This is a genomic window from Streptomyces sp. NPDC047049 (genome assembly GCF_040643995.1).
GTDB classification, from domain to species: domain Bacteria; phylum Actinomycetota; class Actinomycetes; order Streptomycetales; family Streptomycetaceae; genus Streptomyces; species Streptomyces mooreae.
Map to the genome: position 1 here is coordinate 1 of NZ_JBEYVM010000031.1, position 49663 is coordinate 49663.

At 73.4% G+C, this 49663-nt stretch carries 36 protein-coding genes and 2 pseudogenes; 15 read left to right on the forward strand and 23 right to left on the reverse strand.

The features are described 5' to 3' along the window. The 3 genes from ABZ851_RS35820 to ptsP form a co-directional block, all read left to right on the forward strand. A partial coding sequence (locus tag ABZ851_RS35820) for a hypothetical protein (RefSeq protein ID WP_361136659.1) occupies nt 1-222 on the forward strand: 222 nt, incomplete at its 5' end. A 204-nt stretch (nt 223-426) separates the two neighbouring features. Then, nucleotides 427-876: a PTS glucose transporter subunit IIA gene (locus ABZ851_RS35825; RefSeq protein ID WP_361136661.1), complete on the forward strand. Its 450-nt coding sequence runs from the start codon at nt 427-429 to the stop codon at nt 874-876. 77 nt (nt 877-953) lie between these two features. Further along, nucleotides 954-2624 carry a phosphoenolpyruvate--protein phosphotransferase gene (ptsP, locus tag ABZ851_RS35830; RefSeq protein ID WP_088796475.1) on the forward strand — a complete coding sequence of 557 codons (1671 nt, stop codon included), beginning with the start codon at nt 954-956 and terminating at the stop codon, nt 2622-2624. Between the two features lie 102 nt (nt 2625-2726). Here ptsP and ABZ851_RS35835 read toward each other — a convergent pair whose 3' ends face one another. Continuing rightward, nucleotides 2727-3650: a hypothetical protein gene (locus ABZ851_RS35835; RefSeq protein ID WP_361136663.1), complete on the reverse strand. Its 924-nt coding sequence runs from the start codon at nt 3648-3650 to the stop codon at nt 2727-2729. A 147-nt stretch (nt 3651-3797) separates the two neighbouring features. After that, on the reverse strand, nt 3798-5828 hold the full coding sequence (locus tag ABZ851_RS35840; RefSeq protein ID WP_361136665.1) for an acetoacetate--CoA ligase: 2031 nt from the start codon (nt 5826-5828) through the stop codon (nt 3798-3800). 341 nt (nt 5829-6169) lie between these two features. Here ABZ851_RS35840 and ABZ851_RS35845 point away from each other — a divergent pair, with 341 nt between their 5' ends. Continuing rightward, complete coding sequence (locus ABZ851_RS35845) at nt 6170-8566, forward strand: TIM-barrel domain-containing protein (protein ID WP_361136667.1); 2397 nt, start codon at nt 6170-6172, stop codon at nt 8564-8566. A gap of 134 nt (nt 8567-8700) precedes the next feature. Next, nucleotides 8701-9546 (forward strand): M15 family metallopeptidase, encoded by an 846-nt coding sequence (locus ABZ851_RS35850; RefSeq protein WP_361136669.1) that lies wholly within the window; start codon nt 8701-8703, stop codon nt 9544-9546. Between the two features lie 185 nt (nt 9547-9731). Here the strand turns inward: ABZ851_RS35850 and ABZ851_RS35855 are convergent, their stop codons facing one another. From ABZ851_RS35855 to ABZ851_RS35870, 4 genes are all read right to left on the reverse strand, one after another. Further along, the gene (locus tag ABZ851_RS35855) at nt 9732-10544 is read right to left on the reverse strand and encodes an ABC transporter permease (RefSeq protein ID WP_361136671.1); all 813 of its coding nucleotides are present in this window, start codon (nt 10542-10544) and stop codon (nt 9732-9734) included. A gap of 23 nt (nt 10545-10567) precedes the next feature. Then, nucleotides 10568-11416 carry an ABC transporter permease gene (locus ABZ851_RS35860; protein WP_361136722.1) on the reverse strand — a complete coding sequence of 283 codons (849 nt, stop codon included), beginning with the start codon at nt 11414-11416 and terminating at the stop codon, nt 10568-10570. A 14-nt stretch (nt 11417-11430) separates the two neighbouring features. After that, on the reverse strand, nt 11431-12606 hold the full coding sequence (locus tag ABZ851_RS35865) for an ABC transporter substrate-binding protein (protein ID WP_361136673.1): 1176 nt from the start codon (nt 12604-12606) through the stop codon (nt 11431-11433). Between the two features lie 221 nt (nt 12607-12827). Continuing rightward, nucleotides 12828-13922: an ABC transporter ATP-binding protein gene (locus ABZ851_RS35870; RefSeq protein ID WP_361136675.1), complete on the reverse strand. Its 1095-nt coding sequence runs from the start codon at nt 13920-13922 to the stop codon at nt 12828-12830. 283 nt (nt 13923-14205) lie between these two features. On the opposite strand from ABZ851_RS35870, the pseudogene ABZ851_RS35875 reads away from it, so the two are divergent. From ABZ851_RS35875 to glpK, 4 genes and pseudogenes are all read left to right on the forward strand, one after another. Next, nucleotides 14206-14643: pseudogene (locus tag ABZ851_RS35875) on the forward strand (zinc ribbon domain-containing protein); the annotation flags it as partial. 222 nt (nt 14644-14865) lie between these two features. Then, a complete protein-coding gene (locus tag ABZ851_RS35880) occupies nt 14866-16056 on the forward strand; it encodes a lipid-transfer protein (protein WP_361136724.1) in 1191 nt (396 codons plus the stop codon). Between the two features lie 353 nt (nt 16057-16409). After that, a complete protein-coding gene (locus ABZ851_RS35885; protein WP_361136677.1) occupies nt 16410-17177 on the forward strand; it encodes an MIP/aquaporin family protein in 768 nt (255 codons plus the stop codon). A 134-nt stretch (nt 17178-17311) separates the two neighbouring features. Beyond that, a complete protein-coding gene (glpK, locus tag ABZ851_RS35890; RefSeq protein ID WP_361136679.1) occupies nt 17312-18847 on the forward strand; it encodes a glycerol kinase GlpK in 1536 nt (511 codons plus the stop codon). 72 nt (nt 18848-18919) lie between these two features. On the opposite strand, the gene ABZ851_RS35895 is transcribed toward glpK, so the two are convergent. From ABZ851_RS35895 to ABZ851_RS35915, 5 genes are all read right to left on the reverse strand, one after another. Beyond that, nucleotides 18920-19531: an ATP/GTP-binding protein gene (locus tag ABZ851_RS35895; RefSeq protein ID WP_361136681.1), complete on the reverse strand. Its 612-nt coding sequence runs from the start codon at nt 19529-19531 to the stop codon at nt 18920-18922. A gap of 226 nt (nt 19532-19757) precedes the next feature. Beyond that, nucleotides 19758-20627, reverse strand: a complete 870-nt coding sequence (locus tag ABZ851_RS35900) for an alpha/beta hydrolase (RefSeq protein ID WP_361136683.1) — start codon at nt 20625-20627, stop codon at nt 19758-19760. 128 nt (nt 20628-20755) lie between these two features. Further along, nucleotides 20756-21169, reverse strand: a complete 414-nt coding sequence (locus ABZ851_RS35905; protein ID WP_361136685.1) for a DUF742 domain-containing protein — start codon at nt 21167-21169, stop codon at nt 20756-20758. Nucleotides 21170-21265: 96 nt separating this feature from the next. After that, nucleotides 21266-21706 (reverse strand): roadblock/LC7 domain-containing protein, encoded by a 441-nt coding sequence (locus ABZ851_RS35910; protein ID WP_361136687.1) that lies wholly within the window; start codon nt 21704-21706, stop codon nt 21266-21268. Further along, nucleotides 21703-24720 carry a nitrate- and nitrite sensing domain-containing protein gene (locus ABZ851_RS35915; protein WP_361136689.1) on the reverse strand — a complete coding sequence of 1006 codons (3018 nt, stop codon included), beginning with the start codon at nt 24718-24720 and terminating at the stop codon, nt 21703-21705. The genes ABZ851_RS35910 and ABZ851_RS35915 overlap by 4 nt, the downstream gene beginning before the upstream one ends. 389 nt (nt 24721-25109) lie before the next feature. Between ABZ851_RS35915 and ABZ851_RS35920 the strand changes: the two are divergent. Then, a pseudogene (locus ABZ851_RS35920) lies at nt 25110-25472 on the forward strand (hypothetical protein); the annotation flags it as partial. Nucleotides 25473-25520: 48 nt separating this feature from the next. On the opposite strand, the gene ABZ851_RS35925 reads toward ABZ851_RS35920, so the two are convergent. Continuing rightward, entirely contained in the window at nt 25521-25850 is a 330-nt protein-coding gene (locus ABZ851_RS35925) for a bifunctional 3-phenylpropionate/cinnamic acid dioxygenase ferredoxin subunit (RefSeq protein ID WP_361136691.1), read from the reverse strand. A gap of 160 nt (nt 25851-26010) precedes the next feature. Between ABZ851_RS35925 and ABZ851_RS35930 the strand changes: the two genes are divergently transcribed. Both ABZ851_RS35930 and ABZ851_RS35935 read left to right on the forward strand, forming a co-directional pair. Continuing rightward, complete coding sequence (locus ABZ851_RS35930) at nt 26011-26817, forward strand: IclR family transcriptional regulator (protein WP_361136693.1); 807 nt, start codon at nt 26011-26013, stop codon at nt 26815-26817. A 316-nt stretch (nt 26818-27133) separates the two neighbouring features. After that, nucleotides 27134-28219, forward strand: coding sequence for an S-(hydroxymethyl)mycothiol dehydrogenase (locus ABZ851_RS35935; protein WP_361136695.1), 1086 nt, complete (start codon nt 27134-27136; stop codon nt 28217-28219). A 28-nt stretch (nt 28220-28247) separates the two neighbouring features. Here ABZ851_RS35935 and ABZ851_RS35940 read toward each other — a convergent pair whose 3' ends face one another. From ABZ851_RS35940 to ABZ851_RS35970, 7 genes are all read right to left on the reverse strand, one after another. Further along, complete coding sequence (locus tag ABZ851_RS35940) at nt 28248-32933, reverse strand: hypothetical protein (protein WP_361136697.1); 4686 nt, start codon at nt 32931-32933, stop codon at nt 28248-28250. Nucleotides 32934-33206: 273 nt separating this feature from the next. Continuing rightward, the gene (locus tag ABZ851_RS35945; protein WP_361136699.1) at nt 33207-34214 is read right to left on the reverse strand and encodes a hypothetical protein; all 1008 of its coding nucleotides are present in this window, start codon (nt 34212-34214) and stop codon (nt 33207-33209) included. Nucleotides 34215-34356: 142 nt separating this feature from the next. Next, nucleotides 34357-35880 carry a hypothetical protein gene (locus tag ABZ851_RS35950; protein WP_361136701.1) on the reverse strand — a complete coding sequence of 508 codons (1524 nt, stop codon included), beginning with the start codon at nt 35878-35880 and terminating at the stop codon, nt 34357-34359. A 217-nt stretch (nt 35881-36097) separates the two neighbouring features. After that, nucleotides 36098-36742, reverse strand: coding sequence for a pyroglutamyl-peptidase I (gene pcp, locus ABZ851_RS35955; protein WP_361136702.1), 645 nt, complete (start codon nt 36740-36742; stop codon nt 36098-36100). Between the two features lie 146 nt (nt 36743-36888). Then, nucleotides 36889-37857: a DUF979 domain-containing protein gene (locus ABZ851_RS35960; protein ID WP_361136704.1), complete on the reverse strand. Its 969-nt coding sequence runs from the start codon at nt 37855-37857 to the stop codon at nt 36889-36891. Next, on the reverse strand, nt 37854-38564 hold the full coding sequence (locus ABZ851_RS35965; RefSeq protein WP_361136706.1) for a DUF969 domain-containing protein: 711 nt from the start codon (nt 38562-38564) through the stop codon (nt 37854-37856). The genes ABZ851_RS35960 and ABZ851_RS35965 overlap by 4 nt, the downstream gene beginning before the upstream one ends. A 177-nt stretch (nt 38565-38741) precedes the next feature. After that, nucleotides 38742-39485 carry a GntR family transcriptional regulator gene (locus ABZ851_RS35970; protein WP_361136708.1) on the reverse strand — a complete coding sequence of 248 codons (744 nt, stop codon included), beginning with the start codon at nt 39483-39485 and terminating at the stop codon, nt 38742-38744. A 306-nt stretch (nt 39486-39791) separates the two neighbouring features. Between ABZ851_RS35970 and ABZ851_RS35975 the strand changes: the two genes are divergently transcribed. From ABZ851_RS35975 to ABZ851_RS35985, 3 genes are read left to right on the forward strand one after another with little or no spacing between them, the layout of a single operon-like run. Next, a complete protein-coding gene (locus ABZ851_RS35975; RefSeq protein WP_361136710.1) occupies nt 39792-40568 on the forward strand; it encodes a 5-oxoprolinase subunit PxpA in 777 nt (258 codons plus the stop codon). Next, a complete protein-coding gene (locus tag ABZ851_RS35980) occupies nt 40565-41188 on the forward strand; it encodes an allophanate hydrolase subunit 1 (RefSeq protein WP_336054211.1) in 624 nt (207 codons plus the stop codon). The genes ABZ851_RS35975 and ABZ851_RS35980 overlap by 4 nt, the downstream gene beginning before the upstream one ends. Beyond that, nucleotides 41185-42048 (forward strand): biotin-dependent carboxyltransferase family protein, encoded by an 864-nt coding sequence (locus tag ABZ851_RS35985; RefSeq protein ID WP_361136712.1) that lies wholly within the window; start codon nt 41185-41187, stop codon nt 42046-42048. Before ABZ851_RS35980 ends, ABZ851_RS35985 begins: the two co-directional genes overlap by 4 nt. A gap of 28 nt (nt 42049-42076) precedes the next feature. On the opposite strand, the gene ABZ851_RS35990 is transcribed toward ABZ851_RS35985, so the two are convergent. From ABZ851_RS35990 to ABZ851_RS36005, 4 genes are all read right to left on the reverse strand, one after another. Further along, nucleotides 42077-45691: a hydantoinase B/oxoprolinase family protein gene (locus ABZ851_RS35990; RefSeq protein ID WP_361136714.1), complete on the reverse strand. Its 3615-nt coding sequence runs from the start codon at nt 45689-45691 to the stop codon at nt 42077-42079. Beyond that, a complete protein-coding gene (locus tag ABZ851_RS35995; RefSeq protein ID WP_361136716.1) occupies nt 45688-46839 on the reverse strand; it encodes an SGNH/GDSL hydrolase family protein in 1152 nt (383 codons plus the stop codon). Before ABZ851_RS35995 ends, ABZ851_RS35990 begins: the two co-directional genes overlap by 4 nt. Nucleotides 46840-46904: 65 nt before the next feature. Then, the gene (locus tag ABZ851_RS36000) at nt 46905-48134 is read right to left on the reverse strand and encodes a glycosyltransferase (protein ID WP_361136718.1); all 1230 of its coding nucleotides are present in this window, start codon (nt 48132-48134) and stop codon (nt 46905-46907) included. Further along, the gene (locus tag ABZ851_RS36005) at nt 48131-49258 is read right to left on the reverse strand and encodes a glycosyltransferase family 1 protein (protein WP_361136720.1); all 1128 of its coding nucleotides are present in this window, start codon (nt 49256-49258) and stop codon (nt 48131-48133) included. Before ABZ851_RS36005 ends, ABZ851_RS36000 begins: the two co-directional genes overlap by 4 nt. Nucleotides 49259-49663: the final 405 nt, after the last annotated feature.

Here is a 49663-nt window from a genome sequence, read left to right on the forward strand (position 1 = left end):
TCTGGCGTTGACTTTTGGCACGCTGTTGAGTTCTCAAGGAACGGACGCTTCCTTTGGATTCCCTCTCGGGTTTCCTCCGGGCGCTTCCCTTCGGTGTTTCACACTCTATCAGGGCTTTTTCGGCTTTCGAACCGCCGCTTTTCTGCAGACATGCAGAAGCGCGCAATTCTTGTCGCGATCAAGACGCTGGGAGTGCCGCCCACCTCAACCGGACGCAGTTGATTGCGTCCTGGCTGTCCGGGGCAGGTCTCAGACAGTACAGCTCTGCTGTGGGCGAGGCAAATCGATTCGGCGTGCCGCGCGGTGGGCAACCGGCGTCTCTCATGCGGAACCGTCAGTTCTTATGACTTACGCTTCTGAACGGTGCGCCGTCCAGGACAGGTAGTGACGGCGGCCTGATGAATCTCCACCCCTGGGAGGCTTCCCATGACCACCGTGACGTCCCCTCTTGCCGGACGCGCCATCGGACTCGCGGCTGTGCCCGATCCCGTGTTCTCCGGAGCGATGGTGGGTCCCGGTACCGCCATCGATCCGGTGCGTGAGCCGTCTGCTGCGGTTTCGCCCGTGGACGGCGTTCTCGTATCTCTGCACCCGCACGCGTTCGTCGTCGTCGACTCCGAGGGGCACGGTGTGCTCACCCACCTCGGGATCGACACCGTTCAGCTCAATGGCGAGGGCTTCGAGCTGCTCGTGAACAAGGGTGACACCGTCGCTCGTGGGCAGGAGATCGTGCGCTGGAACCCGGCCGCGGTGGAGGCGGCCGGCAAGTCGCCGGTGTGCCCGGTCGTCGCGCTGGAGGCCACTGCCGATTCGCTCGGTGAGGTGAGCGAGGCCGGCGATATCAAGGCCGGTGACCAGCTCTTCTCCTGGCAGTAGCCGGGCGCCGTTCCGTACGGCAGGTACGACATCCACCGCGGCGGCCCGGACCGCCGCATCAACCGGAGACGGGTGCAATGGAGACAACGCTGCGAGGCGTCGGCGTCAGCCACGGCGTGGCGATCGGCGAGGTGCGGCACATGGGCACGGCGGTCCTGGAGCCGCCGGCCAAGCAGATTCCGGCGGACGAGGCGGAGCGCGAACAGGGGCGTGCCCGCCAGGCCGTGGAGGCTGTCGCCGCTGACCTGATAGCGCGGGGCAACCTGGCGGGCGGCGAGGCGCAGGCCGTGCTGGAGGCCCAGGCCCTGATGGCTCAGGACCCCGAGCTGATCGCTGATGTCGAGCGGCGGATCGCCGTCGGTTCCACCGCCGAGCGCGGGGTGTACGACGCGTTCGCCGCCTACCGGGCGCTGCTTGCGGGTGCCGGTGAGTACCTCGCGGGCCGGGTGGCCGACCTCGATGATGTGCGCAACCGGATCGTCGCCCGGCTGCTGGGTGTGCCGATGCCGGGTGTGCCGGACAGCGACGAGCCGTATGTGCTGATCGCGCGGGACCTGGCGCCGGCCGACACCGCGCTGCTGGACCCGACGCTGGTGCTCGGGTTCGTGACCGAGGAAGGCGGGCCGACCAGCCACAGCGCGATTCTTGCGCGGGCGCTGGGGGTGCCGGCCATCGTCGCGCTCCCGGGCGCGGGTGAGCTCGTCGAGGGCACGGTCATCGCGGTCGACGGCAGTACCGGTGAGGTCTTCGTCGAGCCTGGTGCCGAGAAGCGGGCGGCGCTGGAGCAGGCTGCGGCGGAGCGGAGGGCGGCGCTGGCGGCGTCGTCCGGTCCGGGTGCCACCTCCGACGGGCACAAGGTGCCGCTGCTGGCGAACGTCGGTGGTCCCGGTGATGTGGCCGCGGCGGTCGAGGCCGGGGCGGAGGGTGTCGGGCTCTTCCGTACGGAGTTCCTGTTCCTGGACGACAGCAAGAAGGCGCCGTCCGAGGAGAAGCAGGTCGCGGCGTACCGGGCGGTGCTGGAGGCGTTTCCGGAGGGCCGCGTGGTCGTGCGCGTGCTGGATGCCGGGGCCGATAAGCCGCTGGAGTTCCTGACGCCGGGTGATGAGCCGAATCCCGCGCTGGGTGTGCGGGGGCTGCGGACCCTGCTCGACCATCCGGATGTGCTGCGTACGCAGCTCACCGCGCTGGCCAGGGCGGCGGCGGGGCTGCCGGTCTATCTCGAGGTCATGGCGCCGATGGTGGCGGACCGGATCGACGCCAAGGCGTTCGCGGATGCCTGCCGGGAGGCCGGGCTGCGGGCGAAGTTCGGGGCGATGGTGGAGATTCCGTCGGCGGCGCTTCGGGCGCGGTCGATTCTTCAGGAGGTGGAGTTCCTTTCGCTGGGGACCAACGACCTGGCGCAGTACACCTTCGCCGCGGACCGTCAGGTGGGTGCGGTCTCGCGTCTGCAGGACCCCTGGCAGCCGGCGCTGCTGGACCTGGTGGCGGCTTCGGCCGAGGCGGCGAAGGCCGAGGGCAAGAGCTGTGGCGTGTGTGGTGAGGCGGCCTCCGATCCGCTGTTGGCGTGTGTGCTGACGGGGCTCGGTGTCACCAGCCTTTCGATGGGGGCGGCGTCGATTCCTTACGTACGGACGACGTTGTCCAAGCACACGCTGGCGCAGTGCGAGCGGGCGGCGGCCGCGGCGCGTGCCGCGGACACCGCCGACGATGCGCGGGCCGCCGCGCAGGCGGTGCTCTCCGGGGAGTGATCCCGCGCGGCGCGGTGCGTCGTAGGTGTCAGGAGTGTTGATGGCCGTCCCGCCCTTGTGGCGGGGCGGCCATGGTGTTTGGGGGGGGGCCGGGCGGCCCGGTCAGTGGCTGTGCGGGTCGGGTGGGGGTGTGAGGGGGAGGCCGGGGGCGTAGTCGACGCCGTGCTCGGGCGGGATCGGTTCGCCGGTGTCGGCGTCGGTGCAGTAGGCGGTGAAGACCTCGGCGGCGCCGAGGGGGCGGGGCCAGGAGTCGCCGAGGGTCCAGCCGCGGACCGTGTCGTGGGGGTGGTCGCCGGTGGCGTCGCGGGCGGTGGGGGTGGTGGTGCGGGAGACGAGGCCGCCGGGGCTGCGCAGGGCGAAGCCGGCGGCGAGGACCGTGCAGAAGACCAGGGTTTCGGATTCGGCGAGCTGCGGCCGGGCGCCGTCGCGGCCGGTGGCGTGCAGGACGGCCAGGAGGGACGGCTCACCGGCCGCGACGGAGCAGACGAGGTGGTGGGTGCCCTCGCCGAGGGAGGCCAGGAGCTGCTGGAGGGCCTGGGTGGCGCGGGCGAAGGCGAAGCGGGCGAGGTCTTCGCCGCACTCCTCACAGCTGCCGGCGCGGGCCAGGACGCCCGAGGCGTGGTCCCAGGTCGCCTGGCGGTCGGCTTCTTCGACGAGGAGCGGCAGCAGTTCGGCGAGCGGTTCGCCCTGGTAGGTCAGCGTGGCGCCGGTGCGGGCGACTTCGGCGGTGTAGCGGCTGCGGCTGTCGGGGCGGTCCGGGTCCAGGGCGAGGTCCGCGCAGTATTTCTCGTAGGCGGCCGGGTCGAAGAGGCTGAGGGTCGTGAGCACGCCCTGGGCGGCGAGGCCGCGCAGCAGGGTCTCCACCTGCTGGAGGTAGCTGCGGTGGTCGTCGAACGGGAAGGTGGGGTAGCGGCGCATGGCCGTGAAGTCCTGTTCGTCGGCCAGGACGGCGGCGCTGCTCGGGATTTCGCGGCGTAGTGCGCGGCGGGCGGTGGACGGGTCGGTGGGCCGGGATGCTGCTGTCATGACTCCCCCTGAGTGAGATGCGCCGGCTCGGTGTGAGCGGTGGCGGCCGAACATCACTTGTCACTGAGAGTAATCGGGGGGTCTGACAACGCGGCCGGACGCCGGACCGAAGGGCGTGGTGCCCTGGCGGTCCGGCGCGGCGGGGGCCTACTGCGCGCTGTCGGCGGTGCGGTCGCGGGCCACCCGCTCGTAGAACCGGAGCAGTTCGAGGTTGTCGACGGAGCCGGGGTTGACGGCCTTGTCGAGCGGGGTGCCCTGGAGGAGGCGCTTGACGGGGACCTCGATGCGCTTGCCGGTCAGGGTGTGCGGGACGCCGGGGGCCTCGATGATGTCGTCGGGGACGTGGCGGGGTGAGAGCTGTTCGCGGATGGTGCGCTTGATGCGGTCGCGCAGGGCGTCGTCGAGGGTGGCGCCGGGGGCGAGGTGGACGAAGAGCGGCATCCAGTAGCCGCCGTCGGGCAGTTCCAGGCCGATGACCAGGGATTCGCGGATCTCCGGGAGCCGTTCGACGGCTTCGTAGATGTCGGCGGAGCCCATCCGGACGCCCTGGCGGTTGAGGGTGGAGTCGGAGCGGCCGTGGATGACGACGCTGCCGCGGGAGGTGACGGTGATCCAGTCGCCGTGCCGCCAGACGCCGGGGTACATGTCGAAGTAGCTGTCGTGGTAGCGGGTGCCGTCGGGGTCGTTCCAGAAGCGGGTGGGCATGGACGGCATGGGATGGGTGACGACGAGTTCGCCGACCTCGTCGATGACCGGCTTGCCCTGGGGGTCCCAGGCCTGGAGGTCGGTGCCGAGGCAGGCGGCCTGGAGTTCGCCGATGTGGACGGGGAGGGTGGGGACCGCGCCGGCGAAGCAGCTGCAGACGTCGGTGCCGCCGCTGACGGAGGCGGTCCACAGGTCGGCGCCGCTCTCGGCGAAGGAGTCGTGCAGCCAGCGGAAGCCGTCCGGCGGGAGCGGGGAGCCGGTGGTGGCGACGCAGGTGACGGCGGAGAGGTCGAGGTCGCGGGCCGGGTGGATGCCGGCCTTGCGGCAGGCCATGACGTAGGCGGCGGAGGTGCCGAAGACGGTGGCGCGGGTGGCTTCGGCGACCCGCCACTGGGCGGAGATGTCGGGGTGGCCGGGGCTGCCGTCGTAGAGCACGATCGTGGCGCCCACCAGGAGGCCGGCGACGAGGAAGTTCCACATCATCCAGCCGGTGGAGGTGTACCAGAAGAACCGGTCGTCGGGGCCGAGGTCGCAGTGCAGGCCGGTCTGCTTGAGGTGTTCGAGGAGGATGCCGCCCTGGGACTGGACGATGGCCTTGGGCAGGCCGGTGGTGCCGGAGGAGTACAGGACCCACAGGGGGTGGTCGAAGGGGAGCTGTTCGAAGGCCGGTTCGGTGTCGTTCGAGGTCAGGTCCGACCAGTTCAGGGCGCCTTCGGGGGCGGGGGTGCCGAGCAGCGGGATGTGGACGACGGCGCGCAGGGTGGGGAGTTCGGCGCGGAGTTCGGCGACCGTGTCGCGCCGGTCGTGCTCCTTGCCGCCGTAGCGGTAGCCGTCGACGGTGAACAGGACGACGGGTTCGATCTGCTGGAAGCGGTCCAGCACGCTGCGGGCGCCGAAGTCGGGGGCGCAGGAGGTCCAGACGCCGCCGACCGCGGCGGTGGCGAGGAGGGCGACGACGGCCTGCGGGATGTTCGGGACGTAGGCGCTGACCCGGTCGCCGGGGCGGACGCCGAGGCGGCGGAGTTCGGCGGCCAGCGAGCCGACCCGGTCGCGCAGCTCCGCCCAGGTGACCGGGGTGGGCTCATGGGTCTCGTCGACGTACAGCAGCGCGGGATCGCCGGCGCGGGCCGGGTCCTCGGCGGCGCGCAGGGTGTGCTCGGCGTAGTTGAGGGTGGCGCCGGGGAACCAGCGGGCGCCGGGCATCGCGCGGTCGGCGAGGACGGTTTCGTACGGGGTGGCGAAGCGGACGTCGAACCACTCGGCGGTGGCCTGCCAGAAGGCGGGGAGGTCGTCGACGGACCAGCGGTGCAGGGCGGCGTAGCTCGTGGCGGGGTCGCCGGGGGTGGGGGCGGGCGCGCCGTGGTGCGCGGCCGCCCAGGTGTGGAAGCGGGTGACCTGTGCGCCGGCGATCCGGTCCGGGCCTGGTTGCCAGAGGGGTTCCGGCTGCGGGGCGGACTGCGGTGCGGTGGTCATGATGCGGCTCCCGGGCGGTTACGCGTCGTGGGCGTCGGGCGCGCACGGCGGTGAGGTTCCCCCGGCCCAGTGGGTGGGCGTGTGCGCGCGACACGGCTTGCCTGGACGATGCCACGTGATCGACTTGTGCACCAGGGTGGGCTGCCCACATTCGGGGGGTGGCGGGTGTGGTGCCGGCACGTGCCGCGGCCCGGTTCCGGGGATCGTGGGGGGACATACGGCGGGATTCGGCCATCGGGTGACGAGCCGCGGGCCTGAGGGTGGCCGAGCGTGACCCCGTGCAGGTGAACGGCAGTTGAACGGTGCCCGCGCACCCCGCCGTCAATGGGAGGCTGACCGGCATGGACGGGCGGGATCTGGTGCGGTCGGTACGGATGATCAAGGCGGTCGGGCCGGCGCAGGGGCTACGGTCCGTGCGTACGGCGTGGCGGGCGCGGCGGGCGGATGCGCTGGCGCTGCCGCGGCGCACCGCCGAGCGGGCCCGGGTGCCGGGGGCGGCTCGCGGCGCGGAGCCCCAGCCGGGCGGCGGGCTGATCCACTTCGAACGGTCGTCGCTGCGGGTGCGGGTGGCCTCGGGCGGTGCGGTGTTCTGCGGCTGGGAGGGTGCCGAGCCGGAACCGTCGTACGCGCTGGCCGGGGCGTGTCCCGAGGTGGACGCCCGGGTGGTGCTGGAACCCGACACCGAGGGCGGCTGGCGGGTGGTCTCGGAGCGGGTGCTGGTGGTGGTGTCCCGGCACGGTGCGGTGGAGGTGCGGACGCCCGGCGGGGCGGTGCTGCGGCGGGAGTTGCCGCCGCGCTGGTGGGACCGCACGGCCGCGGAGGGAGCGGGCGGGCGGCCCGGAGGGAGCGGCGCCTCGCGCTGGGTGCAGCGGGCGCAGGTCGCCGCCGATGCCCGGTTCTTCGGGCTCGGCGGCCGGGCGCACGGGCCGCGGCTGCGGGACGGGGCGTACCGGCTGTGGAACACGGATCCGGGCGGCGCCTTCGCACCGGGGGACGATCCGCTGTCGCTGACGATGCCGGTGCAGCTGGTGGTGGCGGACGCCGGTACGCATCTGGTCTTCCACGACAACTCCTGGGACGGCCGGGTGACGCTGCGCGAGGGCGCGGAGGGTGCGGGCTCGGGGCATGACCGGCCGGGCACCTGTGAAGTGCGGATGGACGGCGGACCGCTGCGCTACTGGGTGTTGGCGGGCACCCCGGCCCGGGTGCTGCAGGGCTGGACGGCGCTGACCGGGGCGCCCGCGCTGCCGCCGCAGTGGGCACTGGGGTACCAGCACGCCCGCTGGGGGTTCGGCGGTCAGGCCGAGGTGCGCCGGGTGGTGGCGGGCTACCAGGAGCGCGGGCTTCCGCTGTCCGCCGTCCATTTGGACATCGACCATTACGACCGGCACCGGGTCTTCACCGTCGACCGGCAGCGCTATCCGGATCTGCCCGGCCTGGCGCGGGAGTTGCGGGCGGACGGGGTGCGGCTGGTGTCGATCGTGGATCCGGCGGTGAAGGCGGAGCCGGGGGACACGGTGTACGAGGGCGGGGTGGCGGCGGATGCCTTCGTACGGGACGCGCGCGGGCGGGAGGTGCGCGGGGTGGTGTGGCCGGGCGAGTCGGTGTACCCGGATTTCACCGATGCGCGGGCGCGCAAGTGGTGGGGGGCGCTGTACGCGGAACGGCTGGCGCAGGGCTTCTCCGGCGTGTGGCACGACATGAACGAGCCGGTCTCCTTCGCCGCGTTCGGGGAGCGGACGCTGCCACGCTCGGCACGGCACTCCCTGGAGGGCCGGGGCGGCGATCACCGGGAGGCGCACAACGTCTACGGCCTGGCCATGGCACGGGCCGGCTTCGAGGGGCTGTGCGAACTGCGGCCCGCCGAGCGGCCCTTCCTCTTCTCCCGTTCGGGCTGGGCGGGACTGCAGCGCTACGGCGGCAGCTGGTCGGGCGATGTGGCGACGGGCTGGGCGGGGCTGCGGGCTTCGCTGTCGCTGGTGCTGGGGCTGGGGCTGTGCGGGGTCCCGTACAGCGGTCCCGATATCGGCGGGTTCTCCGGGGTGCCGTCCCCCGAGCTGTATTTGCGGTGGTTCCAACTGGGGGCCTTCCTGCCGCTGTTCCGTACGCATTCGGCGCTCGGGGCGGGGCGGCGGGAGCCGTGGGAGTACGGGGACGAGGTGCTGGGACACGCCCGTACGGCGCTGCGCGAACGGCAGCGGCTGCTGCCGTACTTCGGGACGCTGGGCCAGCTGGCGCGGCTCACCGGCGCGCCGTACGTACGGCCGGTGTGGTGGAGCGCGCCCCGGGACCGGGCGCTGCGGGACTGCGAGGACGCCTTTCTGCTGGGGGATGCGCTGCTGGTGGCGCCGGCGCTGGCGGCGGGCGTCACCCGGCGGCCGGTGCGGCTGCCGCGTGGCCGGTGGTACGACACCGCGACCGGGCGGGCGTACGACGGTCCCGGGCAGGTGTGGGTGGAGGCGCCGCTGTCGCGGATACCGGTACTGGCGCGGGCCGGTGCCGTGCTGCCGGTGACCGGGGCGGACGGCGGGACGGAGCTGGAGGTCTGGGCGCCGGCGGCCGGGCGCGGGGGCAGCGGGCTGGTGGTGCCGGACGCCGGGGACGGCTGGCAGCGGCCGACGGTGGAGCGGTTCACCTCGCGGTGGGAGGGCGACCGGGTGGTCGTGGAGCGGCGGGACGGGGGCACGGTGGGGTATCCGGTGCGGGTGCGGGGGCTGGAGGACGAGGTGGAGGCGTAGCGGGCTGCGCGGCGGAGTGGTTGCGCGGTTGAGCGGCTGCCCGCCGGAGTCGTTGAGCAGTTGAGCGGCTGCGCGGGTCGAGCAGTTGTGCGGCGGGGCTTCCCTCCCCCTGCCGCGCCTGGTAGACGGGGGCCATGCCGAGACTTGCTGCCGCGCTGCGCGGCCTTGCCGCCGCTGCCGCCGCGCTGATCACTGTGGCCGCTGTCCCTTCGGGTGCGGCGGCGGACACCGCCCCGCGCCGCCCGGCGCCGTCGTCGCATCCGGGCAACGGGACCGAGGCGCCGGAGGAGTTCGTCGCGCTGCGGGACGTGGATCCCACCGTCCTCCAGGAGATGCGCTACTTCACCCCGCACGACTTCATGGGAGAGCGGGTGACCGGCTACCGGGCGCCGATGTGCCTGCTGACCCGGGACGCGGCACGGGCGTTGCACCGGGCGCAGCGCTCGTTCCTGCGCCGCGGGTACTCCCTCAAGGTCTATGACTGCTACCGGCCGCAGCGCGCGGTGAACCACTTCGTGGCCTGGGCCAAGGACCTCGGCGACCAGCGGATGAAGGCCGAGTTCTATCCGCGGGTCGACAAGTCGACGCTGTTCCGGGACGGCTATATCGCAAAGAAGTCCGGGCACAGCAGGGGCAGCACCCTCGATCTGACGCTGGTGCGGCTGCCGGCCCTGCCCACCCGGCCGTACGTCCCCGGGGAGCCGCTGTCCTCGTGCTACGGCCCGAAGGCGGCCCGTTTCCCGGACAATTCGCTGGACATGGGCACCGGCTTCGACTGCTTCGACACGCTGGCGCACACCCTCGATCCGCGGATCACGGGCGAACAGCGGGCCAACCGGCTGCTGTTGAAGGACGGCCTGGAGCGCGCCGGATTCGTCAACTACGACAAGGAGTGGTGGCACTACACCTTCACCCCGGAGACGTTTCCGGACACCTACTTCGACTTCCCGGTCGCGTGGCGGTCGCTCGTACGGCACTGACCGGGCGCGCGCGCCGCCGACGGGCCGGGGCACCGAATCACCCCCGTCGATCCCGTGCCCCGGACCCTGCTGTGAGGGACGCGGCCGGACCGCGTCCGGTTCGACGGACGTCCGCGGAGTCACCCTTTCGGGGAACCAGCGTCCTCGTGCGCGTCCGGCCGGGAGCCGGACGCCGGTCCGTACGCTCAGAGCCGGCCGCCCGCGGTGTCCGACGAGAGTCGCTGGGCGGCGTACACCGGGATGACCGACAGGGCGATCAGCAGCGCGGCGAGCACATCGACGACCGGCGCCTGGTGGGGGCGGGCCAGGTTCTCGTAGATCCAGATCGGCAGCGTCTTGGTGCCCGCGCCCGCCGTGAAGGTGGTCACCACGACCTCGTCGAAGGAGAGCGCGAAGGCCAGCAGCGCGCCGGCGAACAGCGCCGGGCGCAGCGCCGGGAAGGTGACGTACCGCAGGGTCTGCCAGGGGCGGGCGCCCAGGTCGGCGGAGGCCTCGGCCAGGGACGGGGCGATGCGGCGGAGTCGGGCGGCGACGTTGTTGAAGACGATGACGACGCAGAAGGTGGCATGGCCGACCACGACCGTGAAGAGGCCGAAGCCGATGCCCAGCGGCGCAAGGACGGTGCGGAAGGCGGCGTTGAGGGCGATGCCGGTGACGATGCCGGGCAGGGCGATCGGCAGCACGATCAGGAACGAGACGGTCTGCCGTCCGAAGAAGCGGTGGCGGTGCACGGCGAAGGCCGCGAGCGAGCCGAGGAGCAGGGCGACGGCGGTGGCTCCCAGGCCCGCCCGCAGCGAGGTCCACAGGGCATCGCGGGCGCCCGCGCTGTGCAGGGCGCGGCTCCACCACTCGCCGGTCAGCGCGCGGGGCGGCCAGGCGAACGAGGGGTCGGCGTTGACGGAGTTGAGCAGGACCAGGAGCAGGGGGAGGTAGATCAGGGCCAGACCGGCGGCCGTGAGGCAGCCGAGGACGATCCGGGCGGTGCGGGTGAGGTGCATCCGGCTGCCTCCTTCGGTTCCGGTCAGAGCGAGTCGAGCGCGCCGGCCCGGCGGACGGCGGCGAGGTAGCAGACGACGAGGGCGACCGGGACCGCGGAGAGCGCCGCGGCGAGCGGCAGATCGAGAGTGACCTGAGAGGCGATGACATTGCCCAGGAGCTGGGTGCGGCCGCCGACGATCTGCACGGTGAGGTAGTCGCCGAGGGAGAGCGAGAAGGTGAAGACGGAACCCGCCAGGAGTGCGGGGCGGACGGCGGGGGCCACGACGGAGCGCAGGGTCCGCAGGGTGCCCGCGCCCAGGTCGGCGGAGGCCTCCAGCTGGTGGGCGGGCAGCCGTTCCAGGGCGGCGTGGACCGGCAGGATCATGTACGGCAGCCAGAGGTAGGCGAGCACGAGCACGACGGCGGCCGCGCCGTATCCGGGTCCGTGCAGGCCGAGCGGGGCGAGTGCCGCGTTGACGATGCCGTGCTCGCCGAGCATCACCCGCCAGGCGTACGCCTTGACCAGATAGCCGGCCCACAGCGGGGTCAGCACGGCCACCAGCAGGGCGCGGCGCAGCCGCCCGGCCGCCACCCGCGCCATGAAGAAGGCCATCGGCAGCGCGAGCAGGGCATCGAGGAGCGTGACGGCGACGGCGATACCGAGGGTGCGCAGCGCGACGGTGCGGTAGACGGTGGTGGTGAGGACGTCGCGGAAGTTGTCGGTGGTCCAGGTGCGGACGACATCCGAGGTGAAGGGGTCGGTGGTCCAGAAGGCGGACAGCAGGAGGACGGCGAGGGAGCCGAGGTAGGCGAGGACCAGCCACAGGAGCGGCGGGGCGAGGAGCGCGGCGAGCCGGCCGCGGGCGCGGGGCTCGTGGCGCGGGGCGGACACCCGGGCGCCCGCGCTCAGCCCTTGATCTCCGTCCAGGCGCGGGTCCACTCCGCGTAATCGGTGCACTTGACGTTCTTGCGGCCGTCGAGGCACTGCGGGACGGGGGTGGTCCAGAAGTGGACGCGGCGGTAGTAGGCCTCGTCATCGGCGTGGTAGACGGCGCAGTGCCGGGGGTCGGCGGTCTCCTTGCAGGCCTTGGCGTTGGCGGGTGCCTCGCCGAAGTACTCGGCGACCTGGGCGTTCACCTTCGGGGAGACGATCCAGTTGAGCCACTTGTAGGCGCAGTTGGGGTGGGCGGCCTTGGCGGAGACCATCCAGGTGTCGGACCAGCCGGTGGCTCCCTCCTTGGGGAGGACCGCCTTGACGGGGGCCTTTTCCGCGGCGGCGGTGTTGGCGATGACCTGCCAGGTGGTGCCGAGGACACTGTCACCGCCCTTGAAGGCGGTGACCTCCTTCTGGTAGTCGCTCCAGTATTCACCGATCTGCTGCCGCTGCTTCTTCAACAGGGCCACGGCGGCGTGGAGTTGGGTGCGGTCCAGGGCGTACGGATCTTTGATGCCGAGCGCGGGACGGGTCTTCATCAGGTAGAGAGCGGCGTCGGCGATGTAGATGGGCGAGTCGTAGGCGGTGACCTTGCCCGCGTACTTCGCGGCGCCGTCGAAGACGGCCTTCCAGGAGTCGGGGGCCGGGGAGACCTTGTCGGTGCGGTACATCAGCAGATTGGCGCCGCGGCCGTGCGGGATGCCGTACATCTTCCCGTCCTTGGAGTTGAACGGGCGCATCTTCAGGCCGCTGAAGACGTCGCGGTAGTTCGGTACCAGACGGGTGTTCACGGGCGCCACGTCCCCGGCGGCGATCAGGCGCAGGGTGGCGTCGCCGGAGGCGGACACGGTGTCGTACTGGCCGGTCTTCATCAGCGAGACCATCTCGTCGGAGGTTCCGGCGGTCTTGGTGTTGACCTTGCAGCCGGTCTGCTGCTCGAAGGGGTGTACCCAGTCGGCCTTGGGGTCGTTGGAGCCGTCCTCGGCGTAGCCGGCCCAGGCGATGATGTCGACGCGGCCCTCGCCCTTGCCGACGCTCCGCTGTTCGGCGGCTCCCCCGCCGTGCGTTCCGCCGCCGGAGCTGCAGGCGGCGGCCAGCGCCAGGACCCCGGCCGCCACTGCGGCCTTCCACGGATTCGCATTGCGCATGGTGAACTCCCGCTGTCGCACCCGGCTGTCGAGCCCCGCCAGTATCCGGAAGCTGACCGTCTGCCACCAGAGCGCGTCGGGAACCGGGATGCGCCCCGGTGCGTTGTACGACGATCACTCAGGAGGCATCGGCCGCGGCGGAACAAGTCGCCTGAGCTGCGGTATCGACCTCTCCTGGGCAGCGGGCCCCGCCGGACACCGGCCTCGGCCCGGCAACGGCCTCAGCCCGGCAGCGGTAGGGCGTCGGCGGCGTTCCACAGTAGATGGACGGCGGCGCCCGGCCGGGCGGCGTCCGGCAGGTCCGTGGAGTTCAGCCGCACGACGGTGAGCTGGTCGTCGCCCGCGTCGAGGCGGACCACCACGCGCGTATGGGCACCGACGTGCGCGATCTCGGTGACCCGGCCGGGCACACACCGCTCCCCCGGCCCCGGGGCGACGTCCGGGCCGCCGTTCGGGCCGCCATCCGGAGCGACGATCCGGATCCGCTCAGGGCGGAGGCTGTACGTGCCCGGGGCGCCGATCACACGGACCGCGGCCTGGTCGCGCAGCAGGTTGGTGGTACCGATGAAGCCCGCGACGAACGCGGTGGCCGGACGGTCGTAGATCTCCAGCGGCGAGCCGGTCTGCACGATACGGCCGCGGTCGAGCACGGCGAGGCGGTCGCTGAGCGTCAGCGCCTCCTCCTGGTCGTGGGTGACGAGGAGGAAGGTGACGCCGGTGGCGCGCTGGATGCGCTGGAGTTCCCGCTGCATTTCCTGCCGCAGCTGGAGGTCGAGCGCGCCGAGGGGTTCGTCGAGCAACAGCAGACCGGGGTCGTCGATCAGGGCGCGGGCCAGGGCGACGCGCTGGCGCTGGCCGCCGGAGAGCTGGTCGGGCCGGCGCGGGCCGTGGTCGTCGAGGCGTACGGTGCGCAGGGCCGCACGGGCACGGGCGAGGCGTTCGGGTTTGCGCACCCCGGCGACGGTGAGGGCGTAGGCGACGTTCTGCTCGACGGTCATATGGGGGAAGAGCGCGTAGTCCTGGAAGACGGTGTGGACGTCGCGGCGGCTGGGCGGAAGTGCGGTGACCTCGCGGCCGGCGAGTTCGATACGGCCCGAGGCGGGCCGTTCGAAGCCGGCGATCAGGCGCAGCAGGGTGGTCTTGCCCGAGCCGGAGGGGCCGAGGAGGGAGAAGAACTCACCTTCCCGGATGGTGAGCTCGGCGCCGTCGACGGCACGTAGCGCACCGAATTCCTTGGTGACGGCGGTGAGCCGTACGGCGGGCGGCGCGGCTGCCGTGGGGGCGGGACGGGCGTCGGTACGGGCGGCTTCGGTCACGGGCGCTCCCCCTCGTGAACGGCTTGATCGCCCGGCGACTGTACCGGGGTTTCCGTGCGGGGCGGCAGCGTGTCACACTCCTGACGGACCGTCAGTTCGTCAGTTCGTCAGTTCCGTCAGTTCGGTCAAGCTCCATCAGCTCCATCAGCTCCATCAGCTCCATCAGCTCCATCAGTTCCATCAGTTCCATCAGTTCGTTCCGTTGTTCCGTTGCTTTGTTGCTTCGTTGCTTTCGTTGCTTCGTTGCGTTTCGTTGTGGTCGGTCTGCGGTCGGGGAGGGTCTGTGGCACAGACACGGAAGCCGGTGGTGCCGGGGTGGTTCGATCAGGACGCGGCGGGATTCCGGCTGCTGGGGACGCGTTGCCGGGCCTGTGGTGCGGTGTTCTTCCCCCGCGAGGACGCCTTCTGCCGCAACCCCGCGTGCGGGGGTGACGAGCTGGCGGAGGTGCCGCTGTCCCGGCGCGGCACGGTCTGGTCCTACACCGACGCGCGCTACCGTCCGCCCTCCCCCTACGTCTCCGGTCCGGAGGCCGAGTGGCGGCCGTACGCCTTGGTCGCCGTGGAGCTGGCGGAGGAACGGATGGTGGTCCTCGGGCAGGCTGCGCCGGGCGTCCGCGCCGCGGATCTGCGCGTGGGCATGGAGGTCGAGCTGGTGCCCGGGACCGTCGCCGGGGGCGAGGGGGACGACGGGGACGTGCGGACGACGTGGCATTGGCGGCCGTGCGGGCGGGGTCCGGGGGCTGTGGCGGAGAGCGCGAGCGACGGGCCGCGGGCGGAGACCGCATCTCTACACCCGCCCACCCCCCGAAGGGGGGTGGGCGGCGGGGAAAAAACCAAGGGCGGGGGTGGGCGGCGGGTAGGGGGAGGCCCGGAGCACCCCGAAACCGCCTCCTCCGGCCACATGGGCGTGGCCCAAGACCTGGCCATGGCCGGAGACACGGCCATGCCCGGCGACGTGGCCGTACTGGGCGCCGGTATGCACCCCTGGGGCAAGTGGGGGCGCAGCTTCGTCGAGTACGGCACGAAGGCGGCCAGGGAGGCGCTTGCCGACGCCGGGCTCGACTGGCGCGCCGTGCAGAGCGTCGTCGGCGCCGACACGGTACGTGGCGGCTACCCCGGTTATGTGGCGGGCGCGACCTTCGCCAAGGCGCTGGGCTGGCAGGGCGCCCGGGTGACCAGCGTCTACGCCGCCTGTGCATCCGGCGCGCAGGCCATCGGCGCCGCGCGGGCACAGATCCTCTCGGGGATGGCGGAGGTGGCCCTGGTGGTGGGCGCCGACGCCGCGCCCAAGGGCTTCTTCACCCCGGCGGGCGGCGACCGGCCCGACGATCCCGACTGGCTGCGGTTCCGGGTACTGGGCGCCACCAACCCGGCGTACTTCGGGCTGTACGCGCGCCGCCGGATGGCGCTGTACGGGGAGACGACCGACGACTTCGCCCAGGTGAAGGTCAAGAACTCGGCAGCGGGCGCGGCCAATCCGTATGCCCGCTACCGCAAGCGGGTCACCGTACGGGAGGTCGCCGCGTCGGCCGTGGTCTGCGATCCGCTGCGGCTGCTGGACATCTGTGCCACCTCCGACGGCGCCGCGGCGCTGGTCCTGACCAGCATGGACTTCGCCCGGCGGCACGGCGTCACGGATCCGGTTCGGATCCGTGCCGTCTCCACCGCCACCCCGCGGTATCCGCGGACCGTACTGGATCTGCCGGACATCGCCACCGATTCCGCGGCCGCCGTTCCGGAGCCGGAGGCCGGCTTCCGGGCATCGATCGCGCACACCGCCTACGAGGAGGCCGGGGCCGGACCCGAGGATCTGTCCCTGGCCGAGGTCTACGACCTGTCCACCGCGTTGGAGTTGGAGTGGTACGAGGACCTGGGGCTGTGCGGCGCCGGTGAGGCGGCCAAGCTGCTGCGGGACGGGGCGACGGCGCTGGGTGGGCGGCTGCCGGTGAATGCCAGTGGTGGTCTGGCCTCCTTCGGGGAGGCGGTACCGGCCCAGGCCATCGCCCAGGTCTGTGAGCTGACCTGGCAGTTGCGGGGGCAGGCGGGCGCGCGGCAGGTGGCGGATGCCCGGGTGGGGGTGAGTGCCAACCAAGGGCTTTTCGGGCACGGGTCGGCGGTGGTCGCGGTGCGGTGACCCGGCGGTGCCGTGCCCCGGCGGTGCGGTGTCCCAGCGGTGCGGTGACCCGGCGGTGCGCGACGCCGTGACCGTGGTGGACGCGCGTGGCGTGAGAACCCGCGGACGACCCGACGCACGGCCCCCGCGCAGCCCGTCGGCAGCCGTCGGAAACCATCGATGGCATCAGCAGCCTCCCGGTGCGCGACCTTGACGCCCCCTCATCACCGGTGAACACTTCCGGATGCCAGTTCGACATCGCCGCACTCAGGCACACCCCGGCCGGGTGGCAGCGGTTGTCCGCTGCCCGCCGGTGGCACGCACCCTGCACGGAGGACCGGGGGACGTCCCCGGGCGAGGGCCAAGGAGCCGTCATGTATTCCAATGGGGACATCGTCGTCGGTGAAGTGATCGGCACCGCGATACTCATACTCTTCGGGGCCGGTGTGTGCGCCGCCGTCACCCTGCACTACTCCAAGGCGAAGGACGCCGGCTGGGTCGTGATCGCCTTCGGCTGGGGCATGGGCGTACTGGCCGGCGCCTACACCGCGGCGCCGCTGTCCGGCGGGCACCTCAACCCCGCGGTGACGCTCGGCTCGGCGGTCACGGGCGGCACCGAGTGGTCGAAGGTGCCGCTGTACATCGTGGCCCAGATGGCCGGTGCGGCGATCGGCGCCGTACTGGCCTGGGGGCTGTACTACGCGCAGTTCGCCGCCAACGCGGAACGGGACAAGGCCCAGCCGACGCTGGGGATCTTCTCCACCGGCCCGGAGATCCGCAAGCCGGCCGCCAACCTCGTCACCGAGATCATCGCCACCGTCGGTCTGGTGCTGCCGCTGCTGTTCTTCGGCCGGAACCCGGGCATCGGTATCGGCCAGGTCCCCGGCGAGCACGTCGGCGTCTACGGCTCCGGGATCAATGTGCTGCTGGTCGCCCTGCTGGTCGTCGGGATCGGGCTGTCGCTGGGCGGGCCCACCGGCTACGCCATCAACCCCGCCCGTGACCTCGGACCGCGTCTGGTGCACGCGCTGCTGCCGATCCCCAACAAGGGTTCCTCGGACTGGAGTTACTCCTGGATCCCGGTGGCCGGGCCGCTGATCGGCGCGGTGCTGTCCGGCCTGGTCTACAACGCGGCGTTCTGACCCCGGCCGGGGCGTGTCAGCCCGAGCGATCCCATGCCCCGGGGCACCGGGCACCGGGGACCGGGCACGGGCCCCGCCCCCGGCGCCCAGGCCCCGCTGCACCCACTCACCAGGACTTCAGGAGGCGTGACGGCATGACGGAGCGAACCGGGAAGACCGAGAAGTACGTAGCCGCGATCGACCAGGGCACCACCTCCAGCCGCTGCATCATCTTCGACCACAGCGGGGCGGTCGTCGCCGTCGACCAGCGCGAGCACCGGCAGATCTTCCCCAGGCCGGGCTGGGTGGAGCACGACGCCACCGAGATCTGGTCGAAGGTGCAGGCCGTGGTGGCGGGCGCGCTGACCGGGGCGGGGCTGCGCGCGGACCAGCTCAGTGCGCTGGGCATCACCAACCAGCGGGAGACCACGGTCCTGTGGGACCGGGTCACCGGCAGGCCGGTGCACCACGCGATCGTCTGGCAGGACACCCGTACCTCCCAGCTGTGCGCGGAACTGGGCGGCGCGGACGGCCAGGACCGGTTCCGTGCGGCCACCGGACTCCCCCTGGCCAGCTACTTCTCCGGGCCGAAGGCCGCCTGGCTGCTGGACGAGGTGCCGGGGCTGCGGGCCCGGGCCGAGCGCGGCGAGATCGCGTTCGGCACCATCGACTCCTGGCTGATCTGGAATCTGACCGGCGGCACCGACGGCGGGGTGCATGTCACCGATGTGACCAACGCGGGCCGCACGATGCTGATGAACCTCGCCACCCTCCAATGGGATCCGGCGATCCTGTCGGCGATGCATGTGCCGGCCGCGATGCTGCCGGAGATCAGGTCGTCGGCCGAGGTGTACGGCACGGCCGTGGGGCAACTGCACGGCGTGCCGGTGGCGTCCGCCCTCGGCGACCAGCAGGCGGCCGTCTTCGGCCAGACCTGTTACGGCGTCGGCGAGGCCAAGAACACCTACGGCACCGGCTCGTTCCTGCTGCTGAACACCGGAAACCGCCCGGTCCCGTCCAAGAACGGGCTGCTGACGACCATGGGCTACCAGCTCGCCGGCGAGCCGCCGGTCTACTGTCTGGAGGGCTCCATCGCCGTCACCGGCTCGCTGGTGCAGTGGTTCCGCGATCAGCTGGGCATCATCGCGTCGGCCGAGGAGATCGAGCCGCTGGCGGCGAGCGTCCCGGACAACGGCGGGGCGTATGTCGTGCCGGCGTTCTCCGGCCTGTTCGCGCCCTACTGGCGGTCCGACGCCCGCGGCGTGATCACCGGTCTGACCGGGTTCGTCACCAAGGCGCATCTGGCGCGCGCCGTACTGGAGGCGACCAGCTGGCAGACCCGGGAGGTGGTGGACGCCATGTTCCAGGATTCGGGCGTGCGGATCACCCAGCTCAAGGTCGACGGGGGCATGACCGCCAACCACCTGTTGATGCAGCATCAGGCGGATGTGCTGGACGTACCGGTGATCCGCCCGGTGATCTCGGAGACCACCTGTCTGGGCGCGGCGTACGCGGCCGGTCTGGCGACCGGTGTCTGGCAGGATCTCGACGAGTTGCGGACCCACTGGAAGCGGGACACGCAGTGGACCCCGCGGATGGACGCGCAGACCCGTGACCGCGAGTTCGCCAACTGGCGCCGGGCCGTGGAGCGCAGCTTCGGCTGGCTGGCCGAGGACGGCTCGGCGGGGTAACGGCGCCGGCAGCGCGCAGACGTACGCCCCGTACCCCGGACGGCGGGGTACGGGGCGTACTTCCGCGCCCCGTCAGGGGAGCGCGGGCTCCCGGCGGCGGGCGCCGGCCTCCCTGGCATGCTCGACGACGGAGATCAGCACATCCCGCGCGGAGTCCTTGCGGCGGGCATCACACAGCATCACCGGCACCTGGGGGTCGAGGTCCAGGGCGTCGCGTACGGATTCCGGCGGGTAGCGGTCGGCGCCGTCGAAGCAGTTGACGGCGACCGTGAAGGGCAGTCCGCGCCGCTCGAAGTAGTCGATGGCGGCGAAGCTGTCCGCCAGCCGCCGGGTGTCCGCCAGCACCACCGCACCGAGCGCGCCCCGGGCGAGTTCGTCCCACAGGAACCAGAAGCGGTCCTGCCCCGGGGTGCCGAACAGGTACAGGACCAGTTCGTCGTGGACGGTGATCCGCCCGAAGTCCATGGCGACGGTGGTGGTGGTCTTGCTCTCCACCCCGTCGAGGTCGTCGAGCGGCCGCCCCGCCTCGGTCAGCCGCTCCTCGGTACGCAGTGGTTTGATCTCGCTGACGGCACCGACCAGGGTGGTCTTACCGACCCCGAATCCGCCCGCGACCAGGATCTTGAGCGTCACCGGCTCGACGGCGGTGGACCGTCGGCGGCGATCGGATCGCCCGAAGGCCATGGGATTCTTCTCCTGAATTGCCGTGTATACGGGGGGAGCTCACGCTTGTGTCACCCGGGCGACGGTGCACGGGGCAGCAGGCGCAAGGGAACGGTACAACGTGCTCGGCACGGCGCCCACTTGAGATGCGTCACGGCGCAGGGGCTCCCGGGGGGGGACCAGGGGGACGCCGGAGAGCAGACGCCACCGAGCTTCCCCGGGCAGCGCCCGTCCCCCGCCCCGGTGTTCAGGCGTACTGCCCCAGGTGGTCGAGGATCTTGGGTGTGACCACGTCGGGGACCTCTTCGGGCAGCCAGTGGCTGGCGCCCTCCAGGGCCTCGAAGCGGTAGGGGCCGTCCACCCACTCCCCCGTGGACTCGGCGGCGCCGCGGCCCAGGGCGGTGTCCTCGCTGCCCCACAGGAAGAGGGTGGGGACGGTGATCCGGCCCGCGGGCACCGAGATGACCGACTCCGGGGCGCGGTACCAGTTCAGCGTGGCGGTGAGCGCGCCCGGGGCGGAGAGCCTTTGGACATTGTCGTCCACGAGGGCGGCAGGCACCTTGCCGGCGTAGGCGGCGCGCAGCCGGGCGGCGTCGTCGGCGAGCAGTGCGGTCTCCGCGGCGCCGTCGTCGCGGCGGAAGAAGCGGACGTAGTCGAGGCGGTGGTGCTGGACGGGGTCCTCGGCGGCGGCCCGGTTGAGGGCGTCCGGGTGTGGAGTGGCCAGTACGGTCAGGGACTTCAGCCGCTCGGGGTGGGCGCCGGCCAGCGCCCAGGCGACCATGCCGCCCCAGTCGTGCGAGACGAGGTGGAAGCGGTCCGCTCCCTGGGAATCCGCGAAGGCGAGGGCGTCGGCGACGAGTTCGGGGACGGCGTAGTCGGCGATCCGGGGCGGGCGGGCGCGCGGGGAGTAGCCGCGCTGGTCGACGGCGACGGCGCGGTAGCCGGCCGCACCGAGGGCGGGGAGCACGGCGCCCCAGGAGTCGGCGAACTCGGGCCAGCCGTGCAGCAGCAGGACGACTTCCCCGTCGGCGGGGCCGCAGGCCAGGGCGTCGTAGGTGTGCGGGCCGGCCTGGATCTCCAGGTGTTCAACGGGTGCCGGGGTCTCGTCCGTGGCCATGGCGGCGGATCTCCTCCTGTTGACAAGTGATCAACAGGCACCGTACCCGGGGCACTCGGCGCGGCGGCCACCCCGCCCGGGGCCGGCGGACCGGCGCCGGGGCGGCGGCGGCCGCCGGGCCCGGCGGGTCACAGTGCGCGCAGGCCGTCGATGACCTCGCGCAGCACCTTCTCGTCCGGCAGCTCGGCCGGCGGCACCGGACGGCTGACATGGACCAGCCCGGCATCCAGCAGATCCCCGATCAGGACCCGTACGACGCCGACCGGCAGGTCGAGTTCGGCCGCCAGCTCGGCGACCGACAGGGGCTCCTCCCGGCACCGCTCGACGATCTCGACATGCTCGGGCGACAGGGTCTGGTCGTCGACCGTCTCCTGCGCGCGGCTCTCGGCGATCACCAGCGCGATCAGATCGAGGCGCCCCTCCGCGGCCGTACGGGTGCGCCCGCGCGTCATGGCGTACGGCCGGACGACCGGGCCCGCGTCGTCGTCGAACCAGCGGGCCGCCTCCCGTTCCCGGGCCGGCCGGCCGTCCTGCTCGCTCATGCCGAAACCTCGCTTCGCTCGGCCTCGCACTCGCGCGGCGCGCACCTCTCGCTGCTTCGCTCGCCGCGCTCGCTCATGGCGTCACCGTCGTCGTGCTCAGGTGGAAAGGCCGGACCGGGGCGCGGTGCCCAGGTGCGTGCCCACACGCTTGACCAGCAGCGTCATCTCGTACGCGATCAGCCCGACATCGGAGTCGGCGTCGGCCAGTACGGCCAGGCAACTGCCATCGCCGGCCGCGCTGACGAACAGGAAGGCCTCGTCCAGTTCGACCATGGTCTGCCGGACGTGGCCCGCGTCGAAGTGCCGGCCGACGCCCTTGGCCAGGCTGTGGAAGCCCGAGGCGACGGCGGCCAGGTGCTCGCCGTCCTCGCGGGTCAGGTCCTTCGAGGCGCCGGTGGCCAGGCCGTCGCTGGAGAGGACCAGCGCCTTGCGGATGGAACCCACCCGCTCGACCAAGTCGTCCAGGAGCCAGTTCAGCTCCCCGGATCCCCTCTCAAAGGCCGGTGCGGTGGAAGCTGCTGCCTTCGGTGCGGTCATGGACCGTCCCCTCCCGATGTGGTTCCTGGTGGTGCTGTGGTGCCCGTGCCGTTGCCGTGGTGCGTGGCGGTGTCACGGGCGCCCGGGTCTGTGGTGTCCGGGTCGGTGGTGACCGGACCGGTGACGCCCGGGTCGGTGGTGTCCGGACCGAGGGTTTCGGGTCCGGTGGTGTCAGGACCGGTGGTGTCCGGGAGCGTGCTGCCGGCCGGTGCCGTGTCGTCGGCCGGCGGGTTCTCACCCGGTGGCGTTCCGGTCGGGCGCGGGTCCTCGCCGTTGTCGCGGCGGCCGCGCTGCCAGCCGCGCTGCAGCGAGGCCATCCGGGCGCGGACCGCCTCCGCGTCGCGGTCGTCCGCGTCCGGCGCCCGCCGCCCCTGCGTTTCGCTCTGCCCGGTGGGATCGGCCTTGAGCTGGGGCGCGAGGCTCGCCTGCCGTACCCGGCGGGGCAGGCCCTGGGCCGTGGTGGGCGCGGGCGGCTCCGGGTCCCCGGCGGTCCGGGAGCCGTCCGCGGCCGGGTCCTGCGGCGCGGCGGACGTCGACGTCCGGGCGTCGGGGCGCTCGCCGGCGGGCTCTGGGGAGCCGGTGCGCTCGGCGGCGCGCCGCGCGGTGCCGGCGTGCTCGGGGCGCGGGCGCCCGGGGCCGGGGCGTCCCGCGGCCCGCTTCCCGTTCCCTCCCGCGTTCCCCTCACGGTCGTCGACCGTTCTGCCGTGGTCGGAGACCAGCACCGGCGGGCGGGGGCGGCGCGGCAGCGGTGCCAGCCCGCCGGGCGCCTGGTCCTGGGTCTGCTGATGCTGTTCCCCGTCGGGGACGGGCGGCACGGGTGCGATGCCGCGCGGTGCGCCGTCCGGGCCGCCCGGGATGGCGGGCTTCTTCCGGCCGCCGCCGCGGTTCCGCTTCCGCAGGGGCACGTCCTCGTCGTCGGCCGGGACCGGCTCGTCCGGGCCGAGCGGCGCCTCGAGTTCGACCGGTCCGTCGATGACGGACGGGGTGCGCCGGTCCCGCCGGGGCGGTGACTGTGCCTGGGAGAGTGCGGCCAGCTTGCCCGCCGCATGCTCCAGTTCGTTGCCGACCGGACCGCCGGGCAGACCGTCCGCTGCCGCGCCGTCGTCCTCCCGGCCGCCGGCGGCGTCGGTGAGGAGCCGGGCCGGGATGAAGACCACGGCGGTGGTGCCGCCGTACGGCGAGGGCTGCAGGGAGACCCGTACGTCCTGCCGCTGGGCGAGCCGGCTGACCACGAACAGGCCGAGCCGGTCGGTGTCGGAGAGCTCGAACTCGGGGGTCTCGGCGAGCCGGAGGTTGGCCTCCAGCAGCAGGTCGGGGGCCATGCCCAGCCCGCGGTCGTGGATCTCCAGGGTGTAGCCGTTGGCGACCCGCTCGCCCAGGACCTGTACGCCGGTGTGCGGCGGGGAGAAGACCGTGGCGTTCTCCAGGAGTTCGGCGATCAGGTGCGTGAGGTCCGATACGGCGGGGCCCTCCACCGCGAGCCGCGGCAGCCGGCGCACCTCGACCCGCTCGTAGTCCTCCACCTCGGCGACCGCCGCGCGCACCACGTCCATCAGCTGGACCGGTTTGCGCCACTGCCGGGAGGCCGCCGCGCCGGAGAGGATGACCAGGCCCTCCGCGTGCCGCCGCATACGGGTGGTCAGATGGTCGATCCGGAAGAGGTCGGCGAGTTCGTCGGTGTCCTCGGTGCGCCGCTCCATGGCGTCGAGCAGGGTCAGCTGACGGTGCAGCAGGACCTGGCTGCGGCGGGCGAGGTTGACGAAGACCTCGGAGACGCCGCGGCGCATTTCGGCCTGTTTGACGGCGGCCTCGATCGCGGCCCGCTGGAGGGTGTGGAGCGCCTGTCCGACCTGGCCGGTTTCGTCCGGCCCGAAGGCGAGCCGGGGCGCCTCGGTCTCCACATCGACCTGTTCACCGGCCGCCAGCCGGCGCATGACGCTGGGCAGCCGGACCCCGGAGACGTCATGGGCGGTCTTGCGCAGCCGGATCAGGTCCCGGACGTGCCGGCGGCCGATCCGGAAGGAGACGACGACCGAGACCAGCAGCGCGACGAAGCCGAGGACACCGGCGATGGCGGCCTTGAGCAGGACGTGCATGGCGACGGGGGCGACGCGTTCCTGGTAGCGGTCGCCGGCGTCCTTGTCCATCCGCTGGAGGTCGTCGAGCACCTTGCCGGCCGTGGCGTCCCAGCGCTCGGCGTTGACCGCATGCGGCCCGTCCTGTGCGCCGGCCGCGATCACCCGGTCCTCGTACGAGGTCAGTTCGCGGGCCTTCGCGGAGCGCCAGTAGTCCCCGAAGAGGGCGCGGTCCTTGGCGGGGAGGCCGGGCAGGCCGGTGCTGTAGAGGACCCGGCGTTCGGCGACCCGGTCGGACAGCGCGCGCAGATCGCGCTTGCTCATGCTGCCGGAGAGGAGCACCGCGGACATCAGGGCGTCCTCGCGGGAGACCGCTTCCCGGGCCCGGGTGAGGTTGACCAGCACCCGGGCCTGCTTGTCCATCTCCACGTTTTCCAGGGCGTGCAGTGCGGAGAGGAAGTCGTAGCCGGGGTCGACGAGGGAGTTGTAGCTCTCCATGGCCTCGTCGCGGGAGACGGTGTTGTCCTCGACCTGGGCCCGCAGGGCGCCGAGGGTGCCCAGACCCTTGAGGACACCGTTCATCCGGTCGGCGTTGCCGGCGCTCAGGTCCTCGCGGATGTCGCGCAGGTCGATGCCGGCGCGCAGCTGATTGACGGCCTCGTCGGTGGCCCGGGTCCGCCGGTGGAGCTCGTCGAGCGCGTTGGCGCCACGCCGGTCGGCGAGGTACAGGAGGCTCTGCCGGCGCTCCCGTTGGAGGGCCTGGATGACGTCCTCGACCGGATAGCCCAGGTTCTTGACGACGTTGCCGACGTCCAGCAGCTGATTCGCCTCGCGCCCGGTGATATAGGTCGTGAACGCCCACAGGGCCGTCAGGGACACCAGCGGTACGAGCAGCAACGCCACGATCTTCCGGCGGACCGACTTCCCGCGAAAGCGCATGGCCTCCCCTACGTCAACCCCGGCGCACGGGGGTGGTGTTCCGTCAACAAACGGCGCGAGCCTACTACTGTCGGGGGACCAAGCCGAAGACCTCTCCTGCCGTCGGGAAGCAACCGGGGCAGGATCGCCGTCCGTTGTCCACCGATTCCCGGACAACCTGCCCGCGTCCACGCCCCGGACCACGTGATTGACGTCCGGCGATATGCCGGACGGTTGGCCGGTTTTGCTCTACCCCGGGTCACTCTGCGCGGCTCCGGTACGTGACGATGAGGGGGGACGGGGTACGACACCGAGGGCATGTACCCGGCGAAACCCGGGCAGCCACCGAGGAGTCGGACACGCGGGGAGAGTGCGGGGAGAGTGACGCGTTCATGGACACCGGCAGAGCGCCGTTGTGGCAGGAGGAACCGGCGGTCCGGCGCCGGATGGCGGACCCGGTGCGGACCGCGGCGGTGCGTGCCGTGATCATCGTGGCACTCACCCTGATCCAGGCGATGGTGGCCTTTCTGTGCACCCTGGCGGGCTCCTGGTTCGCGTTCCCCGCGGTGATCGGCACGGTCGCCAGCACCGTGGTCGCCACCTGGGCGGTGCTGGACGTCTGGGTGACCCGGCAGGTGTGGGTGCAGCGCAACGGGGTGCAGTCGCAGCCGAGCAGTACGGCCCGGGAGTTGCGCCGCGAGCGGCGCAGGGCACGCCGCCGGCAGCGCCGGGCCTCGCGGGAGGGCCCGTCGATCGACCGGGCGGCCGCCTGAGCGGCCGGGTCGTCACGCCGCTGCCGGTCGGCACGCCACCGCCGGTCGTTACGCCACCGCCTCTTCCCGTACGGCGGGCCGGACGTGAATCATGCCGTCCAGGACACTGACCTCGTGGGTGCGCACCGGCCGGCGCGCGGGCAGACAGGTCGGTGCGCCGGTGCGCAGGTCGAACAGGGCCGCGTGCAGCGGGCATTCGACGAAGCAGCCCTCGACCCAGCCCTCGGAGAGCGAGGCGTCCTGATGGCTGCAGGTGTCGTCGACGGCGTAGTAGCCGCCCTCGGCATGGAAGACCGCGATGGCCGGTGTGAGGTCGTCGATCTCGATCCGGACGGACTCGCCCTCGGGCAGGTCCTCGATGCGGCAGACGGGAATCATCTGGCCCCCCTCTCGCTGATCGGTATCATGTGTTCTGAATAACGCATCGCAGAGCGCGATGCGCAACAGAATCCAAGCCGGGGAGCGGGCCGTCAAGGGCTTCCCGACAGATGCCCTCAGACGTGCCCCGCGGGGCCACCGGGTGGTGACGCAAAGACCCATGTCGAACACTTCCGATACGGCAGACGACCGGTCCGAGGAGCGGCGCGGCGGGGCGGGATCCGTCCAGTCCGTGGACCGCGCGGTGAGCGTGCTGGAGATCCTGGCCAAGCTGGGCGAGGCCGGGGTGACCGAGATCTCCGAGGAGCTGGGCGTCCACAAATCGACCGCGTTCCGGATCCTCGGGGTGCTGGAGCACCGCGGGCTGGTGGAGCAGGAGCGGGACCGCGGGAAGTACTACCTGGGCGCCGGGGTGCTGCGGCTGGCCGGCGCCGCCGCGATCCGGCTGGACATCTCGCAGGAGGGCCAGCCGGTGTGCCGCGCGCTCGCCGAGGACACCGGGGAGACCGCCAACATCGCGGTGCTCGACGGCGATGCGGCGGTCAACATCATGCAGGCCAGGGGCTCCGCCGCGGTCACCGCATACAACTGGCTGGGCCGGCGCACCCCGCTGCACGCCACCGCCAGCGGCAAGGTCCTGCTGGCGCATCTGCCGCCGGAGCGCCGGGAGACCCTGGTGACCCGCAAGCTGCCGCGGTTCACGGAGCACACCCTGACCACGGCGGCCGGTCTGCGCGCGCAGCTCGTTGCCGCGCTCGCGGACGGATTCGCCTGCACCAGCGAGGAGTTGGAGATCGGCCTGAACGCGGTGGCGGCACCGGTCCATGCGCACGACGGTGCGGTGATCGGCGCGATCGGCGTCTCGGGACCGGCGTACCGGATGGAGCGTGAGCTGCTGCCGGAGCTGGCGGAGCGGGCCGCGAAGGCGGCCGCGGAACTCTCCCGCCTGATGGGGTACCCGGGTTGAGCCCGCCGGGGGCCGTGCCCTGCCGGGGTGCCTGCACCCCAGGCGGTGTCTGCCCCGAGAGGGTGTCTCCCTAGCGAAAAATCCCCCTTGACGGATCCTGACCCGACTTCCAGCATGTCTCCTATAGCGCAACCCATCGCACTATAGGCAACACGGCGACAGAGGTGGGCCGTTCGCCACCGCTGTCCCCCGTCCCGGGTATCTGGTCCCCAGGTCCCCCGCACCGCGCACCACTCCAACCCCTCACAGGCATCCGTGCCACCTCACGCGTGCTACCCGCCCTGCTGCCCCGCAGGCGCTGTTTTAGGAGTGAGACATGCCGCACGAAGCCCGCGCCGTCGTCGCCCTCAAGAAGGGCGCCCCCGTCGAGGTGCTGCCGATCCTCGTACCCGATCCCGGTCCGGGCGACGTGCTCGTGACCGTGCAGGCCTGCGGGGTGTGCCACACCGATCTGCATTACCGCGACGGCGCGATCGGCGACGACTTCCCGTACCTGCTCGGCCATGAGGCGGCCGGGGTCGTCGAGGCGGTCGGCGCCGGGGTCACGGACCTGGCGCCCGGTGACTATGTGGTGCTGGCCTGGCGGGCGCCCTGCGGACAGTGCCGGGCCTGCCGCCGCGCCCGCCCCTGGTACTGCTTCGATTCGCGCAACGCCGGCCGGTCCATGACTCTTCTGGACGGCACGGAATTGAGCGCGGCCCTGGGCATCGGGGCCTTCGCCGAGAAGACCCTGGTCGCCGCCGGACAGGCGGTGAAGGTCGATCCCTCGGCCCGCCCGGAGGCCGCGGGCCTGATCGGCTGCGGGGTGATGGCCGGGTACGGCGCGGCCGTGCACACCGGCGGGGTGGGCAGCGGGGACACCGTCGCCGTCATCGGCTGCGGCGGCGTCGGCAACGCCGCGATCGCGGGCGCCTCCCGGGCCGGCGCCCGGCGGGTGATCGCCGTCGATCTCGACGAGGGCAAGCTGGACGCCGCCGAGCGGTTCGGCGCCACCGACACCGTCAACTCCCGTGGTACGGACCCGGTCGAGGCGGTCCGCGCGCTCACCGGCGGGCACGGCGCCGATGTGGTGATCGACGCGGTGGGCCGCCCGGAGACCTACCGGCAGGCGTTCTACATGCGCGATCTGGCCGGCACGCTGGTCCAGGTGGGCGTGCCCGACCCGGACATGCGGATCGAACTGCCGCTCATCGACCTCTTCTCCCGCGGCGGCGCGCTCAAGTCGTCCTGGTACGGCGACTGTCTGCCCAGCCGGGACTTCCCGGTGCTGATCGATCTGTTCCTGAGCGGCAAGCTCGATCTGGAGCGGTTCATCAGCGAGACCGTCACGCTCGACGACGTCGAACCGGCCTTCGCGAAGATGCAGCGCGGAGAGGTCCTGCGGTCGGTCGTGGTGGTGTGACCGTCCGCAGGACCTCCCGCGCCGCGGCTCACCCGCCGGCCGGATCCGCCTCCTCCTCGGGAGCCGGATCCTCCGGACGCCGGTACATCCGCGTCGCCGTGATCTGGCCGTGGATCGCCTCACCGGAGGGGTCCGGCTGCGGCAGGCCCGGCCGCAGATGCTCCTCGACGCTGATGTACTTCAGCCCGGCCCGCAGGTCCGCGTCGTTGCGCAGCCGGATGACCAGCGGGAACTCGGCGAGCGCCGTGGTGTCGAAGAGGCCGGTGGTGTAGAGCAGCTGGACGCCCAGCGCATCGGCGACGGCGCGCTGGAGCTCCAGCAGATAGGTCGCGTTGGCCCGGCCGATGGGGTTGTCCAGGAACAGCGTGCCGGCGTGCCGCTGCTTGTCGCGGCCCCGGTCGTTGCTGCGCAGCGCCGCCATCGTGCAGTACAGCGCGATGGCGGCGGTCAGCAGCTGGCCGCCGGAGAAGACATCACCCATCTGTCCGACCGGTACCCGCTCGGCGCGCAGCACCGCGTCCGGCTTGAGGATCTCCACCGCCACCCCGCGCGGCTGCAGCGCCGCGCTGACCCCGCGCAGCAGCAGGGACATCCCGTCCCGGCGCAGATCGCTGTTCTTCTTGACGGCCGCACGGGTCGCCTCGTCGATCACCTCGCCCAGCCGCTCGGTGAGCGTGGCCTGGTCGGGGTCCTCGAAGCGGATCCGCAGGAACTCCTGCCCGGACCACTCCCCCAGCCCCTCGGGCAGCCGGGACAGCCGCTGGGCCGAGCGCAGCGTCGTCAGCGACGACTCGACCAGGCCGCGCAGCCGGTCGACGATGGAGTCGCGGTTGCGCTCCAGCTGCTCCAGCTCGTCGGTGAGCACCCGCAGCCGGGGCGCGAAGGCCTCCGCCCACTTGGCCGCATGGTCCGGCAGGGCCGCGGCGGGCAGTTCGCGGATCTGCTGCCGGGCGGGGGTACGGACCTGTTCGTAGCGGGTGGAGTTGGCGTGCCGTACGAGGATGTCGCTCGCCTCGCGCACCGCGGACTCGGCGGTGGAGAGGTCGGCGGCGCAGCCGCGCAGCGAGCGGCGGGACTCGGCGGCGGCCTGCCGGGCGTCCTCCACCCGGCCGGCGTACGGCTCGATCTGTCCGTCGGCGGTGTCCTCGGCGTCCTGGTGGTCGCGGAGCAGGTCGCGCAGCAGGGCGGCGGTCTCGTCGAAGCCGCCCGCGGCGTCCTCCGCGGCGCGGTGGGCGCGCAGCAGCTCCTCGTGCTGCGCCCGGGCGGCCGCCAGCGTGTCGGTGGCGGTGGCCAGTTCACCCGAGGCCGCGCGCAGCAGTTCCTTGGCACGGTCGGCGTCCTTGGGCACCAGCTCGTCGGGCAGCTCGGTGTGCGCCTCGCCGTCGGTGGGGGCCAGCCGCTCGGCCTCGCCACGCAGCCGGCCGAGCTGTTCACTGGCGGCCGAGGCGCGGGTCTCCAGCATGTGCACCAGCGATTCGGCGCGGGCCGCGGCGGCCTGCCGGGACGGGCCGTCGGCGGCGTCCGGGCTCTCCAGCAGCGCCTCCGCGCGGGTGCGGACCTTGTTGGTGAGGCGGTTCAGCTCGGCCAGGGCGGCGCTCTCGTCGCCCTCGGCGCGGGCCTGTTCGGCGCGCAGGTCGGCGCCGACGCCCACCTTCTCGTAGAGCTGGGAGGCGGCGCGGTAGGCCTCGCGCAGCGCGGGCAGCGAGGCGCCGGCGCCCTCCGGGGCCGCCCCCACCTCGTCCGGTACACCGGCGATCTCGGCACGCTCGGCGCGCAGTGCACGGGCGGTACGGCGGGCGTCGTCGGCGGCGCGCTGGGCGGCCCTGCGGTCCTCGTCGGCGGCCCGTGCGCGGTCCACGCACTCCTCGGCGCGGGCCTCGAACTCGGTTGCCTCATCGGCGAGTTCACGCATCCGGGACTGCCAGGAGGCGCGCTCCCGCAGCCGGTGGGCGAGTCCGGCCAGCAGGTCGGCGGCGCGGCGGGCGCGCTGTGCGGTCTCCTGGCGCTCGTCGCGCACCCGGGTGGCCTCGGCCGCGACCTCCTCGGTTTCGGCGCGGGCCGCACGGGCCTCGGCCAGCTCGGCGGCGGCCTCCTCGGCGGCCGCGGCGGTCTCGTCCGCGGCGACGGCCAGTTCCCCGAGCCGGCCGGCCGGGCAGCCCGCCCGCCACGAGCCGAGCCGGGCGGCCAGCGCCCGGTCCCCGGCGAGCCGGGCGGCCAGCGCCCGGATCTCGTCGTCGCGCTCTATGGCGCGTGCCCGCAGTGCCTGGCGCTCCTCGTCGGCGGCGGATTCGTCGTGCATCGCCGGGTTCGGCGGGACGAGGAAGACGCCACTCTCCCGCTCGTCAGGGGCCGGTGTGGGCGCGAGCAGCGCGGCGGCGGTACCGACCGCGACGGCCGAACGCGGCAGCAGCGCGGCCTGGGCGAGCACGTCGCGGGCCCGCGCATGGGTGTCCGGGTCGGTGATGATCACGCCGTCGACGAGCTCGGGGCGGGCGGCGAGCACCCGGGTGTGGTCGGCCGGGTCGACGGACTGGGCGAGATAGCGCCAGCCGGGCAGCGCGGGGACGCCGTGCTCACCGAGGTATTCCACGGTGGCCAGCACATCGGGCCCCGGAGGCAGCAGTCCGCCGTCACCCAGCGCGCCGAGGATCCGCGCATCGTCGGCGGCGGCCGTGCGCAGGTCGAACAGCTGCCGTTCGGCGGCGGCGACGCCCTCCTCCAGCAGCGCGTGCAGCTCGTCGGCGTTGCGGTCCAGCTCCTCGGCGGTGAGCGGTCCCGCGGTGGGACGGCGGGGGGTGACCGGGTCCGTGCCGGGCGTGGCCGTACGGGGGCCGGGCACGCCCGGGGACTTGGCCTCGGACTGCGGGAGTCCGAGGAGGTCGGCGAGCCGCTGCTCGGCGCCGATGGACTCGGCGGCCAGGCGCTCGGCGTCGTAGGCACGCCCGGCGGCCTGCGCGGCGTCGTCGGCACGGGCCGCCGCCAGCTCGGCGGCGGAGTGCCGCGCGGTGGCCTCGCGGGCGCGGTCGGTGGCCTGCCGGGCGGTCTCCCGGGCCGAGTCCCAGGCCTCGACGGCGGTCTTCTCGGCGTCCGAGGCGGCGAGCGCGGCACGGGCCGGGTCGGCGTCGGGGGCGCTGTCGTCCAGCCAGCCGGCCCGGACGGCTTCGGCGGTCTCCTCGGTGACCTCCGCCAGACGCTGTTTGAGGTGGTCGGCCTCGCTGCGGGCGCGCTGGGCGTGGGTGGCGGCCGTGGTGGCGTCGCGGTGCGCGGATTCACCGGCCTCCTGGAGGGCCGCGGAGCGTTCCTCCTCCTCATTGGCGACCTGCTCTCCGGCCTCGGCCGCGCTGTGCAGGGCACGTACGAGGTCGGCGGCAGCGGTGGCCCGGGCGGCGAGCGCGGGGGCGGCGTCCCGCTCGGCCTCGCGGATGGCGGCGGCGACCCGCGCGGAGCGGTCGGCGGCGGCGCGGTGGCGCAGCGCGGTCTCGGCGGCCTGCCAGGCGCTGTGCAGCGTACGGGCGTCGTTCAGCTCACGGCGCTGGGCGGCGGCGCCCTTCTCGGCGGCGGCCAGCGCCAGCGAGGCGTGCCGGTAGGCGAGTTCGGCGGAGACCAGGGAGCGGCGCTCGCGGCCCCGCTCGGCGTCGGTGACGCGATGGGCCGCGGCGGCGACCTGTTCGGCCAGCTCGGCGGCGCGGCCGCGCTCCTCGGTGCCGCGGGCGTGCAGCCGCTGGGCGAGGGCGCGGGTGCGGCGCTCGGCGCCCGCATGCACCTCGCGGGCGCGTTCGCGCTGCTCGGCGGCGTCGGCGATACGGGAGAGCAGGTCGAGGGAACCGGCGGTGAAGTCCCGTTCGGCGGTGAGTTCGGCACGCCGGCCGAGCTTGTGGGCGAAGCCGTGCACGAGGTCGGCGAGGCCGTCGGTGTCCCGGGTGTCCGTGACGGCACGCAGCAGGAGGTCGGTGAAGTCCGAGTCGTTCTTGACCGCGAAGAGGCCGGCCGCCTCACCCTCGTCGGCGTTCATCTCCCGCTGGTAGCGGAAGAGTTCCGGGTCCAGGCCCAGCTCGCCGAGGTGGACGTTCCAGCGCTCGTGGCCCTCCTCCCAGACCACATCCAGATTGGGGTAGTTCTTCCCGGCCTCGGTGAGGACGTCGCGGAAGCCCTTCATCGTGCGCCGGCGGCCCTGGGCGCCGGAGCTGCCCTCACCGCTCTCCTGGCGGGGGCGGACGATGGTGGCCTCGGCGACGGGGAGGGAGTCCAGGCTCATGCCCGGACCGGGCCGGAAGCTGTACCAGGCCTCGGCGAACTTCCGGGGGTCGTTGGAGACCTGCCGGCCGCGCCATTCGCTGACCTTGCCGACGACCACGCTCTCGCCGGTGAGGACGTGCTGCCACTCCAGGGCGACATGGCCGCAGTCGTCGGCGAGCAGGAATTTGCGCAGGACGCCGGAGCTGGCGCCGCCGAGGGTGTTGCGGTGGCCGGGCAGCATCACCGAGAAGATCAGCTTGAGCAGGACGGACTTGCCGCCGCCGTTCTCCAGGAAGAGCACGCCCGCGGGCGCCGGGCGGCGCGGCGGGCCGACCGGTTCGTCCTCGAAGAAGTCCGCCTGGGCCGGGGCCGGTCGGGGTACGGGCGCGCCGACTCCGCGCAGGTCCAGCACGGTGTCGGCATAGCGCGCACCGGCGGGCCCGATGGAGTAGAGGCGGACCCGGGACAGCTCGTACATGGCGGACTCTCGTTGTCGTGTCGGGAAGTTGGCGTGTCGGGAGGGGCGGCGCCGCTCCCCCGCCCCCGCCCCCTCCCCCTTCGGGGGAGGGGGCGGGGGTGGGTTCGGGGGTGGGGGAGCGAGAGGCGGTCGGCGTCGGTCGGCGGTCGGTGGTCGGGATCGGATAGCTGGTCGGAGCCGTCGATGGCTGTCGGCCGGCTCGGTCGGCGGCAGGCCGGCCAGCGCGGTCGCCGGCCCGCCGGCCGGGAGGTCAGCGGTCGTGGGGCCGGTGCGTCATCCGGAGTGGAAGGGCAGTCCGGCGTCCGCGACCAGGTCGAGGTCTTCGGTGTCCTCGCCCGGCAGCAGCGCGGCGTTGCCGTCGGCGACGGGGACGATGCCCAGCTCCAGCAACTCGGCCATGGCGGCGCTGCCGGCCATGTCGCGGACCTGGAGCTGGTAGCGGGCGGTGGTGCGGTAGGCGCCACCGGAGTCATCGCCGGTGCGCTGCAGGAAGCCGGAGTCCACGAGGAACGTGACGGCCTTGGCGATGATGCCCGTGGTCGAGCCGGCCAGCCGGCGGGCGTCCTTGGTGGCACCGGTCGCGCTGCGCCGCGCGTAGAGGCGCCAGGCGGATTCCAGGCCGGGGGCATCGGTGGCCGGGTCGGTGTTCTCGCCCTCCTGCTCGGCGCGCTCCTCCAGGCGACGGCAGGCCTGCCGGACGAAGGCGTCGACGCCATTGACGGTGATCCGGCCGATATAGCCGTCGTCGGCGAGGTCTTCGGGGCGCGGGAAGGCCAGTGCGGCGACGGCGAGGTGGGCCAGGCCGTGCAGAAAGCGGTCGGCGGAGTCAGCGGAGGCGCGACGCGCGTAGTCACCCATCCGTACGGCGAAGACGGAGTCCTCTTGGGCGGTGACGGCCATCCCGGCGCGGGTGGAGACCTCCAGGACGACCAGGCCGAGGCCGGTGGCGACGGCGTCGGCGAGCCGGGCGAAGGCGGGCTCGTCGCGATAGCGGCGCAGCAGTTCGCCGTATTCGGCGTCACGGGCGGGCAGCAGCTTGGGCTGGAGGCCGAAGGACACCAGCCGTGCGGCATCGGCGGCGTCGGCCGGGGTGAGGGGGTGGGGCCGCCCCTGCTCGGGGGAGTCCCCCCGGTCGAGCGACGGCGAGAGCGGAGGAGCGGCCGAGAGCTCGGGGGCGGGCCCCGCCGCGGCCGGCTCGGTGTCGGCGGTGGGTGCGCCCCAGCCCGGTTCACCGGCCGCGGACGCCGGATCCGGCTGCGGCGTCTCGTCGTACTGGGTCACGGAACAAGCTCCTTGCTGGGGACGGTCTCGGAATTCTCTGGCCGGCACGGCACCGGGCGGCCGGGCGGCGTCGGGCCGGGGCGCTGCCGGACGGGGCGCGCCACGCTGCTCGCCGGCCGCCCGCCCTGGACACGGTCCGCCATCACGCCACCTCCGAACGGTCCGCGGCCATTCCTGCGGAGTCCAGCAGGGCCGTGCCGACGATGAGGTCGGCGCCGCCGAACTCGGGGTCGGTCAGCTCCGTGCCGTCGTCGACGGCGAACAGCAGCTGCTGCTCGCCCTGCCGGTACGCCGTGCCGACCGGCGGGCTGGCGGCGTGCACCGCCAGCAGGGCGACGAGATAGGGGAGTTCGGGATCGCTGCGGCGTGCGTCGGCGAGCAGTCCGGAGAGCCTTCGGGGCGCGTCGGCGGGCAGGTCGAGCAGCGTCATCGCGGCGTCGAGCTGCGCCTCGCTGAAGCGGCTGTCGTCGGGCGTCGCCACCAGATCGGGCTCGGGCATCTCGGCGCCCAGGTGCTCGCGCTCCACGGGCGGGGTGAGCAGCACCTCGACGAGGTCGCCGACCCGGACGGCCGAGGGCGTGCGCAGGCCCGTGCCATGGGCGAAGAAGGCGTCGGTGACGCGGATGGCCTGCTCGGCGGGGAGCGGCAGCAGAGGCGCGACGAGCTGGCCGTAGAGGTCGAGTCCGGAGCGGGCGACGGGGGTGGCGAAGGCCTGCCGGTCCTGCTCGGCGCGGAAGAGCGGTCCGGCCTCCAGCAGCCGGGACTGCAGCTGGGTGTGGCGGCGGATGCAGTCCTTGACGATGTCGACGAGCTCGGCGGCGCGGCGCTTGTGCTCGGGCTCCTCGGTCTCGTCCCGGGCCTTGCGGATGTTCGTCAGGATGGCGTTCTCGTGGCGGTAGCGGTCCGCGACGTGGTCCAGCGCCTCGTTGATCATGTCCGGGACGGACTCCAGCCAGTCCACGGCGCGGACGTTGCGGCGGGTGGCGTCCAGGGTCCTGCGCAGCGTCTCGGCGTACTGCACGGTGCGGTAGCGGGCCTGCTCGGCGGCGAGCTGGGCGTCAGCCAGCCGGCCGCGGTTGATCAGCACCTCCAGCTTGACCTCGGCGGCGATCTGGGCGCTGGTGACGTCCGTGTCGAGCGCGCCGACGAGGACGTTGACCGCTTCGTCGGTGGCCCGCAGGAAGACGGTGCCGCCGGTGCCGGGGACCTCCTCGATGAGCTTGAAGTCGTAGTCGCGGCGGACGTACTGGCCCTCGGTGGTGAAGGTGCCGTAAACGGCCCGGAAACCGCGGTCCACGCTGCCGACGTTGATCAGGTTCTCCAGCACCCAGCGGGCCACCCGCTCGTGCTCGCCCGTGGAGCGGCGGGGGGCCTGGGCGGCGACCCGCGGGAGGACCTTCGCCACTATCTCCTCATGGTCGGCGCCGGTGTCGAAGTCCATGTGGAGGGTGACGAGATCGATGACGGCGAGCGCCACCTCCGCCATGGCATAGATGCCGTACTCGCCCGCGAGGTTGGCCTTGCGCACGTCGAGGTCGTGCAGCGGCGCGGTGCACGCGAGGGCGCGCAGCCGACGGGCCAGGCCTTCGTCGGCTGCCGGGCCCGGCGCGGGCCGGTTCGGCCCGTTGAGCTGGGGCGCAGCGGGCCCCGGGGCGGAAAAAGTCACGTCGCACAGAGTAGGCGGTCGCACTGACAACGGACGAAACGGCGCGGATCCGTTCATGGGTGGAACCGCTGGTGGATCCGTTGACGGACCACTCGCCGGGCCGGCGGATCAGTCTACGGCGTGGCCGGCGGCGGCCCGGCGCCAGGTCCCGCGGCGGGTGCGCCGGAGCCCGTGCCGGTGCTCAACAGGACGCTCAATGGGGCGCTCAATGGGGCGCTCAATGGGTTGCCCCGCCCGCGATCCGGAGATCGGTGCGGGTGTGCGCGGCGGTGACCGCGATCTCCCGCAGGGCGCGGGCGACCGCGTCGGCCGGCAGCGACGGCTGGGCGCGGTCGACCACCTGCTCCGGCGTGTAGGGGACGTGGACGAATCCGCCGCGCAGGCCGGGCAGTTCGGTGGCGATGAGGTGGGCGAGGCCGTAGAAGACGTGGTTGCAGACGAAGGTGCCCGCGGTGTTGGAGACGGAGGCGGGCAGGCCGGCGGCGCGGACGGCGGCCACACACGCCTTGACCGGCAGGGTGGAGAAGTAGGCGGCGGGGCCACCGGGCACGATCGGCTCGTCGACCGGTTCGGCGCCCGAGGCGTCGGGGATCCGGGCGTCGTCGACGTTGACGGCGACGCGTTCGACGGTGATGTCGGGGCGCCCGCCCGCCTGGCCGACGCACACCACTATCCCGGGGCGGGTCTCCTCTATCGCGGCGCGCAGCACCGCCACCGACGCTCCGTAGACGCAGGGAAGCTCGACGGCGAAGGCCTCGATGCCGGTGGGCGGTTCGTCCGCGGCGGCGCGTACCGCCTGCCAGGAGGGGTTGGTGGATTCGCCGTCGAAAGGCGCAAATCCGGTCAGCAGTACCCGGGTCATACGGTCATCCTTGGTGCGGTGCGGTGCGAGGCGAGGCGGGTGGTGCGAGGGGTGCAGGACGGTGCGTACCGCACCATGGGCGGGGGACGCAAGGGCGGGGCGGAGCACGGTGCCGCCGGAGTGCGGCAGGCGCGCCCGGAGCGGGTTCAGAAGGCGAACAGCGCCATGATCAGGATGTTGCAGCCGAGCAGTATCCCCGCGGTGGGCAACTGCGCCTTGATCGGCCCGTACTGGTCCTTCAGCTCCAGCAGGGCCGCCGGAACGATGTTGAAGTTGGCGGCCATAGGCGTCACCAGGGTGCCGCAGAAGCCGGCGAGCATGCCGATGGCCAGGACGGCGGCGGGGTTGCCGTGGAAGTGGCCTATCAGGACCGGCCAGCCGACCGCGGCGGTCATCACGGGGAAGGCGGCGAAACCGTTGCCCATGATTACGGTGAACGCGAACATGCCCACGCAGTAGACGACGATCGCGATGTACAGCGAGCCCTCGGGCAGGACGGAGGTGGTGAGCTTGCCGACCTGGTTGCCGACGCCGGAGACCTGGAAGATGGCGCCCAGCGTGGCCAGCATCTGGGGCAGCAGCATCGCCCAGCCCATCGCCTCGAGCATCGAGCGGCCGGACTGCACGGGCACGGAGATCCGCTTCTCCCGGAGCATGATCATCGCGACGACGAGGGCGACGACGGCACCGATCCCCAGGCCCAGGATGGTCTCACTGCCCTCCTGGAGGACCGGCTCACCCCCGAAGGACAGGTGCTTGACGCCGATCGCGCAGGCCATGGCGACGGCGGGGATGGTGAGCGCGGGGACGAACAGCCTGTTGCCGAGCTTGGCGGCACTGGCGGTGCGCTGTTCGGGGGTCGTGGTGCGCGGGGTGCCGCGCCCGGTGAAGCCGAAGCCGGCCAGGCAGGCCATGACGAGGACCGCGGCGCCCAGCGGCTCGGCCGGCGCCTGCTTGGTGACGACCCAACTGCTGTAGATGAAGCCGGCACCGATCAGGCCCCAGAAGGTGCCGGTGCCCAGGCGCTTGGGGTTGCTGCGGTCGGTGACCATCTGGGCGGCCATCACCAGGAAGCTGAAGCCCACCAGCCAGTAGAACCACTCTGCCTTGATCACTTGGCGGCCTCCACTGCGGCGGTGTCGTGGACATGGGCGGTGAGCAGTTCGCGTTCCAAGTGGCGGTCCAGGCGCAGCAGTCGCCAGCCGTGGACGACGAAGGCGCACACGGCGGTGGGGATCGCCCACAGCGCAAGGTGCAGCGGTTCGAGGTGGGTCCCGTAGGTGGTGTTGACGAAGCCGGTGATCAGCAGGATCGAGCCGACGGCGAGGAAGACGTCCTCCCCGAAGAAGAGGCCGACGTTGTCCGCACTGGAGGCGAACGACCTGACCTTCTCCCGTGTCCGGTCCGGGAGTTCGCCGTATTTCCGCTCGGCCGCGCCCTCGGCCATCGGGACGGCCAGCGGGCGGACGGTCTGGGCGGGACCGAAGACATTGGTCAGCCCGACCGCGGCGCCGATCTGCCGCAGTCCGAGGTAGAGCGCCAGGAAACGGCCGGTGGTGAGCCCGGCGAACCGGGCGATGAGGTTGCGGGCCTGCTCCTGGAGGCCGTAGCGCTCCAGGAGGCCGATGACCGGGAGGGTGATCGCGAAGATCGTCACCGCCCGGCTGCCGGCGAAGCCGTTGCCGAACGCGGCGAGCACCTTGCCCGGCGACAGCCCTCCGAGGAGGCCGGTCACGATGCCGGCCACCCCCACGACCAGCAGGGGATTGCGTTTCGTGGCGAAGCCGATCACGACCACGAGCACGCCGAGGAGCACGATCATGGGTCCGCCTTCCGCGTACGGGGACCCGCCCGGGTCCACAGGGAGATGAAGAGATTGCAGCGGAGGCTAGGCGATTGTTCAACGATCCGACAAGGGGTCTGCCGGGGTGGATCTCAGGCGGGCTGCACGGAGGGCGTCACCAGGGCGGCATGCGGCCCCGCCGGCCCTCGCGGGGCCTCACCCCTCCGCGATGCGCTGCGCGTACGCCCCCGACAACTGCGTGCGCGAGTCCTCCAGATACGACAGCAACAGCCGCTCGGCCTCGGCGGTATCGCCCGCCTGCAGGGCCTCGACAATCTGCCTGTTACGGGTCAAATAGGGGGCATGGAAGCGCCGGGGGTCGGCCATGACATGGAAGACGAGCCGGAGCTCGGCGAGCACGCCCCGCATCAGCTCATCCGTGCGCGGACTGCCCGCCAGCGCCACGACTGCCTGGTGGAAGCGGATGTTGGCGGTCGAGAGCGCCTGCCACTCCCGGTCTTCGGACGCGGCCTCACCGGCCTGCACCGCGGCCTCGATCGCCGCGATGGCGCCGGCCGCCGCGGCGCCGTAGGGCCCCGGCCCCAGACCCCGTACCGCCGCACACTCCACGAGCATCCGCACCCGGTAGATGTCCTCCAGGTCCTCGACCGTCACCACCCGGACGAACACCCCGCGGTTGAGCTCGTGCACCAGCAGCCGCTCGTGCGTCAGCAGCCGGAAGGCCTCGCGCAGCGTGTTGCGCGAGACGCCCAGGGCGCCGCCGATGCTCTCCTCCGAGAGCCGGGCGCCGGGCGGGAAGTAGCCCTCGGTGATCCGGTCGCGCAGGATGTCGGCGACCCGTTCGGCCGTGCTGGAGCGCCCGAGCAGGGCACGGTCGCCTTCCAGGCTCGCGACCTCGGTGAGCCGCCACTGATCGTTCTTCGCCGCTCCGCCCGCCATACCGCTCCCCGTTCTCGCGCCGTACCGGGCGGCAGTCGGGGCCGTCCCGGAGTCGTATGAGCGAAAGTCAATCCCAGATGCGAGAACGAAACAACGCATCCGTGATCGCACCCCGAACACCTCTTGTCGGATCGTTGAACAATCCTCTACGTTGTCCTCGACGCCGGTCGGCTCGAGTGCCCTCGGGGGAGAGCCACTACGGATACGGGCCGGCCGGAACGTCCCGCCCGCCCCTGCCCGCGCCCGAGCCGCCGCACCGGTGCCCCCACGCGCCCGGCCGGCCCGAGCCCCATGGAACGGACCCACATGAGCGACCCGGCGACCCCTCCCGTCATCGACCTCAACGCCGACCTCGGGGAAGGCTTCGGCCGCTGGCAGCTCACCGATGACGAGGCCCTGCTCTCCGTCGTCACCAGCGCCAATGTCGCCTGCGGCTTCCACGCCGGCGACCCGGCCACCATGCGCCGGGTGTGCGAACTGGCCGCCGGGCGCGGTGTGGTCATCGGCGCCCAGGTCTCCTACCGCGACCTGGCGGGCTTCGGCCGCCGCGCGATGGAGGTGCCGCCAAAGGAGCTGTCCGCCGAGATCACCTACCAGATCGGGGCGCTGGACGTCTTCGCACGCGCCGCCGGGACCCGGGTCCGCTACGTCAAACCGCACGGCGCGCTCTACAACCGCTGCGTCCACGACGAGGAGCAGGCCGGTGCCGTCATCGACGGCATCCGCGCCGCGGGCGGCGGCCTGCCGGTCCTCGGGCTGCCCGGCTCGCGGCTGCACGAGGCCGCCGGGCGGGCCGGACTGCCCGTCGTCGGCGAGGCCTTCGCCGACCGTGCCTACACCGACGAGGGCACCCTCGTCCCCCGCCGTGAACCGGGCGCGGTGGTCCACGACGCCGACGAGGTCGTCAAGCGGGCGCTGGGCATGGCCCGCGACCGCACCGTCACCTCCCGCGGCGGCCGGCGCCTCGCCCTCACGGCCCGCTCGCTGTGCCTGCACGGCGACACCCCTGGCGCCGCGGACCTCGCCCGGCGGGTACGGTCCGAGCTGGCCGCGGCCGGCGTCCGCATCCGGAGCTTCGCATGAGGCCGCTGCCGGTCGGTGAACACGGTCTGCTGATCGAGCTGGACAGCGCCGAGGAGGTCGAGGCGCTGCACGCCGAACTGCTGCGCCGGGCCGCCGACGGCGCCCTGCCGCCGCTGCGCGAGATCGTGCCGGCCGCCCGTACGGTGCTCCTCGACGGCCTCGCCGACCCCCGCGGGCTCCTCGCCGAGCTCGCCGCCTGGGACATCCCGCCGATCGGCGCCGGCGACCGGCCCACCGTGGACATCCCGGTCCGCTACGACGGCCCCGACCTCGCCGACGTCGCCGCCCTGTGGGACTGCACCGCCGACGAGGTGGTGCGCCGGCACTCCGCGACGGAGTTCCATGTCGCCTTCTGCGGCTTCGCCCCCGGCTTCGGCTATCTGACCGGACTGCCCGAACCGCTGCACGTACCGCGCCGGGACACTCCCCGTACGAAGGTCCCGGTCGGCTCGGTCGCCCTGGCCGGCCCGTACACCGGGGTCTACCCGCGCTCCTCCCCCGGCGGCTGGCAGTTGATCGGCACCACCGACACCGTCCTGTGGGACCCGCGCCGCGAGCCGGCCGCGCTGCTCGCCCCCGGCACCCGTGTCCGCTTCGTCCCGCAGGAGACCACCCGATGACCGACCGCGCCTTCTCGGTCGTCCGGGCCGGAGCGCTCACCACCGTCCAGGACCTCGGCAGGCCCGGCCACGCCCACCTCGGTGTGCCGCGGGCCGGCGCCCTGGACGAGCCCGCGCACCGGCTCGCCAACCGCCTGGTCGGCAACCCCGAGTCCGCCGCCGCCCTGGAGACCACGCTCACCGGCTGCGCCCTGCGGGTCCGTACGGCCACCACCGTCGCCGTCACGGGCGCGCCCTGCCCGGTGACCGTCGACGGCCGCCCCGCCCCCTGGGGCGCACCGGTCCGCGTCCCGGCGGGCGCCGTCCTGGACGTGGGTCCCGCCACCTACGGCCTGCGCTCCCATCTGGCCTTCGCCGGGGGCATCGACACCGAACCGGTCCTCGGCAGCCGCGCCGCCGATCTGCTCTCCGGCCTGGGCCCCGACCCGCTCACCGAGGGAGCGGTCCTCCCGCTGGGCACCCCGCACGGCCCGCCGTCCACCGCCGACGCCGTCCCGCACCCCGGCCCGGTGACGGAGCTCGTCCTGCCGTTCCTGCCCGGCCCCCGCGACGCCTGGTTCACCGCCGCCGGCCTGCACACCCTCACCACCGGCCGCTTCCGCGTCTCGCCGGCCGGCAACCGTATCGGCCTGCGCACCGAGGGCCCGCCCCTGGAGCGCGCCCGCAGCGGCGAACTCCCCAGCGAGGGCATGCCCCTGGGCGCCCTCCAGGTCCCCCCCAACGGCCTGCCGGTCCTCTTCCTCCACGACCACCCCACGACCGGCGGCTATCCGGTCATCGGCGTGGTCCCCGAGCGCTATCTGGCCCCGGCGGCCCAGGCCGTCCCCGGGACACCGGTCCGCTTCCTGCGCAGGGGCTAGCCCTGCCCTCGGGCCAACGGCCGCCCGGTCAGCCGCCGTCCGGCACCCCGTATCCCCCGCCGCCCGGAGTGCGCAGCACCAGTACGTCGTCGACGCCGACGTCCGCCACGTCGCAGCCCGCCAGCTCCGACCGTGAACCGTCCGCCCGCTCCACGGAGTTGGCGCCCAGTGCGCCGGGTGCGCCGCCGGCCATGCCGTACGGCGCGACCCTGCGGTGGTTGGTCAGCAGGGCGACGGTCATCGGCTCCAGGAAGCGCAGCCGGCGATCGACGCCGCAGCCGCCGTGCCAGCGGCCCCTGCCGCCGCTGCCGGAGCGGATGGCGAAGGCGTCGACGCGGACGGGGTAGCGCCACTCCAGCACTTCGGGGTCGGTCAGCCGGGAGTTGGTCATGTGGGTCTGTACGGCGTCCGCGCCGTCGAAGCCGTCGCCCGCGCCCGAGCCGCTGGCGACGGTCTCGTAGTACTGCACCCGGTCGTTGCCGAAGGTGAGGTTGTTCATCGTGCCGGAGCCCTCGGCCTGGACACCGAGCGCGGCGTAGAGCGCGCCGGTGACCGCCTGGGAGGTCTCCACATTGCCCGCGACGGTGGCCGCGGGAAAGACGGGCGCGAGCATCGAGCCCTCCGGGATGCGGACCTCCACCGGCTTGAGGCAGCCGCTGTTGAGCGGGATGTCGTCGGCGACCAGGGTGCGGAAGACGTACAGCACGGCGGCCATCACCACCGAGCTGGGCGCATTGGCGTTCCCGGGCTGCTGGGGCGAGGTGCCGGCGAAGTCCACCACCGCGCTGCGGGCGGCACGGTCGACGGTCAGCGCGACCCGGATCTCGGCCCCGCTGTCGGTCTCGTAGCGGCAGCTGCCGTCCGACAGCCGCGCGATGATGCGCCGCACCGATTCCTCGGCGTTGTCCTGGACGTGTCCCATATAAGCCCGGACCACGTCCAGCCCGAACTGGTCGGTCATCCGCCGCAGTTCCTGGATGCCCTTCTCGTTGGCGGCGATCTGGGCACGCAGATCGGCGAGGTTGGCGTCGGGGGCGCGGGAGGGGTAGGGCCCGGCGGCGAGCAGGTCGCGGGTCGCGTCCTCGCGCAGTGCGCCGTCGCGCACCAGCAGCCAGTTGTCGAAGAGGATGCCCTCCTCCTCGATGGTGCTGCTGAAGGCGGGCATCGAGCCCGGCGTGATGCCCCCGATCTCGGCGTGATGGCCGCGGGAGGCCACCAGGAACAGCAGCTCGTCCCCGTCGGCGTCGAAGACGGGGGTGACGACGGTGACGTCGGGGAGGTGGGTGCCCCCGTGGTACGGGTCGTTGATCGCATACACGTCACCCGGCCGCATGTCGCCGCCGCGGCGCCGGAGCACTTCCTTGATGGACTCCCCCATCGAGCCCAGGTGCACGGGGATGTGCGGGGCGTTGGCGATCAGGTTGCCGTCGGCGTCGAAGAGGGCGCAGGAGAAGTCCAGGCGCTCCTTGATGTTGACGGAGTGCGCGGTGTTCTCCAGCCGGACGCCCATCTGCTCGGCGATGGCCATGAAGAGGCTGTTGAAGACCTCCAGCATCACCGGGTCCGCTTCGGTGCCGACGGCGACGCGGCCGGTGCGCGGCCGGGCCCGGGTCAGCAGGAGGTGCCCGTGTTCGCCCATGGCCGCCTGCCAGTCCGGATCGAGGACCGTGGTCGCGTCCTCCTCGGCGATGACGGCCGGACCGGTGAGGGTGTCGCCGGGGCACAGATCCGTGCGGCGGTAGAGGCCGGTGTCCTGCCATCGGCCGTCCGTGTACATCCGTACCGTGGCGGCCGGAGTCAGCTCTCCTTCCCTGCTGCCGGCTCGGGCCTCGTACCCGCCCGCGCCGCCGGCCGCGCCCAGCGCTTCGACCGACACCGCCTCGGCCACCAGCGGTTTGTCCATGGTGAAGGCGTAACGCTCGCGGTGTGCCCGGACGAATTCCGCGGTCATGGTGTCGGCGTCGGCCAGCGGGACGGCGAGGGTGGAGTCGGTCCCGGCGTAGCGGATCAGCACCCGGGCCCGGGTGGTCACCGAGGCCTCGGGCACCCCGTCGTCCAGGAGTTCGCGCCGGGTCTGTCCGGCAAGGGCCTCGCACACCTCGTGCACCCGCTCGACGGCCGCGGGATCGGTGAACTCCGCCTCGACGGCCTGCTCGCGCATCGCGGTGGCGTCGGCGACCCCGATGCCGTACGCGGAGAGCACCCCGGCCAGCGGCGGGACGAGCACCGTGTCGATGCCCAGCGCGTCGGCGACCGCGCAGGCGTGCTGGCCGCCGGCGCCGCCGAAGCTGGTGAGGACGTAGCGGGTGATGTCGCGGCCGCGCTGGACGGAGATCTTCTTGACGGCGTTGGCCATGTTGAGCACGGCGATGTCGAGGAAGCCGGCCGCGACCTCCTCGGGGCCGCGGTCGTCCCCGGTCTCGGCGGCCGCCCGCGCGGCCAGCTCGGCGAAGCGGGTGCGGACCACCTCGGCGTCCAGCGGCTGGTCGCCGTCCGGTCCGAACACCGCGGGGAAGTGGGCGGGCTGGATGCGGCCGAGCATCACCTGGGCGTCCGTGACGGTGAGCGGGCCGCCGCGCCGGTAGCAGGCCGGCCCCGGGTCCGCACCGGCCGAGTCGGGGCCGACCCGGTAGCGGCGGCCGTCGAAGTGCAGGACGGAGCCGCCGCCGGCCGCGACGGTGTGGATGTTCATCATGGGCGCGCGCATCCGTACGCCCGCGACCTCGTTGCCGAAGACCCGCTCGAACTCACCGGCGTAGTGCGACACATCGGTGGACGTGCCGCCCATGTCGAACCCGATCACCCGGTCGTGACCGCCGCCCGCGTCGGCGGCGGTACGCACCATGCCGACGACACCGCCCGCGGGCCCGGACAGCACCGCGTCCTTGCCCCGGAAGTGTGCCGCCTTGCGCAGCCCGCCGTTGGACTGCATGAACATCAGCCGGATACCGGGGAGTTGGGCGGCGATGTCATCGACGTACCGGCCCAGGATCGGGGAGAGGTAGGCGTCGACGACGGTGGTGTCGCCGCGCGGCACCAGCTTCATCAGCGGGCTGACCTCGTGCGAGCAGCTGACCTGGGAGAAGCCTGCCTGCCTGGCCAGTTCGGCGACGGTGCGTTCGTGGTCGGCGTGGCGGTAGCCGTGCAGCAGGACGACGGCGGCGCTGCGCAGGCCGTCCGCACGGGCCCGGATCAGCGCCCGGCGGACCGCGTCGGCGTCCAGCGGCCGGACCAGCTCACCGCGGGCGCCGATCCGCTCCGGCACCTCGATCACCCGGTCGTACAGCGCCTCGGGCAGCACGATGTGCCGGTCGAAGATCCGCGGCCGGTTCTGGTAGGCGATCCGCAGCGCGTCCCGGAACCCTTCGGTGGTCAGCAGCACGGTCGGTTCGCCCTTGCGCTCCAGGAGGGCGTTGGTGGCGACGGTGGTGCCCATCTTGACGACGGAGACCCGCTCGGCGGGCACCGGTTCGTCCGGGCCGAGCCCCAGCATCATCCGGATACCGGCCACCGCGGCGTCGCGGTAGCGCTCCGGGTGGTGCGAGAGCAGCTTGCCGGTGACCAGCCGTCCGTCCGGGCGCCTGCCGACGACGTCCGTGAACGTGCCACCGCGGTCGATCCAGAACTCCCAGCGTCCGGTCATCCTGTCATTGTCGCAGCGCCCTTCGCCGTCGCGGCGGTTTTCCCCGGCGGGGCATCGTCCGGTCCGCCGGGGCTGTCCGGGGCGTCGGCCCTGTCCGGGGCGCCGGCCCTGCCCGGCCGGTGATCCGCCCCGTTCATCCCCTCCACCCCGTCCACCCCGTCCGCCCCGTCCGACCCGTGATCCGCCCCGTCCAGTGCGGCGAGCGCGGTACGCGTGGCCTGGTCGGCCGCGGCGTCCAGCAGCCGCCCGGATCCCGCCACCCCGTGCCGGCACTCCTGGAGCGCCAGACCCAGCAGGCCGGGCAGCAGGTCCGTGCACCGGTCGGCGACCCAGCGGGTGCCGCGGGTCGCCATCCACCGGGCCGATCCGGCGCGGGTCGGCGGCGGACCGTCGAGGGTGAGCGCGGGCGGCGGTCCCACGGGCAGGCCGGCGGCGGCCAGCGCCGCATGGAAACCGCGGGCCAGCAGCCGGTGGCCGCGCTCGCTGGGGTGCAGCCGGTCCACGCTCCAGCAGGCACGTTCGGCGACCCAGGGGTGTTCGGCGAGGTGCAGATGAACGCCCTGGTAGCGCGCGGACACCGCATGGACGACGGTGTTCACGGCGCGCATCCGGCGGGCCAGCGGACGCGCCAGCGGCGCGGGCAGGCCCAGCATCCGGCCCGGATCGGGCAGGCACGCCGTCAGCACCACGGCCCCGTCGGCGCTCAGTGCGCCGTGCGCCCGGTCCAGGGCGGCCGCGACCCGCTCGATGGCGAAGGCCGCGCGCAGGGTGTCGTTCGCGCCGACGACGAGCGAGGCGAAGCGCGGCCCGAGGGCGCGCGCCGCGGGCAGCTGCCGCTCGGCCAGCTCCGCCGCCAGCGCCCCGCTGCGCGCCAGGTTCACCAGTTCCACACCGCCCGGCCGCTCGCCCAGCGCCCCGGCGAGCAGGGACGCCCAGCCGCGCCAGCCGCCGCCCGGTACGGGGTCACCGAGGCCTTCGGTCAACGAGTCGCCGAGCGCGACGAAGCGGGCCGGGGACAGGGACGGGGCCAGGGCCAGGACCGGGGCCGGGGAACGGCCGCCGCCCGGTGCCCGCCTCGGGATCGCCGCTCCCCCGCCCGGGCTCACGGCCGGCCCGCCCGGGGCCACGGCTCCCCCGCCCGGTGCCACCGCTGCTCCCCTCTCCGGTATCACTCCTCCGCCGCCCGGTATCACCACTCCCTCGGGCCGCACCGTCACCACCCGCCCAGCGGGCCGGCAGGGGACGGGAAGGGCACGGCGGTGCGCGGCCTGCCGAGCGGGGCGGGCGCGTCGTGCGCCGCCAGGAAGGCCTCGACGGCGGGCTGCCAGCCGTAGCCTTCGGCGCGGCGGCGGGCGGCGGCGCGCCGGGCGGGACCGGGCCGGGCCAGCACGCGCTGGACCGCATCGGCGAACGAGGACCCGTCGTCGAGCGCCGTATCGCCGCCGCTGCCGACCAGCCCCGCCAGCGCCGATGCCGCGCTGGCGACCACCGGGGTACCGCAGGCGAGCGCTTCCAGGGCGGCCAGCCCGAAGGTCTCGGCCGGGCCGGGCGCCAGTGCGACATCGGCACCGGCCTGCAGCGCGGCGAGCCGGGACCGGTCGGCGAGGTGCCCGAGGAACGCCGCGGGCAGCCGCTCGGACCGCGCCCGGGCCTCCAGTCGGGCCCGCAGCGGCCCGTCACCGGCCACCACCAGCGTCGCGTCGACCCCGCGCCGCCGCAGCTCCGCCAGCGCGTCCAGCGCCCGCCCCGGCCGCTTCTCCTGCGACAGCCGGGAGCAGAGCAGCAGCAGGACCTCCGCCCGGCCCGCCCAGCGCCGGCGCAGCTCCGTGCTGCGGCACCCGGGGTGCCAGGCGGCGAGATCGACGCCGAGCGGAGCGCGCACCACATTGCGCACACCGGCCCGGGTGAACTCCGCCGCCGCCCAGGCCGTGGTGCACACGACCCGGCTGTAGGCGTGCGCCGTACGGCGGTTGAGCCGGTCAGCGGCGGCGCGGGCCAGCGGCTGCGGTACGCCCCAGGTGCGCAGCACCCCGTCCACGCTCTCGTGCGAGACCATCACCGCGGGGGTCCGGGCCCGGCGCGCCCACTCCCCCGTCCAGCGCAGCGTCGTCCGGTCGGAGACCTCCAGCCGGTCGGGGGCCAGGGAGTGCAGCAGCTGCTGGACCCTGCGGCGGTCGGTCAGCACGCGGTAGCCGCCGCTGCCCGGCAGCGCCGTCCCCGGCAGGGTGATCACCCGTCCCTGTGCGGTGGCTTCGTCACACCATCCGGCCGGGCCGAGCACCCCCGGCGGCCCCGGCACGATGAGCACCGGCTCGTGCCCGGCGGCCCGGTAGCCCTCGCCGAGTTCCCGCAGCGCGGTGCGCAGCCCGCCGGAGGCCGGCGTGACGAAGTTGGCGATCCGGACGATCCGCAGACCCGCCCCACGGGCGTGTCGCACGTTCACGCCGCCACCGCCGTCCGGTCGCTGAGCACGGCCTCGTAGTGGCCCAGGAGCTGGTCGCCGACCGCCGCCCACGTACGGTCCTGCACGGCTCTGCGGGCCGCGGCACCGTACCGGACGCGCAGCTCGGCGCTGCCCGCGAGCAGCTGCACCGCCTCCCGGAACGCGCCGCCGTCCCCCGGTGTGACCAGCAGCCCCGTACGGTCGTGGTCCACCAGGTCGAGCGGGCCGCCCGCCCGGGGCGCCACCACCGGCACACCGGAGGCCATCGCCTCCTGCACGGTCTGACAGAAGGTCTCGTACGGCCCGGTATGGACAAAGATGTCCAACGAGGCGTAGAGCCGGGCGAGTTCATCACCCGTACGGCGGCCGAGGAAGCGCACCCCGGGCAGCGCGGTCCGCAGCCCGGCGGCGCTGGGCCCCTCGCCGATGACGACGGTGCGTACACCCGGCAGCCGCGAGGTCTCGGCCAGCAGTCCCACGTCCTTCTCCGGCGCGAGCCGTCCCACATACCCCACCAGCAGTTCCCGCCCCGCGGTGAGCGAGCTGCGCAGCACCGCGTCGCGCCGCCCGGGGTGGAACCGTTCGGAGTCGACGCCGCGCGGCCACAGATGGACCCGGGGCACCCCGTGCTCGGTCAGATCCAGCAGCGCCGCGCTGGAGGGCGCCAGGGTGCGGTCGGCGGCGCCGTGCACCGCCCGGATGCGGCGCCAGGCCGTGGCCGCGCCGCCGCCGAGGTAGGTACGGGCGTAGCGGCCCAGATCGGTCTGGTAGACGGCGACCGCGGGCACCTGGCGGCGAGCGGCGGCCGCCATCCCCCGGGCACCGAGCACGAACGGACTGGCCAGGTGCACGAGATCGGGCCGGTGCCCGTCGAGCGCCGCGGACAGCCGGCGCCCGGGAAGCGCGATCCGCACCTGCGGATAGCCGGGCAGCGGCATCGAGGGCACCCGGACGACGGGACAGGGACTCTCGTGCGTACCGGCGGCCGGCGAAGGGCCACCGAGTGGCGCGATGACCAGCGGATCGTGGCCGCGCCGGACGAGGTGCCGGGCGGTTTCCAGGGCGCAGTGGGAGACGCCGTTGACATCGGGCGGGAAGGATTCGGTGACCAGGACGACACGCATACCGCTGTTCTCGGCGTGCGGTGCGTGGAGGGGGCCAAGGGGATCTTTCCTGCCGGAGAAGTTCTCCCCACGTTTTTGGCTTTCCCGCCGGTTCGCTGCGCTTTGCCTCGGCCCGTTTTTGGCTTTCCCGCCGGTTCGCTGCGCTTTGCCTCGGCCCGTTTTTGGCTTTCCCGCCGTTGCGCCTGCGCCTGGCGGCGGGCGGGGTCCGCTGCGCGGGGCGGGTCCGCTGCGCGGGGCGGGTTCGCTGCGCGGGGCGGGTTCGCTGCGCGGGGCGGGTTCGCTGCGCGGGGCGGGTCCGCTGCGCGGGGCGGGTCCGCTGCGCGGGGCTGTCGGGTGCGGTGACGGGCCTCCGCGGGTGGGTGTCCGGACTGCTTCGCTTTACGTCCGGACACCCACCCGCTCCGG

What these genes read in the sequence shown, in the direction of transcription:
- ABZ851_RS35915 (WP_361136689.1), bottom strand. Translation starts at nt 24,720, where the DNA reads ATGCGCTTTCGCGGGAAGTCGGTCCGCCGGAAGATCGTGGCGTTGCTG.
- ABZ851_RS35905 (WP_361136685.1), bottom strand. Translation starts at nt 21,169, where the DNA reads ATGAGCGAGCAGGACGGCCGGCCGGCCCGGGAACGGGAGGCGGCCCGC.
- ABZ851_RS35900 (WP_361136683.1), bottom strand. Translation starts at nt 20,627, where the DNA reads ATGGCCACGGACGAGACCCCGGCACCCGTTGAACACCTGGAGATCCAG.
- ABZ851_RS35970 (WP_361136708.1), bottom strand. Translation starts at nt 39,485, where the DNA reads ATGGCGGGCGGAGCGGCGAAGAACGATCAGTGGCGGCTCACCGAGGTC.
- ABZ851_RS35825 (WP_361136661.1), top strand. Translation starts at nt 427, where the DNA reads ATGACCACCGTGACGTCCCCTCTTGCCGGACGCGCCATCGGACTCGCG.
- ABZ851_RS35980 (WP_336054211.1), top strand. Translation starts at nt 40,565, where the DNA reads ATGAGGCCGCTGCCGGTCGGTGAACACGGTCTGCTGATCGAGCTGGAC.
- ABZ851_RS35835 (WP_361136663.1), bottom strand. Translation starts at nt 3,650, where the DNA reads ATGACAGCAGCATCCCGGCCCACCGACCCGTCCACCGCCCGCCGCGCA.
- ABZ851_RS35985 (WP_361136712.1), top strand. Translation starts at nt 41,185, where the DNA reads ATGACCGACCGCGCCTTCTCGGTCGTCCGGGCCGGAGCGCTCACCACC.
- ABZ851_RS35885 (WP_361136677.1), top strand. Translation starts at nt 16,410, where the DNA reads ATGTATTCCAATGGGGACATCGTCGTCGGTGAAGTGATCGGCACCGCG.
- ABZ851_RS35975 (WP_361136710.1), top strand. Translation starts at nt 39,792, where the DNA reads ATGAGCGACCCGGCGACCCCTCCCGTCATCGACCTCAACGCCGACCTC.
- ABZ851_RS35990 (WP_361136714.1), bottom strand. Translation starts at nt 45,691, where the DNA reads ATGACCGGACGCTGGGAGTTCTGGATCGACCGCGGTGGCACGTTCACG.
- ABZ851_RS35965 (WP_361136706.1), bottom strand. Translation starts at nt 38,564, where the DNA reads ATGATCGTGCTCCTCGGCGTGCTCGTGGTCGTGATCGGCTTCGCCACG.
- ABZ851_RS35850 (WP_361136669.1), top strand. Translation starts at nt 8,701, where the DNA reads ATGCCGAGACTTGCTGCCGCGCTGCGCGGCCTTGCCGCCGCTGCCGCC.
- ptsP (WP_088796475.1), top strand. Translation starts at nt 954, where the DNA reads ATGGAGACAACGCTGCGAGGCGTCGGCGTCAGCCACGGCGTGGCGATC.
- ABZ851_RS35910 (WP_361136687.1), bottom strand. Translation starts at nt 21,706, where the DNA reads ATGACCGCACCGAAGGCAGCAGCTTCCACCGCACCGGCCTTTGAGAGG.
- ABZ851_RS35930 (WP_361136693.1), top strand. Translation starts at nt 26,011, where the DNA reads ATGTCGAACACTTCCGATACGGCAGACGACCGGTCCGAGGAGCGGCGC.
- ABZ851_RS35895 (WP_361136681.1), bottom strand. Translation starts at nt 19,531, where the DNA reads ATGGCCTTCGGGCGATCCGATCGCCGCCGACGGTCCACCGCCGTCGAG.
- ABZ851_RS35880 (WP_361136724.1), top strand. Translation starts at nt 14,866, where the DNA reads ATGCCCGGCGACGTGGCCGTACTGGGCGCCGGTATGCACCCCTGGGGC.
- ABZ851_RS35840 (WP_361136665.1), bottom strand. Translation starts at nt 5,828, where the DNA reads ATGACCACCGCACCGCAGTCCGCCCCGCAGCCGGAACCCCTCTGGCAA.
- ABZ851_RS35865 (WP_361136673.1), bottom strand. Translation starts at nt 12,606, where the DNA reads ATGCGCAATGCGAATCCGTGGAAGGCCGCAGTGGCGGCCGGGGTCCTG.
- ABZ851_RS35845 (WP_361136667.1), top strand. Translation starts at nt 6,170, where the DNA reads ATGGACGGGCGGGATCTGGTGCGGTCGGTACGGATGATCAAGGCGGTC.
- pcp (WP_361136702.1), bottom strand. Translation starts at nt 36,742, where the DNA reads ATGACCCGGGTACTGCTGACCGGATTTGCGCCTTTCGACGGCGAATCC.
- ABZ851_RS35935 (WP_361136695.1), top strand. Translation starts at nt 27,134, where the DNA reads ATGCCGCACGAAGCCCGCGCCGTCGTCGCCCTCAAGAAGGGCGCCCCC.
- ABZ851_RS35925 (WP_361136691.1), bottom strand. Translation starts at nt 25,850, where the DNA reads ATGATTCCCGTCTGCCGCATCGAGGACCTGCCCGAGGGCGAGTCCGTC.
- ABZ851_RS35855 (WP_361136671.1), bottom strand. Translation starts at nt 10,544, where the DNA reads ATGCACCTCACCCGCACCGCCCGGATCGTCCTCGGCTGCCTCACGGCC.
- glpK (WP_361136679.1), top strand. Translation starts at nt 17,312, where the DNA reads ATGACGGAGCGAACCGGGAAGACCGAGAAGTACGTAGCCGCGATCGAC.
- ABZ851_RS35940 (WP_361136697.1), bottom strand. Translation starts at nt 32,933, where the DNA reads ATGTACGAGCTGTCCCGGGTCCGCCTCTACTCCATCGGGCCCGCCGGT.
- ABZ851_RS36005 (WP_361136720.1), bottom strand. Translation starts at nt 49,258, where the DNA reads ATGCGTGTCGTCCTGGTCACCGAATCCTTCCCGCCCGATGTCAACGGC.